Origin of the sequence: Streptomyces sp. NPDC097619 (genome assembly GCF_040302735.1) — a bacterium.
GTDB lineage: Bacteria > Actinomycetota > Actinomycetes > Streptomycetales > Streptomycetaceae > Streptomyces.
This window is the reverse complement of sequence record NZ_JBEOSD010000023.1, coordinates 1-55298: the sequence shown is the minus strand read 5'-3', so window position 1 is coordinate 55298 and position 55298 is coordinate 1. Positions and strand designations below refer to the sequence as shown.

At 73.1% G+C, this 55298-nt stretch carries 51 protein-coding genes, 1 pseudogene and 1 riboswitch; of the genes and pseudogenes, 25 read left to right on the top strand and 27 right to left on the bottom strand.

Annotation, left to right across the window (positions count from 1 at the left end; translation table 11 throughout):
- Positions 1-383 precede the first annotated feature (383 nt).
- The 4 genes from ABTZ17_RS09415 (at position 384) to ABTZ17_RS09400 (ending at position 2771) form a co-directional block, all read left to right on the top strand.
- Positions 384-854: a hypothetical protein gene (locus tag ABTZ17_RS09415; RefSeq protein WP_352194943.1), complete on the top strand. Its 471-nt coding sequence runs from the start codon at positions 384-386 to the stop codon at positions 852-854.
- A gap of 270 nt (positions 855-1124) precedes the next feature.
- Positions 1125-1748: a PH domain-containing protein gene (locus tag ABTZ17_RS09410; RefSeq protein ID WP_352194942.1), complete on the top strand. Its 624-nt coding sequence runs from the start codon at positions 1125-1127 to the stop codon at positions 1746-1748.
- A 210-nt stretch (positions 1749-1958) separates the two neighbouring features.
- On the top strand, positions 1959-2534 hold the full coding sequence (locus tag ABTZ17_RS09405) for a VanZ family protein (RefSeq protein WP_352194941.1): 576 nt from the start codon (positions 1959-1961) through the stop codon (positions 2532-2534).
- A gap of 36 nt (positions 2535-2570) precedes the next feature.
- Positions 2571-2771, top strand: a complete 201-nt coding sequence (locus ABTZ17_RS09400) for a PspC domain-containing protein (RefSeq protein ID WP_352194940.1) — start codon at positions 2571-2573, stop codon at positions 2769-2771.
- Between the two features lie 18 nt (positions 2772-2789).
- Here the strand turns inward: ABTZ17_RS09400 and ABTZ17_RS09395 are convergent, their stop codons facing one another.
- From ABTZ17_RS09395 to ABTZ17_RS09385, 3 genes are all read right to left on the bottom strand, one after another.
- The gene (locus ABTZ17_RS09395) at positions 2790-3572 is read right to left on the bottom strand and encodes a hypothetical protein (RefSeq protein WP_352194939.1); all 783 of its coding nucleotides are present in this window, start codon (positions 3570-3572) and stop codon (positions 2790-2792) included.
- Positions 3573-3711: 139 nt separating this feature from the next.
- Positions 3712-3993: a hypothetical protein gene (locus tag ABTZ17_RS09390; RefSeq protein ID WP_352194938.1), complete on the bottom strand. Its 282-nt coding sequence runs from the start codon at positions 3991-3993 to the stop codon at positions 3712-3714.
- A 139-nt stretch (positions 3994-4132) separates the two neighbouring features.
- A complete protein-coding gene (locus tag ABTZ17_RS09385) occupies positions 4133-5281 on the bottom strand; it encodes an adenosine deaminase (protein WP_352194937.1) in 1149 nt (382 codons plus the stop codon).
- 114 nt (positions 5282-5395) lie between these two features.
- On the opposite strand from ABTZ17_RS09385, the gene ABTZ17_RS09380 reads away from it, so the two are divergent.
- Positions 5396-6094, top strand: a complete 699-nt coding sequence (locus ABTZ17_RS09380; RefSeq protein WP_352194936.1) for a prolyl oligopeptidase family serine peptidase — start codon at positions 5396-5398, stop codon at positions 6092-6094.
- A 474-nt stretch (positions 6095-6568) separates the two neighbouring features.
- Positions 6569-7888, top strand: coding sequence for a helix-turn-helix transcriptional regulator (locus ABTZ17_RS09375; protein ID WP_352194935.1), 1320 nt, complete (start codon positions 6569-6571; stop codon positions 7886-7888).
- An 89-nt stretch (positions 7889-7977) separates the two neighbouring features.
- Here the strand turns inward: ABTZ17_RS09375 and ABTZ17_RS09370 are convergent, their stop codons facing one another.
- Entirely contained in the window at positions 7978-8883 is a 906-nt protein-coding gene (locus ABTZ17_RS09370) for a LysR family transcriptional regulator (protein WP_352194934.1), read from the bottom strand.
- Between the two features lie 119 nt (positions 8884-9002).
- Here ABTZ17_RS09370 and ABTZ17_RS09365 point away from each other — a divergent pair, with 119 nt between their 5' ends.
- The 3 genes from ABTZ17_RS09365 to ABTZ17_RS09355 all read left to right on the top strand — a co-directional run bounded on the left by ABTZ17_RS09365 (position 9003) and on the right by ABTZ17_RS09355 (position 12332).
- Positions 9003-10286 (top strand): MFS transporter, encoded by a 1284-nt coding sequence (locus ABTZ17_RS09365; protein WP_352194933.1) that lies wholly within the window; start codon positions 9003-9005, stop codon positions 10284-10286.
- 239 nt (positions 10287-10525) lie between these two features.
- Positions 10526-11155: a L,D-transpeptidase family protein gene (locus tag ABTZ17_RS09360; RefSeq protein ID WP_352194963.1), complete on the top strand. Its 630-nt coding sequence runs from the start codon at positions 10526-10528 to the stop codon at positions 11153-11155.
- 196 nt (positions 11156-11351) lie between these two features.
- Positions 11352-12332: a sigma-70 family RNA polymerase sigma factor gene (locus ABTZ17_RS09355; RefSeq protein ID WP_352194932.1), complete on the top strand. Its 981-nt coding sequence runs from the start codon at positions 11352-11354 to the stop codon at positions 12330-12332.
- Between the two features lie 753 nt (positions 12333-13085).
- On the opposite strand, the gene ABTZ17_RS09350 is transcribed toward ABTZ17_RS09355, so the two are convergent.
- The 11 genes and pseudogenes from ABTZ17_RS09350 to ABTZ17_RS09300 form a co-directional block, all read right to left on the bottom strand.
- Entirely contained in the window at positions 13086-14363 is a 1278-nt protein-coding gene (locus ABTZ17_RS09350) for a thymidine phosphorylase (protein ID WP_352194931.1), read from the bottom strand.
- 97 nt (positions 14364-14460) lie between these two features.
- Positions 14461-14871 (bottom strand): cytidine deaminase, encoded by a 411-nt coding sequence (locus ABTZ17_RS09345; RefSeq protein ID WP_352194930.1) that lies wholly within the window; start codon positions 14869-14871, stop codon positions 14461-14463.
- Positions 14868-16133 carry an ABC transporter permease gene (locus tag ABTZ17_RS09340; protein WP_352194929.1) on the bottom strand — a complete coding sequence of 422 codons (1266 nt, stop codon included), beginning with the start codon at positions 16131-16133 and terminating at the stop codon, positions 14868-14870. Before ABTZ17_RS09340 ends, ABTZ17_RS09345 begins: the two co-directional genes overlap by 4 nt.
- Positions 16130-17254, bottom strand: a complete 1125-nt coding sequence (locus ABTZ17_RS09335) for an ABC transporter permease (RefSeq protein WP_352194928.1) — start codon at positions 17252-17254, stop codon at positions 16130-16132. The genes ABTZ17_RS09340 and ABTZ17_RS09335 overlap by 4 nt, the downstream gene beginning before the upstream one ends.
- On the bottom strand, positions 17251-18906 hold the full coding sequence (locus ABTZ17_RS09330; RefSeq protein WP_502994629.1) for an ABC transporter ATP-binding protein: 1656 nt from the start codon (positions 18904-18906) through the stop codon (positions 17251-17253). The genes ABTZ17_RS09335 and ABTZ17_RS09330 overlap by 4 nt, the downstream gene beginning before the upstream one ends.
- Positions 18907-19071: 165 nt before the next feature.
- On the bottom strand, positions 19072-20133 hold the full coding sequence (locus ABTZ17_RS09325; protein ID WP_352194927.1) for a BMP family lipoprotein: 1062 nt from the start codon (positions 20131-20133) through the stop codon (positions 19072-19074).
- A gap of 286 nt (positions 20134-20419) precedes the next feature.
- Positions 20420-21676 carry a M20 family metallopeptidase gene (locus tag ABTZ17_RS09320; RefSeq protein ID WP_352194961.1) on the bottom strand — a complete coding sequence of 419 codons (1257 nt, stop codon included), beginning with the start codon at positions 21674-21676 and terminating at the stop codon, positions 20420-20422.
- 137 nt (positions 21677-21813) lie between these two features.
- Entirely contained in the window at positions 21814-22971 is a 1158-nt protein-coding gene (locus tag ABTZ17_RS09315) for a hypothetical protein (protein WP_352194926.1), read from the bottom strand.
- A 95-nt stretch (positions 22972-23066) separates the two neighbouring features.
- Positions 23067-23981 (bottom strand): N-acetylneuraminate synthase family protein, encoded by a 915-nt coding sequence (locus ABTZ17_RS09310; RefSeq protein WP_352194925.1) that lies wholly within the window; start codon positions 23979-23981, stop codon positions 23067-23069.
- A gap of 146 nt (positions 23982-24127) precedes the next feature.
- Positions 24128-24895: pseudogene (locus tag ABTZ17_RS09305) on the bottom strand (acylneuraminate cytidylyltransferase family protein); the annotation flags it as partial.
- Positions 24892-26253, bottom strand: coding sequence for a DUF6716 putative glycosyltransferase (locus tag ABTZ17_RS09300; RefSeq protein ID WP_502994628.1), 1362 nt, complete (start codon positions 26251-26253; stop codon positions 24892-24894). The pseudogene ABTZ17_RS09305 and the gene ABTZ17_RS09300, both read right to left, overlap by 4 nt.
- A 166-nt stretch (positions 26254-26419) precedes the next feature.
- Here ABTZ17_RS09300 and ABTZ17_RS09295 point away from each other — a divergent pair, with 166 nt between their 5' ends.
- From ABTZ17_RS09295 to ABTZ17_RS09285, 3 genes are read left to right on the top strand one after another with little or no spacing between them, the layout of a single operon-like run.
- Positions 26420-27397 carry a glycosyltransferase family 2 protein gene (locus tag ABTZ17_RS09295; RefSeq protein WP_352194923.1) on the top strand — a complete coding sequence of 326 codons (978 nt, stop codon included), beginning with the start codon at positions 26420-26422 and terminating at the stop codon, positions 27395-27397.
- Positions 27394-28782, top strand: a complete 1389-nt coding sequence (locus tag ABTZ17_RS09290) for a polysialyltransferase family glycosyltransferase (protein WP_352194922.1) — start codon at positions 27394-27396, stop codon at positions 28780-28782. Before ABTZ17_RS09295 ends, ABTZ17_RS09290 begins: the two co-directional genes overlap by 4 nt.
- Positions 28779-30053, top strand: a complete 1275-nt coding sequence (locus ABTZ17_RS09285; RefSeq protein WP_352194921.1) for an acyltransferase family protein — start codon at positions 28779-28781, stop codon at positions 30051-30053. The genes ABTZ17_RS09290 and ABTZ17_RS09285 overlap by 4 nt, the downstream gene beginning before the upstream one ends.
- 66 nt (positions 30054-30119) lie before the next feature.
- Here the strand turns inward: ABTZ17_RS09285 and leuE are convergent, their stop codons facing one another.
- Entirely contained in the window at positions 30120-30770 is a 651-nt protein-coding gene (gene leuE, locus ABTZ17_RS09280) for a leucine efflux protein LeuE (RefSeq protein ID WP_352194920.1), read from the bottom strand.
- Positions 30771-30930: 160 nt separating this feature from the next.
- Between leuE and ABTZ17_RS09275 the strand changes: the two genes are divergently transcribed.
- Positions 30931-31791 carry a L,D-transpeptidase family protein gene (locus ABTZ17_RS09275; RefSeq protein ID WP_352194919.1) on the top strand — a complete coding sequence of 287 codons (861 nt, stop codon included), beginning with the start codon at positions 30931-30933 and terminating at the stop codon, positions 31789-31791.
- A 213-nt stretch (positions 31792-32004) separates the two neighbouring features.
- Here ABTZ17_RS09275 and ABTZ17_RS09270 read toward each other — a convergent pair whose 3' ends face one another.
- Positions 32005-33060 (bottom strand): hypothetical protein, encoded by a 1056-nt coding sequence (locus ABTZ17_RS09270; protein WP_352194918.1) that lies wholly within the window; start codon positions 33058-33060, stop codon positions 32005-32007.
- Complete coding sequence (locus ABTZ17_RS09265) at positions 33060-33779, bottom strand: RNA polymerase sigma factor (RefSeq protein WP_352194960.1); 720 nt, start codon at positions 33777-33779, stop codon at positions 33060-33062. The genes ABTZ17_RS09270 and ABTZ17_RS09265 overlap by 1 nt, the downstream gene beginning before the upstream one ends.
- A gap of 646 nt (positions 33780-34425) precedes the next feature.
- Between ABTZ17_RS09265 and sdhC the strand changes: the two genes are divergently transcribed.
- The 5 genes from sdhC (at position 34426) to ABTZ17_RS09240 (ending at position 38746) form a co-directional block, all read left to right on the top strand.
- Positions 34426-34806: a succinate dehydrogenase, cytochrome b556 subunit gene (gene sdhC, locus ABTZ17_RS09260; protein ID WP_352194917.1), complete on the top strand. Its 381-nt coding sequence runs from the start codon at positions 34426-34428 to the stop codon at positions 34804-34806.
- Between the two features lie 5 nt (positions 34807-34811).
- The gene (locus ABTZ17_RS09255) at positions 34812-35288 is read left to right on the top strand and encodes a succinate dehydrogenase hydrophobic membrane anchor subunit (protein WP_352194916.1); all 477 of its coding nucleotides are present in this window, start codon (positions 34812-34814) and stop codon (positions 35286-35288) included.
- Positions 35289-35311: 23 nt separating this feature from the next.
- Positions 35312-37066: a succinate dehydrogenase flavoprotein subunit gene (sdhA, locus tag ABTZ17_RS09250; protein ID WP_352194915.1), complete on the top strand. Its 1755-nt coding sequence runs from the start codon at positions 35312-35314 to the stop codon at positions 37064-37066.
- On the top strand, positions 37066-37824 hold the full coding sequence (locus tag ABTZ17_RS09245; protein ID WP_352194914.1) for a succinate dehydrogenase iron-sulfur subunit: 759 nt from the start codon (positions 37066-37068) through the stop codon (positions 37822-37824). The genes sdhA and ABTZ17_RS09245 overlap by 1 nt, the downstream gene beginning before the upstream one ends.
- Positions 37825-37969: 145 nt before the next feature.
- On the top strand, positions 37970-38746 hold the full coding sequence (locus ABTZ17_RS09240; RefSeq protein ID WP_352194913.1) for an alpha/beta fold hydrolase: 777 nt from the start codon (positions 37970-37972) through the stop codon (positions 38744-38746).
- Between the two features lie 67 nt (positions 38747-38813).
- Here ABTZ17_RS09240 and ABTZ17_RS09235 read toward each other — a convergent pair whose 3' ends face one another.
- Entirely contained in the window at positions 38814-39509 is a 696-nt protein-coding gene (locus ABTZ17_RS09235; RefSeq protein ID WP_352194912.1) for an alpha/beta hydrolase, read from the bottom strand.
- A 170-nt stretch (positions 39510-39679) separates the two neighbouring features.
- On the opposite strand from ABTZ17_RS09235, the gene ABTZ17_RS09230 reads away from it, so the two are divergent.
- From ABTZ17_RS09230 to ABTZ17_RS09220, 3 genes are read left to right on the top strand one after another with little or no spacing between them, the layout of a single operon-like run.
- Positions 39680-40084 (top strand): hypothetical protein, encoded by a 405-nt coding sequence (locus tag ABTZ17_RS09230; protein ID WP_352194911.1) that lies wholly within the window; start codon positions 39680-39682, stop codon positions 40082-40084.
- 3 nt (positions 40085-40087) lie between these two features.
- Entirely contained in the window at positions 40088-40552 is a 465-nt protein-coding gene (locus tag ABTZ17_RS09225; RefSeq protein ID WP_352194910.1) for a thiol-disulfide oxidoreductase DCC family protein, read from the top strand.
- Between the two features lie 11 nt (positions 40553-40563).
- Positions 40564-41355 (top strand): TetR/AcrR family transcriptional regulator, encoded by a 792-nt coding sequence (locus ABTZ17_RS09220; protein WP_352194909.1) that lies wholly within the window; start codon positions 40564-40566, stop codon positions 41353-41355.
- Here ABTZ17_RS09220 and ABTZ17_RS09215 read toward each other — a convergent pair.
- The 3 genes from ABTZ17_RS09215 to ABTZ17_RS09205 form a co-directional block, all read right to left on the bottom strand.
- Positions 41352-42908, bottom strand: coding sequence for an ABC transporter substrate-binding protein (locus ABTZ17_RS09215; protein WP_352194908.1), 1557 nt, complete (start codon positions 42906-42908; stop codon positions 41352-41354). The genes ABTZ17_RS09220 and ABTZ17_RS09215 overlap by 4 nt on opposite strands.
- Before the next feature lie 139 nt (positions 42909-43047).
- On the bottom strand, positions 43048-44439 hold the full coding sequence (locus ABTZ17_RS09210; RefSeq protein WP_352194959.1) for a metallophosphoesterase: 1392 nt from the start codon (positions 44437-44439) through the stop codon (positions 43048-43050).
- Between the two features lie 5 nt (positions 44440-44444).
- Positions 44445-44720, bottom strand: a complete 276-nt coding sequence (locus ABTZ17_RS09205; protein WP_352194907.1) for an SCO4848 family membrane protein — start codon at positions 44718-44720, stop codon at positions 44445-44447.
- 121 nt (positions 44721-44841) lie between these two features.
- Here ABTZ17_RS09205 and ABTZ17_RS09200 point away from each other — a divergent pair, with 121 nt between their 5' ends.
- Positions 44842-46092 (top strand): D-alanyl-D-alanine carboxypeptidase family protein, encoded by a 1251-nt coding sequence (locus tag ABTZ17_RS09200; protein ID WP_352194906.1) that lies wholly within the window; start codon positions 44842-44844, stop codon positions 46090-46092.
- Here the strand turns inward: ABTZ17_RS09200 and ABTZ17_RS09195 are convergent.
- The 4 genes from ABTZ17_RS09195 to glyA all read right to left on the bottom strand — a co-directional run bounded on the left by ABTZ17_RS09195 (position 46043) and on the right by glyA (position 50612).
- Positions 46043-47095 carry a YhjD/YihY/BrkB family envelope integrity protein gene (locus ABTZ17_RS09195; RefSeq protein ID WP_352194905.1) on the bottom strand — a complete coding sequence of 351 codons (1053 nt, stop codon included), beginning with the start codon at positions 47093-47095 and terminating at the stop codon, positions 46043-46045. The genes ABTZ17_RS09200 and ABTZ17_RS09195 overlap by 50 nt on opposite strands.
- A gap of 220 nt (positions 47096-47315) precedes the next feature.
- Entirely contained in the window at positions 47316-47903 is a 588-nt protein-coding gene (locus ABTZ17_RS09190; protein ID WP_352194904.1) for a 2'-5' RNA ligase family protein, read from the bottom strand.
- A gap of 138 nt (positions 47904-48041) precedes the next feature.
- Positions 48042-49055 carry a tryptophan--tRNA ligase gene (gene trpS / locus ABTZ17_RS09185; RefSeq protein WP_352194903.1) on the bottom strand — a complete coding sequence of 338 codons (1014 nt, stop codon included), beginning with the start codon at positions 49053-49055 and terminating at the stop codon, positions 48042-48044.
- 264 nt (positions 49056-49319) lie between these two features.
- A complete protein-coding gene (glyA, locus tag ABTZ17_RS09180; protein ID WP_352194902.1) occupies positions 49320-50612 on the bottom strand; it encodes a serine hydroxymethyltransferase in 1293 nt (430 codons plus the stop codon).
- Positions 50613-50646: 34 nt separating this feature from the next.
- Positions 50647-50738: riboswitch (ZMP/ZTP riboswitch) on the bottom strand.
- Positions 50739-50844: 106 nt separating this feature from the next.
- Between glyA and rocD the strand changes: the two genes are divergently transcribed.
- Positions 50845-52047 (top strand): ornithine--oxo-acid transaminase, encoded by a 1203-nt coding sequence (gene rocD / locus ABTZ17_RS09175; protein WP_352194901.1) that lies wholly within the window; start codon positions 50845-50847, stop codon positions 52045-52047.
- 279 nt (positions 52048-52326) lie between these two features.
- The gene (locus ABTZ17_RS09170; protein WP_352194900.1) at positions 52327-53160 is read left to right on the top strand and encodes a DMT family protein; all 834 of its coding nucleotides are present in this window, start codon (positions 52327-52329) and stop codon (positions 53158-53160) included.
- Positions 53161-53175: 15 nt separating this feature from the next.
- Here ABTZ17_RS09170 and pdxR read toward each other — a convergent pair whose 3' ends face one another.
- Positions 53176-54618, bottom strand: a complete 1443-nt coding sequence (gene pdxR, locus ABTZ17_RS09165) for a MocR-like pyridoxine biosynthesis transcription factor PdxR (protein WP_352194899.1) — start codon at positions 54616-54618, stop codon at positions 53176-53178.
- Between the two features lie 47 nt (positions 54619-54665).
- Between pdxR and ABTZ17_RS09160 the strand changes: the two genes are divergently transcribed.
- Entirely contained in the window at positions 54666-55163 is a 498-nt protein-coding gene (locus tag ABTZ17_RS09160) for a carboxymuconolactone decarboxylase family protein (RefSeq protein WP_352194898.1), read from the top strand.
- The last annotated feature ends 135 nt before the right edge of the window (positions 55164-55298 follow it).

Here is a 55298-nt window from a genome sequence, read left to right as displayed (position 1 = left end):
GCATATCTACGCGCGTAGCGGCCTGTCACCCCCCTAGGCGCCCCTATGAGCGGAGATGCGTTCGGGAGAGCGGAACGGTCCACGGAGGGAAGCGGAATGAATGCATCCGGTGAATGCGTCCGGTACGCGGGGGCAGGCGGAGCGGTGCGACCGCCGACGGGCGGGAGAGCGGGCGACGGGGCCCGTGCGGCGCCGGCGGCGACGGGCGGGGCGACCGAGCGGGTGGGAGGGGCTGTGACATGGCTGTGACGCGGCGCGCATCCGGCGGTCGTACAAGATCACTAGATTGTGATCCGTATCCACCGCCCGGACCGGAGCTTCCGGCCCGGTCCCACCGTCCCGTCCCGCCGCCCCGTACCGGGGCGCTGTCCTCAGGAGCAGTGATGCGTCCCGCCCTCGGTGCCTCCCTCACCGCCGCCGTCCTGGCCGGGGTCCTGCTGGCCCCCGCGGCCGGCACGGTCTTCGCCGCCGGCTCGTCGGCCCGCCCGTCCGGCACCGCCGGGCACGGGGCCGTGACCGGGGTCGTGCACACGGGGACGGTCGCCGGGGCCACGGGGGCCGCCACCTCGGGCGTCGGAGCCGCCGGCACGGGGGCCGCGGCCGCCGGTGCCGCGCGGACCGCGGATTCGGGATGGGACTCGAGTCCCGCCTCGGTGGACCTGCGCCTGGAGCCCGTCGCGTACGCCGGCCCGGCCCGGCTGGGCGGCGACACCGGCGGGACGGAGGGCGAGGAGCGACTGGCCTCCCAGGACACCGACGACTCCACCACCCTGCTCGCCGGGGCCGGGCTCATCGCCGTCTTCGGCGCGCTCGGCGCGAGCGTGGCGCACCGCCGGAGGCGCGGCGAGCTCTGAGCGGAGCGGCCGCGCCGGCAGCGGAGCGACCGCGCCGCGAGCGGCGGAGCGGAGAACGGCGGAGCCCGGATCGGCGGAACCGGACCGCGCGCGGATCGGGGGCGGATCCCCGGCCGGCCGGGGCGGGGCCGAGCGCCGACGGGCCGGGGGCGGGCCGAGCGCCGACCGGGCCTCCCGCCCGGGAAGCACCCGGCGGGCCGCGGGGAACCGCTCGCGGCCCGCGGCGGACCCGCCTCGTCCGGCGGGGGGCCGTGAGGCAGAATCGACCGCATGACGAGCCCTGACCAGCCCAGCGAGCCCACCTACGCGGACCGGGTCTACCGCTCCACCGCGTCCCTGGTGAGCGGCGGGCTGCTGCTCGCCCTGCTGCTGTGGATCTGCGGGGACGCCGTCGTCCGCGGCTCCGGGCGCACCCCCTGGATCGCACTGGCCGCGGCCCTGACCCTGGCCCCGCTGATCGTGGCCTACACCCTGCGCCCCGCCGTGTTCGCGAACGACGACCGGCTGCGGGTGCGCAACCCCTTCCGGACCATCGAACTGCCCTGGGCCGTCGTGGACGTGGTCCGGGCCCGGTTCTCCGTGGAGGCGCTGGCCGGGGACGCCACCTACCAGCTGTGGGCCATCCCGGTCTCGCTGCGGCAGCGCAAGTCCGCGCAGCGCAGGAACGCCAAGCGGAAGGCCGCCGGTGAGGCCCCGGTGGCCGGCGAGACCGAGGAGATCAGCCGTTCGGACGCGGACCGGCAGGTGGCCGAGCTCTCCGAGGTCCACGAGCGGGCCGTGGCCACCCGGCGCCCGGGCGCCCAGGGCGAGGCGGCGGTGCGCTGGGCGTACGAGATCATTGCGCCGGCCGTCGCGGGCGCGGTCCTGCTGGCCGTGCTCTTCGCCACCGGCTGAGGTGCCCGCTCCACCACGGGCGACCGGTCGGCCCACCGCCCGCCGTTCTCCCCACCGCGCTCCCCCGCCGGAGCGCCGATCGACCCGGAACCCCGTCGCGCCTTCCTCGCGGCGGGGTTCCGCGCGTCGGGGCCGGGCTCGGGGCGGGAGGGGACGGTCGTCACATACGGGGGCGGAACCGCGGCCACCGGGCGGGGCGTCCCTGGGGGTGTGCAACAGCGTCATGACGTGGGCGGCACCGCCGCCCTCCGGCTCCGGGCCCTGAGCGGCCTCCTGCTCCTCGCGCACCTCGCACTGGTCGGCTGGTTCACCCTGCGGCCCCTGGACGTGCCCTGGGCCGCCCCCGCCAACCTCACCCCGCTGGAGGGGATCCGGGACGACCTGGCGCAAGGACCGTTGGAGGCGGCCCGCCGTCTCGGTTCCGCCCTGGTCCTGCTGGCCCCGCTGGGCGTGCTGATGCCACTGGCGGGCGGGCGGCTGAACGGTTCTCCACTGGCCTCGCTGGCCCGGACCACCGCCACCGGCGCCCTGGTCTCCCTGGCCATCGAGATGTTGCAGAGCGGGATACCGGGACAGGTGACGGACGTGGACTCGCTGCTGCTCAACACCGCCGGGGTCGCGTTGGCGCACCTCGCGGTGGTGCCGGCGGTGCGGGCGCGGCTGCGCCGAGGAGCTCGGGCGGTGCCGGTACCCGGGGTGGAGTCTCAGGGGCCGACCCCGAGAATTTCCAGGGTCGGTATCGCCCCCTGGAGCGAGGCCCTTTCCGCGGTGCCCCGGGATTATTGAGTCATCGCAGAAAGCGATCCGACGAAGGAGAATCCCATGGCCGCCCTTACTCGCCCCCGTGACGGACGAATGATCGGCGGAGTCTGCGCCGGGCTGGCGCGCCGTTTCGGCATATCCGCCAAGATGATGCGGATCATCTTCCTGGTCTCGTGCCTGCTGCCGGGGCCCCAGTTCCTGATCTACCTCGCGCTGTGGGTGCTGCTCCCCGAGGACCGGACCGCCAAGGCCGCCTGGTAATCGGCGCGCGTTTCCCGCTCAGCCCTCCCGCTGCGCCGCGGCGAGTTTCTCCAGCTGCTTTTCGGGGAGTTCCCGGGGCACTTCGGCCCGGTCCTGGGAGGCCACGTTGAGCGCCATCATCCGGATGACGGTGCTCCCCTCGCGGACGACGAGCAGGTGCACGGGGGCCGACACCCCGGCGGCGGAGGCGGTGACGTTCCAACTGACGGTGTCGTCCCCGGCGGTCCGGTAGGGCACCGCCTTCACGTCCCGATAGGTGCCGGTCTGCTTCTCGACCGTGGCGGAGAAGCCGGAGGCGCAGGAGGCGAGCGCCCGACGGAGTCCGGAGACCAGGTTCTCCGCCCCGGCTTCCGTGTAGGAGCTGAGGGAGGCGGACACGGCCAGGCCCAGCTTGGTGCGGGAGCCGATGCCCCGGTTGACGGTCTCGCGGGCCGCGGGGTCGGGCTTGTCGCCCATGATGTCGGCGAGCGGCTGGCAGGCGGCGCGGTCGGCCTGGGGCTGACCGTCGGGGGCCGAGGGGTCCTTGCCCTGGGCGGAGATCTGGTAGCCGTCCAGGTCGCCCTGGGCCAGCGCCGCGCGCGCGAGCAGGCTGCCGGCCGCGGTGGTGGGCGCGCCGGAGGGGGAACCGCCCGTCGGAGTGCCGGGGGTGCCCGCGGTCGGGGATCCCGTGGCGGAGGGGCGGCCGGAGCTCTTGCCCTCGCCCCGGTGGTCGCCGTCCTCCGGGGTTCCGGAGCAGCCCGCGGCGAGCAGCAGGGCGGGGACGGTCAGGAGCGCGGCGGCCCCTCGTGCCTTCACGTGCATGGTCGTCAGAACCTCATAGCCCGTATTCCTCCCGGCGGTTGACGGCCGGAAGCTCGCGGCGATCCTGGCACAGCGCGCAGGGAGGCGCACACCCCTTCAGAAGGGTGTGCGCCCACCGTGCACGCGTTCGCGTCAGGAATCAGCCGCCGAGCGGCAGGCCACCCTGGAGCGGCAGGCCGCCGAGCAGGCCCGTGGCACCGGCCAGCGGGTCGGCGGACTCGCTCTGGCCCTGGTCGGCCGAGTGGTTGGTGACCTTGCCGAGGGTGTCCGCGACCGGGGCGGCGTTGGCCACGCCCGTGACGGTGCTGAGGGCGTCGGCGACACCCACGGCGGGCATCGCGGAGGCGGAGCCCGCGGCGGCAGCGGCGAAGGCGGCACCGAGGGCGGCGACACCGAGGGTCTTGGCAGCTGACTGCTTCATGAAATCTCGTCCTTGCGACGGGGAATTGAGCGGCTCCGCAAGCTAGCCATGCCAAACCCGTCACCGCAAACATCCTTTGATATGAGAAAGCGCCCGGGAGTTGATCCTCCCGGGCGCTTTCGGACAGCGATGCTCTGGCCTACGCGGAGACAGAACCGCTGGTGGAAGCGGTCTGGCGGAACAGCCACTCCGACTTCAGCTCGGCATAACCGGGCTTGATGACGTCGTTGATCATCGCCAATCGTTCATCGAAAGGAATGAACGCGGACTTCATCGCGTTGACCGTGAACCACTGCATGTCGTCGAGCGAGTAGCCGAAGGTGTCGACCAGGTGCTCGAACTCGCGGGTCATGCTGGTGCCGCTCATCAGGCGGTTGTCCGTGTTCACGGTGAGCCGGAAGTGCAGCTTGCGCAGCAGACCGATGGGGTGCTCGGCGTACGAGGCGGCGGCACCGGTCTGCAGGTTGGAGGTGGGGCACATCTCCAGGGGGACGCGCTTGTCCCGCACGTAGGAGGCCAGCCGGCCCAGGGTGACGGAACCGTCCTCGGCGACCTGGATGTCGTCGATGATCTTCACGCCGTGACCCAGGCGGTCGGCGCCGCACCACTGGAGCGCCTGCCAGATCGACGGCAGACCGAAGGCCTCGCCCGCGTGGATGGTGAAGTGGTTGTTCTCGCGCTTCAGGTACTCGAAGGCGTCCAGGTGGCGGGTGGGGGGGAACCCGGCCTCGGCACCGGCGATGTCGAAGCCGACGACGCCGTTGTCCCGGTAGCGGTTGGCCAGCTCGGCGATCTCCAGAGCGCGGGCGGCGTGGCGCATCGCGGTCAGCAGCGCGCCGATGCGGATCCGGTGGCCGTTGGCCTTGGCGCGGCGCTCACCCTCGCGGAAGCCGTCGTTCACGGCCTCGACGACCTCTTCGAGGGTCAGACCGGCTTCGAGGTGCTGCTCGGGGGCGTAACGGATCTCGGCGTAGACCACGCCGTCCTCGGCCAGGTCCTCGGCGCACTCCGCGGCGACGCGGAACAGCGCCTCCTTGGTCTGCATGACGGCGCAGGTGTGCGCGAACGTCTCCAGGTAGCGCGGCAGGGAGCCGGAGTCGGCCGCGTCGCGGAACCAGACGCCCAGCTTGTCGGCGTCGGTCTCGGGAAGCTTGTCGTAGCCGACCTCGCGGGCCAGCTCGATGATCGTCCCGGGACGCAGGCCACCGTCGAGGTGGTCGTGCAGGAGCACCTTGGGGGCACGGCGGATCTGGTCCGGGTTGGGCAGGTTGGCGGTCTCGCTCGTCATCTCGGCACTCTAGCGCCTACGCGCGTAGAGCGCCCGTGGGGGCGGGGCGGTCGATACGTAACAGTGACCGTGCGGACGGGTGGCGTACACCTGACGGTCTGAGACTGTTTCGCCATGGCACAGCATGCGCCCCCGGAGCGCGGGGCCCGCCTGGGGCGGGCGGCCCGCGCGAACGGTTCCCAGGTGGTCAGCGGAGTGGTCCTGTTACTGCCCGGAAGGTCCCGGTTCCCACCGGGTGCGGTCCGGTCCCTGAGCCGGGCACTGGCCCGGGCGGGCGCGGAGGAGGGGTTGGTCGCGCACACGGTGCTCGAAGGCTCCGCGCACGAGGCGGCGGACGAGGCGGTGCGCCGCTACGGGGACGTACCGGTCTGCCTCGCCGGATTCGGGGCGGGGGGACTGGAGGCGCTGCGCGGGGCGGGGCACTCCGCGGTCAACTCCGTTCTGTGCGTGGCCCCGTGCCTCCCCGAAGCCTCTCCGACCGACTCCCCCGAACCGGTGAAGCAGCTCTCCGGACGCCAGGTGTTGATCGTCCACGGCACCAACGACGCGCGCTGCGACCCCGAGTTGTCCTTCCGGCTCGCCGCGCGCGCGAAGAAGGCGAACCGCGCCACCTGCCGCTTCGAGGTTCATTCGGACGGCCACTCCCTGCGGGAGCACCGCACCGAAGTCGTCGCGCTGGCCATGGACTTCGTCCTCGGCTCCCTCTTCTCCGGACGGTACTCGCGGCCGGTGACGGACGCCCTGGCCGCTCCGCCCCCGCTCGGCCTGCGAATGCCGCTGGCCTCCGGCTTCGGGCGGTCGCTCCGGGGCTGAGCGAGCCGAGGGAGGGGACGGGGTGGGATGGTGGGCGAGAGGGATCGGGAAGGGGGCGGCGCGGCCGGAGTGGTGGGGCCGGGTTCGCGGGGCCTGCCCGGTGGAGCGCGGGGCGGGATCGGGACGGCGGGCGCGGATCCGGGGTCGTGGATCGGTGGTGGTCGCGCCGGTCCGCGCGGGGCCGCCGTACCGCCCCCTCACGGACGGAGGCACCGCCGGTCCGGCGCGACCACCAGGGCGTGCGCACCCGTGGCGCGGGTCGCCGCCCTACGGCCGGACGCGGACTCGACAGGACCGCCACGGGCCTCCCCCGACCCGCGCCGTCCCCCTCTGCCTCGCCGCGTTCCCCCCTCACGCCGTACCGCCACTCTGCCGCCGGGAGCATTGGTCCGTACCGGGCGGAACCTGGCCGGATCGTGTTCGGCGGGAACCCGAGGGGTTTACGAACAGGGTGAGACCGGGACGAATATCCCCATGCCAGACGATCTCGTGAGCCCGGCGGCCCGTCGTCTGTACGCGTTCGCGGCCGACCGGTACGCGTTCACGGCCGCGGAGGCGGTGACGGCCCTGGGCCCGGCGGCCGACCCCGGGGCCGATGCCTGCGCCGGCGCCGGCACCGACACCTCGCCCGGCGAGGGTGGCGGTGAGGGGACCGCCGTGGATTCCGGCGGTGTCGGGGTCGTGGAGATCGGGGAGGCCCTCGCGGAGCTGGTCGGGGCGGGACTGCTGCGGCGGGTCCCGGACGGGGCCGACGGCGCCGGTGCCCGCACCGGCGGAGTGGGCGCGGACGGTGGGGGCGGCGGGGACGCGGCCGTGGCGCGGTGGGCCGCGGTGGAGCCTCGGGCGGCGGCCGCCGGGGCGCTGGCGCCGCTCGCCGAGCGGGTGCGGCGGGCCCAGGAGGAGATGGACCGGACCCGGCTGCTGTTGGAGTCCTTCGCCCCGGCCTACGAGGCGGGGGCGGCGCAGCGGGCCCGGGACCGTTCCGCGGACCTGGAGCTGATCACCGACCTCGGGGCGGTGCGCGCCCTGATCGCCGAGCTGTCCGCGTCCTGCCAGGAGGAACTGCTGACCTCGCAGCCCGGTGGCGGCCGGGCCGTGGAGACCCTGGAGGAGGCCATCGGCCGGGACGAGTGCATGCTCGCCCGCGGGGTCCGGATGCGGACCGTCTACCAGCACACCGCCCGCTACAACCGGCCCACCGCCGCCTACGTGGAACGGGTCACGGCCCTCGGGGCGCAGGTGCGGACCCTCGGCGACGGACTGATGCGGATGCTCGTCTTCGACCGGCGGACCGGACTGATCGCGGCCCGCGGCCCCGACGGGGCCCCGCTGAGCGGGGCGGCCCTGGTGGTGCGGGAGCCGAGCGTGGTGGAGTTCATGACCGCCGCCTTCGAACGCTCCTGGGCCGGGGCCGAGCCCTTCCCCGTGACGGTCGGCCCCGACCTGGCCCGCACCATCTCCGACGAGCTGCGCCAGACGATCGTGCGGCTGCTCGCGGACGGGGTCGAGGACAAGGTGATCGCGCGGCGGCTCGGCATGTCGGAGCGGACCTGTCAGCGGCACATCGCGGAGATCATGCGGGCGGTGGGGGCGCGGAGCCGGTTCCAGGCGGGGTGGCTGGCCGGCGCGGCCTCGGGGGGAGTCACGACGGACTCGGCCCCGGCCGCCGACTCGGCCCCGGCACCGGCTCCGGCCGCCGCGGAACGGGCGGGAGCGGGGCGGGGGAAGGGCGGCAAGGTGGCGGGGGGCCGGCCGGAGGGGGGACGGCCGCCGGGGCGGCGCGGAAGCGGTTGAGGTACCCCCTGGCGAGGCGTGCCCTTGTTCCCGTCCCGGGCGCGTGCGGCTCCACGACCGCCTCGCTCGCGGGCGGGGCCGGATCCCGGTCACGGTTCCGGGAGGAGGTTGCCCCGGCGGGAGAGGAGGAACTTCTTGAAGGCGGCCACGGGAGGCGTGTCGGGGTGGCCGTCGAGCCAGGCGACGCCGATCTCGCGGACGGCCCTCGGGGCGGTCACGGTCAGTTCGACCACGCCGGGGCGGGCCACCGCCGGTGGGGGCAGCAGGGCCACGCCGAGCCCGGCCGCGACCAGTCCGCGCAGGGTCTCGGCCTCCTCGCCCTCGAAGGCCACCTTCGGGGTGAAGCCGGCCTCGGCGCACAGGTCGTCGGTGATGCGGCGCAGCCCGTAGCCGGGCTCCAGGGTCACGAAGGTCTCCTCGGCGGCCTCGGCCAGCCGGATCCGCTTGCGGCCGGCGAGCCGGTGGTCCTCGGGGACCACGAGCCGCAGCCGCTGCTCGTCCAGCCGTCGGGCGACCAGTCCGGGGACCTCGGGGACCGGGGAGGTCAGGCAGAGGTCGAGCTCGCCGGCGCGGAGCCGCTCCAGCATGGCCTCGCCGTAGTTCTGCACCAGGGAGAAGCGGACCCCGGGATGGTCCACCCGGAAGGCCCGGATCAGGCCGGGCACCGTCTCCGAGCCGAGGGTGTGCAGGAAGCCGAAGGCCACCTTGCCCGCGGCGGGGTCGGCGTCGGCCCGGACGGACTCGGCGGCCCGGCCCACTTCGACGAGGGCCCGTTCCACCGGGGCCAGGAAGGTGCGGCCGGCCGGCGTCAGGGTGAGGGCGCGACCGTGCCGGGCGAACAGGGAGACGCCCAACTCCGCTTCGAGCCGGGCGATCGCCCGGGACAGCGTGGGCTGCGGGACGCCCAGCTCCTGGGCGGCCCGCGTGACGTGCTCGTGCCGGGCCACGGCGGCGAACCAGGCCAGCCGCGGGGCCAGGGCCGTTGTCACGGCCATGTCTTCTTCGTTACCAGTCAATGACAGGCACCCCTCTGGCCATTGCTCATACGTCAGTGCATCGATTATCGCGATTCAACGCATTGGACGCATGAAGAAGAGGAGCCTAGTTTCGAGGCATGACTCCCGCTCATACCGGGGCACCCGTCACCGCGGGTGCCTCCGTGCCGCCGTCCCCGGAAGACCCCGAACCCCTCGCACCCGGCCGCCCCGGCTACCGCCGGATGAGCCTCGCGCTCTTCGCCGCCGGACTCGCCACCTTCGCGCTGCTGTACTCCACCCAGGCCCTGCTCCCGGCGATCTCGGCCGGTTTCGGGGTGACGGCCGGTCAGGCCAGCTGGACCGTCTCGGCGGCGACCGGGGCCCTCGCCCTCTTCGTCCTGCCGCTCAGCGCCCTGTCGGAGCGCGTGGGCCGGACCCGGATGATGACCTGGTCCCTCGCGGTGGCGGTGGCCGTCGGCCTGCTGGTGCCGTTCGCCCCGAACGTGGAGAGCCTGGTCGCGCTGCGCGCGGTGCAGGGCGCGGCGATCGCGGGCATCCCGGCCTCGGCGATGGCCCACCTCGCGGAGGAGGTCCGGCCGAAGGCCCTGGTCGGGGCGATCGGGCTGTTCGTGGCGGGCAACTCCATCGGCGGGATGAGCGGCCGGCTGGTCACCGGCTGGGCCGCCGAACTGGGCGGTTGGCGGGCCGGGCTGGCGGCCGTGGGCGTGCTGGCGCTGCTGTGCGCGGTGGCCTTCCGGGTGCTGCTGCCCCGCGCCCGGTTCTTCCGTCCGGCCTCGCTCCGGCCCCGTGCGGTGGGCCGGACCGTGGCCGGTCACCTCCGGAACCCGCTGCTGCTGCGCCTGTACGGGATCGGGGCGCTGTTCATGACGGTGTTCGGGGCCGTGTACACGGTGATCGGGTACCGGCTGGCGGAGGCCCCGTTCGGGCTGGGGCAGGGCGTGATCGGCTCGGTGTTCCTGGTGTACCTGGTCGGGACCGCCTCCTCGGCCGCGGCCGGGCAGTTGGTGGCCCGGGCGGGCCGTCGGGGGGCCCTGTACCTGGCCGTGACGACCACGGCGGCGGGTCTGCTGCTGTCGCTGTCGGACCGGCTGGGGCTGGTCCTGGCGGGCCTGGTCCTGATCACGGCGGGCTTCTTCGCCGGGCACGCGGTGGCGTCCGCGGCGGTGAGCCGGACCGCGAAGACGGGCCGGGCGCAGGCTTCGGCGCTCTACCAGTCGGCCTACTACCTGGGCAGCAGCGCGGGCGGCACGTTGGGCGCGGTGGCGTACCACGCCGGTGGTTGGGACGCGGCCGTGGCGCTGGGTCTGACCGCGGTGCTGGGCGTCGTCTCGATCACCCTGTACGGGACCCGGGTGGCGCGCGCCGAGCGGCTCCTCGCGGGCGCGGCGGCGGCCCGCTGACGGGCGGGCGGCGGGGCCGGCCGGATCGTGGCCGGTCCGTTATCGGCGGGGCGGCCCGGGGCGCAACTGTCCCGGGCCGTCGCGCGTCTCCCCTGCGAGGGCCCGGTGCGGGCCCGGGAGGGGAGGACGAGATGGGCGCGATGAGCGCGATACGCGGCAAGGTAGAGGGGACGGGGCGCCGGAACCGGCTGCGGGCGGTGGCCGTGGGCTCCGCGACGGCGCTGGCGCTGCCGCTGACCATGGCGGTGACCGCGGCTCCGGCACAGGCCGCGTCCTGCAACCTGACGACGGGCCCGTACCAGCGGCAGGTGGAGAAGTTCCTGGGCCGCCCGGTGGACGGCGTGCAGTCCGCGGCGGACTGTCAGGCGACCAAGGCGTTCCAGGCCAAGCACGGGATCACGCCGACCGTCGGGTACGCGGGGATCGTGACCTGGCGGACGATGAACACGATGCTGGAGCAGAAGGCCGCGGGGAAGACCCCGAACAAGGCCGGCAAGTGCCCGGTGAACAAGGGCCGCATCGCGTGCGTGGACCTCACCCGGCAGCTCAGCTGGATCCAGGACGGCGCGACCCTGAAGTACGGGCCGGTGCCGGTCCGCACCGGCAAGGACGGCACGGAGACCCGGACCGGCGCCAGGAAGATCTACCACCGGAACATCAACCACTGGTCGTCGATCTACCGGGTGTGGATGCCGTACTCGCAGTTCTTCGACGGCGGGCAGGCCTTCCACTCCGTCACCAAGAGCATGTGGAACCCGCCGGGCTCCGGCGGCTGCGTGAACATGACGCCCGCGGACGCGAAGGCGTACTGGAACCTCCTGAAGAACGGCGACGACGTCTTCGTCTACGGCCGCAAGCCGGGGACCTGACGGGAGGCGCCGGCGCGGCGCCCTCGCGGTGCGGGCCGGTCCGGCCGGGGTCACGGGGCCCGGCGGGGCCGGCCCGTACCGTTTCCCGGACCGCTCCGTGCTGCTCCCGGGCCGCTCCCGGTCCGCTCCGCGCTGCCGTTGTCGGACCCCTGGGGTAGTTTCCGAAGGGAGTCGGGACACGCAGGGGGCGAGGGCGATGAGCAAGGCAGCGGTGGCCGGTCCGGAGCTGGACGAGGCGCTGGAGCGGTACCGGGTGGAGCTGACCGGGTACTGCTACCGGATGCTGGGATCCTCCTTCGACGCGGAGGACGCGGTGCAGGAGACCTGCATCCGGGCCTGGCGCGGTCACGCCACCTTCGAAGGGCGGTCGAGCCTGCGCTCCTGGCTGTACCGGATCGCCACGAACGTCTGCCTCGACCTGCTGAACGCCGGGAACAAGCGGGCCCGCCCCATGGACCTGACCGCGCCGCAGGCGCAGTCCTCCGCGATCCTGAACACCCGGCCCGAGGTGACCTGGCTGGAGCCGGTCCCCGACGCACGGGTCCTGCCGCAGACCGCCGACCCGGCCGAGCTGGCCCTCGCCAAGGAATCGGTGCGGCTGGCCTTCGTGGCGGCCCTCCAGCACCTGCCGTCCCGGCAGCGGGCGGTACTGATCCTGCGCGAGGTGCTCGCCTGGAAGGCCGACGAGGTCGCCGAGCTGCTGGGCACCACCACGGCCTCGGTGAACAGCGCCCTCCAGCGGGCCCGCGCCACCCTGGCCGCCCGCGACCTGCGCGCGAGCGAGGCCGCGGACCCGCTGGACGAGGAGCAGCGCAAGCTGCTGGAGCGCTACCTGACCGCCTTCGAGGGCTACGACATCGAGCAGCTGACCAGCCTGCTCCACGAGGACGCCGTGCTGTCCATGCCGCCCTTCGACCTGTGGCTCCGGGGCCCCGCCGACATCGCCGCCTGGCACCTCGTGCAGGGCATCGGCTGCAAGGGCTCCCGGCTGGTGCCGACGGTCGCGAACGGGCTGCCCGCCTTCGGGCAGTACCGGCCCGCGGCGGACGGCGAGGGGCACGAGCCGTGGGCCCTCCAGGTGCTGGAGATCTCAGGCGGGAAGATCACCGGGCTCAACGCCTTCCTCGACACCGAGCGGTGGTTCCCGCTCTTCGGTCTGCCCGAGCGGCTCGGCTAGACCGGTCAGGTCCAGGAGGGCGCGGAGGGCCGGGCCGGCGTTCGACAGGCGGAGCCGGGTGCCCTCGCGGGCGGCCTCCAGGGCCAGGCGGGCCAGGGCGTCCAGGTCCGAGAGGGTGGGGGTCGTGAGGGAGGCGACGTCGTGGGGCCGGGGTTCCCCGGGTTCCGGGGGTTCCTGCGGTTTCCAGGGCTTCCGCGGTTCGGGGGGTGTGGGCTCGGGGGCCGGGTGAGGGTCCATGTGTGGGGGACCGTGGAGAGGGGCGGAACTCATCGGTTCCCGTGGGGCAGGGTTCGGGGCCTCTCCCCCACCCCGCCCCTTCCCTGAACCGGGCGCCTGCGGCCCCGGGCCCGGGCCACCGCCCCTTGGTGCCCCCGGCCGGCCGTCAGGCGCGGCTCCGAGACCGCCTCGAACGCCGGCGGGGCCGGGTGGGTGCCCCCTTGAGGGGACCCGCTGCGGAACCGCCCCTCGCCAGAGCCGGTCCCACGAGCCGAAGCCCACCCATCAACCCCGCGCGGCGTTTGACCGCAGCAGTGACGGGGGGCCGGACGACCACACCAGCCCCCATCAAGCCCGCGCGGCGATCGAGCGCATCGTTGACCCGAAGCCGAACGACCGGCCCGGCCCACCCATCAAGCCCGCGCGGCGATCGAGCGCAACCCTGACCGGGGGCCGGACGACCACACCAGCCCCGATCAAGCCCGCGCGGCGATTGAGCGCAGCCCTGACCGGGGGGTGCCTGGTCCGTCGGGGCGGTTACGCGATGCGGTCCAGGACGATCGGGGACGGGGTGAAGTCCGTGCCCGCGGGGGCCACGTCGTAGGAGCCCTCCAGGGAGGCCAGGGCGTAGTCGAACTTCTCGGGGGTGTCGGTGTGCAGGGTCATCAGGGGCTGGCCCGCGGTGACCGTGTCGCCGGGCTTGGCGTGGAGTTCGATGCCGGCGCCCGCCTGCACCGGGTCCTCCTTGCGGGCGCGGCCCGCGCCGAGGCGCCAGGCGCCGACGCCGACGGCGTAGGCGTCGAGGCGGGTCAGGACGCCGGAGGCGGAGGCGGTGACGACGTGCTGCTCGCGGGCGACCGGCAGCGCGGCGTCCGGGTCGCCGCCCTGCGCGGAGATCATCCGGCGCCACACGTCCATCGCTGAGCCGTCCGCGAGGGCCTTGGCCGGGTCGGCGTCCTTGATGCCGGCGGCGTCCAGCATCTCCTGGGCGAGGGCGATGGTCAGCTCGACCACGTCGGCCGGGCCGCCGCCCGCGAGGACCTCGACGGACTCGCGGATCTCCAGGGCGTTGCCCGCGGTCAGGCCGAGCGGGGTGGACATGTCGGTGAGCAGGGCCACCGTCTTGACGCCGGAGTCGGTGCCGAGGCCGACCATGGTGCGGGCCAGCTCGCGGGCGTCGTCGATGTTCTTCATGAAGGCGCCGGTGCCGACCTTCACGTCGAGGACCAGCGAGCCGGTGCCCTCGGCGATCTTCTTGGACATGATCGAGGAGGCGATCAGCGGGATGGCCTCGACGGTGCCGGTGACGTCGCGGAGGGCGTACAGCTTCTTGTCGGCGGGGGCCAGGCCGTCGCCCGCGGCGCAGATGACGGCGCCGGTGGTGTCGAGGACGTGCAGCATCTCCTCGTTGGAGAGGAGGGCGCGCCAGCCGGGGATGGACTCCAGCTTGTCGAGGGTGCCGCCGGTGTGGCCGAGACCGCGGCCGGAGAGCTGCGGTACGGCGGCGCCGCAGGCGGCGACGAGCGGGGCCAGGGGCAGGGTGATCTTGTCGCCGACGCCGCCGGTGGAGTGCTTGTCGGCGGTGGGGCGAGAGAGGGAGTCGAAGTTCATCCGCTCGCCGCTGGCGATCATCGCGGCGGTCCAGCGGGCGATCTCGGCCCGGTTCATGCCGTTGAGCAGGATGGCCATGGCCAGGGCGGACATCTGCTCGTCGGCGACCACGCCACGGGTGTAGGCGTCGATGACCCAGTCGATCTGCTCGGGGCTCAGCTCGCCGCGGTCGCGCTTGGTACGGATGACGGAGATGACGTCCATGGAGGTACTTCCTTCTACGCGCATAGAGAGGGGTGTCAACGGTACTGCGGGGAAGTGCGACGGCCCCCCGCCCGGCAGGGGGCGGAGGGCCGTCCTCTTACGGCTTTCTCAGATGGTCCGGCCCGAAGGCCTGGGGCAGCATCGCCGAGAGCGGCAGCACCCCGTCGGGGGTCTCCACCAGCAGGGCGGGCCCGCCGAACTCGTAGAGCAACTGGCGGCAGCGGCCGCACGGGACCAGGATCTGACCCTTGCCGTCCACACAGGTGAAGTGCGTCAGACGGCCGCCACCGGTGGCCTGGAGCTGCGAGACCAGTCCGCACTCGGCGCACAGGCCCAGTCCGTAGCTCGCGTTTTCCACGTTGCAGCCGGTGACCGTGCGGCCGTCGTCCACGAGGGCGGCCACGCCGACCGGGAAGCCCGAGTACGGGGCGTAGGCGCGGGACATCGCGTCCCGGGCCAGGTCCCGGAGGGCCTCCCAGCCGATGGCCGGCTCGGCGGACGCCGTCACTTGCCCTGGCCCTTCCGGTACGGCAGGCCGTCCGCCTTGGGCATCCGGAGCCGCTGCGCCGAGAGCGCCAGGACCAGCAGGGTCGTGACGTACGGGGCGGCGTCCACGAACTGGCTCGGGACCTCGTCGGTGAGGGCGTACCAGACGAAGAGGCCGGCGGCGCAGGCACCGGAGATGACCGCCGCCGTGTACTTCTTCTTGTACAGCTGCCAGGCCAGGGCGATGACCAGGAGCAGGGCGATCAGCAGCAGCATGGCGTGGACGTTCTCGGCACCGCCGCGCAGCTTGAGGCTGTCGGTGAAGCCGAAGAGGCCGGCGCCGAGGGCCATGCCGCCCGGCATCCAGTTTCCGAAGATCATCGCGGCGAGACCGATGTAACCGCGGCCGCCGGTCTGGCCCTCCTGGTAGATGCCGGTGGAGACGATCGCCAGGAAGGCGCCGCCGAGGCCGGCCAGGGCGCCGGAGATGACCACGGCGATGTACTTGTACTTGTACACGTTCACGCCGAGGGACTCGGCGGCCACCGGGTTCTCACCGCAGGAGCGCAGGCGCAGGCCGAAGGCCGTGTGCCAGAGCACGTAGATCGAGCCGGGGATCAGCAGCAGGGCCACGACCGTCAGCAGCGACAGGTTGGTGATCAGGCCGCCGAGGACGCCCGCGAGGTCGGAGACGAAGAACCAGTGCTTGGCCTGGAGGTCCGCCAACCCGTCCGACAACCCCGGGATCGTGATGTCCGTGATCGGGTCGATGCGCGGGGACTGCTTCGAGGAGCCGCCGGGGGCCTCGTTGAAGGTGTAGTTCGACAGGTACTGCGTCATGCCGATGGCGAGGATGTTGACCGCGACACCGGACACGATGTGGTTCACGTTGAAGGTGACCGTGATGATCGCGTGCAGCAGGCCGCCGAGGGCGCCGCCGACGATGCCGAGGACGACACCGGTCCACGGACCCCACTGGTAGCCGGCCCAGGCACCGAACCAGGTGCCGAGGACCATCATGCCTTCGAGGCCGATGTTGACCACGCCCGCGCGCTCGGCCCAGAGGCCACCGAGACCGGCCAGGCCGATCGGCACGGCGAGCTGGAGGGCACCGGAGACCTGACCGACGGAGGTCAGGTCGTCGGCGCCGCTGATCAGCCGGACCACCGAGACCAGGGCGAGGGCGCCCGCGATGATCAGGAGGATCCAGGGCAGGGTGAGCTTCTTGCGGCCGGCGTCCTTCTTGGGCGCGCCGCTGGTCGCCGAAACGGTGCTGGTGCTCACGCCGCGGCCTCCTTCTCGGTCTTCATCGCGTGGCCGGCGGCCAGCTCCTCGCCGACCTTCTGCTGCTGTCGGCGGATGCCGTACCGGCGGACGAGTTCGTAGGACACGACGACCGCGATCACGATCAGGCCCTTCATGATCGTGGCGATCTCCTTGGCGTACCCGTACTGGTCCAGGGAGGCCGACGCCTTGTCGAGGAAGGCGATCAGCAGGGCCGCGAAGAAGATGCCGACCGGGTGGTTCCGGCCGAGCAGGGCGATCGTGATGCCGGTGAAGCCCACGCCCGCCGGGAAGGACAGGCTGTACGTGTGGGTGTCGCCGAGCAGGGTGGGCATACCGGCCAGACCGGCCACCGCACCCGAGATCAGCATCGAGGTGAGGATCATCTTCTTGGCATCCACACCGGAGGCCTGCGCGGCGGACTCGCTGGCGCCGGTGGCGCGCAGGTCGAAGCCGAAGCGGGTGCGGTTGAGGACGAACCAGTAGACGACGCCGAGGGCGAAGGCCACGAAGGTGAAGCCGTAGATCTCGCCGGAGTCGCCCATGCTCACGCCGGGGAACCAGCCGGACTCGGCGATCTCACCGGTGGTGAGGTCGTTGGAGCCCTCGATCTGCACGCCGAAGTTGTCGGGCAGCAGCAGCCAGGCGATCAGGCTGGTCGCGATGGCGTTCAGCATGATCGTCGAGACGACCTCGCTGACCCCGCGCTTGGCCTTCAGGATGCCCGCGATACCGGCCCAGAAGGCGCCGACGCACATGGCGACGATCACGATGAGCAGGATGTGCAGCGGACCCGGCAGGGTGACGGCGGCGCCGACCACGGCCGAGAGCATCGCGGCGAGGCGGTACTGGCCGTCCACACCGATGTTGAACAGGTTCATCCGGAAGCCGATGGCCACGGCCAGGGCCGCCAGGTAGTACGTACCCGTCTGGTTCAGGATGAGGACCTGCACATCCTCGTAACCGGCGTTCTCCACCATCAGGCGGATCGGCTCGATCGGGTTGACGCCGGTGGCGAGCAGCACCACGGCGGTCAGGAGGAACGCGCTGACCAGGGCGAGGACCGGACCGGCCGCCCCCAGGATCAGCTTGTCCTTGTCGAAAGTCTTCGGGCTTGTCATCGGGCCTCGTCCTCCGGCGCGGCGCCATCGGCGGCGGAAGTGGTGTCGGTGGCTTCCAGGTGGCCGCGGGCCGCGCCGGTCATGGCGGTGCCCAGCTCCTCCGGGGTGACGGTCGCGGGGTCGGCGTCCGCGACCAGACGGCCGCGGTAGATCACCCGCAGGGTGTCCGAGAGGCCGATCAGCTCGTCGAGGTCGGCGGAGATCAGCAGGACGGCCAGGCCCTCGCGGCGAGCCTCGCGGATCGCGTCCCAGATCTGCGCCTGCGCGCCGACGTCCACACCGCGGGTGGGGTGGGCGGCGATCAGGAACTTGGGGTTGTGGCTCATCTCGCGGCCGACGATCAGCTTCTGCTGGTTGCCGCCGGAGAGCGAGGCCGCCGTGACCTCGATGCCGGGGGTGCGGACGTCGTACTCGCGCACGATCCGCTCGGTGTCCTTGCGGGCCGCCTTCGGGTCGAGGACGCCGCGCTTGGAGTTGGGCTCCTCGGTGACGTGACCCAGGATGCGGTTCTCCCACAGCGGGGACTCCAGCAGCAGGCCGTGCCGGTGCCGGTCCTCGGGGATGTACCCGATGCCGCCCTCGCGGCGCTTGCGGGTCGGTGTGGTCGAGATGTCCTTGCCGTCGAGGGTGATCGCACCACCGTCGGGCAGGGACATGCCCATCAGGGCCTCGATCAGCTCCGTCTGGCCGTTGCCCTCGACACCGGCGATGCCCAGGACCTCGCCCTTGTGGATGGTGAAGTCGATGCCGGCGAGCACCTCGCGGACCACGCCGTCGGGGTCCGTGGCCGCGAGCCGCAGGTCGGAGACCTTCAGCATCGGCACGTCGGTGACGGTGGACTCGCGGGTCTCCGGCGAGGGCAGCTCGCTGCCGACCATCAGCTCGGCGAGCTGCTTGGTGGTGGCGGTCTTCGGGTCGGCGGTGCCGACCGTGGTGCCGCGCCGGATGACGGTGATGTCGTCGGCGACCTTCAGGACCTCTCCCAGCTTGTGGGAGATGAAGATGACGGTCAGGCCCTCGGACTTCAGCTCGCGCAGGTTGTCGAAGAGGGCGTCCACCTCCTGCGGCACGAGCACGGCGGTCGGCTCGTCGAGGATGAGGATCTTGGCGCCGCGGTAGAGGACCTTGAGGATCTCCACGCGCTGACGGTCGGCGACACCGAGGTCCTCGACCAGGGCGTCGGGGCGGATGCCCAGGCCGTACGCGTCGGAGATCTCCAGGATCTTCTTGCGGGCCTTGGCGCCGATGCCGTGGAGCTTCTCGCCGCCGAGGACGACGTTCTCCAGGACGGTGAGGTTGTCGGCGAGCATGAAGTGCTGGTGCACCATGCCGATGCCGCGGGCGATGGCGTCGCCGGGGGTGTTGAAGGTGACCTGCTCCCCGTCGATGGCGATGGTGCCCTCGTCCGGCTTCTGCATGCCGTAGAGGATCTTCATCAGGGTCGACTTGCCGGCACCGTTCTCACCGATGAGGGCGTGCACCGTGCCCTTGCGGACGGTGATCGCGATGTCCTTGTTGGCGACGACGCCGGGGAAGCGCTTGGTAATGCCGTGCAGTTCTACGGCGGGGGGCGGGCTGGACGCGTTGATGACGCACTCTCCTCGGCACGAAGGAGCTGGAGGCAGGGGGGACAGGGCGGGGGGCGACGGTATCGCGTCCACGAGACCTCTACGCGCGTAGCACTGTCGTAAGTGAAAAGTTCGGGCCACAAGGGGCCGTGGAGCCCGGGAGGCCCGGGCCGGAATGCGGCCCGGGGTCCGGGGAACGGCGCGAGACCGTTCCCCGGACCCCGGAGAGCATTGGTCGGACGGACCGCCTTACGGGGCGGTCTTGACCTTGATCTTGCCGGCGATGATCTCGGCCTTCGCCTTGTCGACCGCGGCGATGAGCTCGGTCATCTTCTTGTACTCCGGGTTGGAGTCGGCCAGGCCGACGCCGTCCTTGTCCAGGCCGTAGCGGATCTCGCCGGACTGCGGCTTGCCGTCCTTGACCGACTTGATCAGGTTGTAGACGGAGTCCGAGACGTCCTTGGTGACCGAGGTCAGGATCTGGTTCTTGTACTTCGCCAGACCGGCCTGGTTGTACTGGTCGGAGTCGACGCCGATGGCCCACTTGCCCGCGGTGGACGCGGCCTCGATGGCACCGGAACCGGCGAGACCGGCGGCGGCGTAGACGACGTCGGCACCCTTGTCCAGCTGGCCCTGCGCGGCGGCCTTGCCCAGGTCGGGCTTGGCGAAGCCGTCGAAGTTCGGCGGCTGGGTCAGGTACTGGGTCAGCACCTCGGCCTTGGGGTTGGTGTCCTTGACGCCCTGGACGTAACCGGCCTCGAACTTCTTGATCAGCGGGACCTCGACACCGCCGATGAAGCCGACCTTGCCGGTCTTGGACGCCTTGGCGGCGGCGACGCCGGCCAGGTAGGAGCCCTGCTCCTCGTTGAAGACCATGTTGGCGACGTTGGCGCCGGTCACCGAGGTGTCGTCGATGATGCCGAAGGTGGTCTTCGGGAACTTCGGGGCGACCTTCTTGATGGCCGGGGCGTAGGCGAAGCCGACGCCGATGACCGGGTTGGCGCCGGAGCGGGCCAGCTCGGTGAGGCGCTGCACCTTGTCGGCGTCGCCCTCGCCCTCGGTGGGCTCGGCTTCCTTGCCCTTGACGCCGAGGTCCTTCTCGGCCTTCTCGAGGCCGGCGAAGGCGGCGTCGTTGAAGGACTGGTCGCCGCGGCCGCCGATGTCGTAGGCGATGGCGGCGGTGACGGCGCCCTTCGTGGAGTCCGAGGAGGACCCGGAGTCCGTGGACTTCTTTCCGCCGCACGCGGTGGCGGAAAGGGCGAGGGCCGCGGACGCGACGCCCACGGTGGCGATCCTGGTGATCCGGCGCAAGGGGAGGCTCCTTCAAAACCTGACCGAAGCGCCACTGACCGGCGCTGGTTTCGCGGCGATCGTAACGCGCGTAGATGTCAGTTAAAGGCCCGTTCAGGAGTCGTTATCGGATCGTCGCGAACCGGACAGTGACCGATTGGTAACCCGATTGGCCCGAAACCCCGTTGTACCTGGGGTGAACGGCCGGGGTCCCGGACCCGCGACGGGGTCCGGGAGCCGGCGGAAAATTTTTGGTCTTCCGTGACGGAAGTCCCGCCGCGGGACCCGTCGCACGCCCGCCGAGGAGCTACGGCCGACGCTCCGGAGCGGCCCCCGGACGGCGGCCGTCGAGCAGGGCCGCGGCGGTGAACAGCTCCACCCCGACCGTGATGGCGGACTCGTCCACGTCGAAGTCCCCGCGGTGCAGGTCGCGCTTGACGGGATCACCCGGGGTGCGGACGCCCAGACGGGCCATCGCGCCGGGCACGTGCTCCAGGTACCAGGAGAAGTCCTCGCCGCCGAGGCTCTGCTCGGTGTCCTCCACCGAGCGGGCCCCGCGCCGGGCGGCCATGGCGTCCCGGAGCAGCTCGGTGATCGCCGGGTCGTTCACCACCGGCGGCACCCCGCGGATGTAGCTGATCTCCGTCTTGGCCCCGTGCAGGGCGGCGACCTCGTCGATGGCCCCGTGCACCAGGTCGGGGGCGTCGTGCCAGGCGTTGATGTCCAGGCACCGGATGGTGCCGGAGAGCTCGGCGGTCATGGGGATGACGTTGCAGGCGTGGCCGGAGGAGATCCGGCCCCAGGTCACCGAGAGCCCGGAGCGGGTGTCCACCCGGCGGTTGAGCAGGGCGGGCACGTCCACGGCCACCCGGGCCGCGGCGGTGACCAGGTCGGTGGTCAGGTGCGGGCGGGCGGTGTGTCCGCCGGGCCCGGTGAGGGTGACCTCCAGGCGGTCGCAGGCGGAGGTGATCGGGCCCGGCCGGAGGCCGATCTTCCCGGCGTCCACGCGCGGGTCGCAGTGCACGGCGATCATCCGGCCGACGCCGTCCAGCACCCCGGACTCGATGGCCTCGGCGGCCCCGCCGGGCAGCACCTCCTCGGCCGGCTGGAAGAGCAGCCGGACCGGGCGGGGCAGCAGCCCCTGCCGGTGCAGGTCGGCCAGGACCAGGCCGGTGCCGAGCACGGTGGTGGTGTGGACGTCGTGCCCGCAGGCGTGCGCCCGGTCGGGCACGGTGGACCGGTAGGGCACCCCGACCTTGGCGTCCGGGATGGGCAGGGCGTCGATGTCCGCCCGGAGGGCCAGCATGGGGCGTTTGCCGTCCCAGGTGCCGATGTCACAGATGAGCCCGGTGCCGCCGGCCAGGACGCGTGGTCGCAGGCCCGCCTTCTCCAGCCTGGCCTTGATCGCGGCCGTGGTGCGGAACTCCTGGTGGCCCAGTTCGGGATGCATGTGCAAGTCCCGACGGAACGCGATGAGTTCGGCACGCAGGTGCTCGGGGAGCCTGCCGGGCAACGAGGGCTCGGCCGGCTCTCCGGGAGGGAGGGTCTGGGGCTCGCGGGACATCAACTGGTTCACCTTTTGAAGGGTAGGCGCACCACAGGGCCAACTGGCTGGAGATCAGAAAAAGTTCAGCCCGTTAGGGGAAGAAAAACCGACTTCCAGACGCATGGGCCCCCTCCCCCGGGGGTAAACTCCGCCGCTCATCCCGCCGGGGCGGCCGCCGGGGGCGGGGGTCCGATGGTGGCGAACCTGCGCACGTCACGCGCGGTGCCGGTGACGTCGGCGAGGAAGTGCCGGGCCCGCGGGGAGGCGGTCCCGGTGAGCCACTGCGGATCCACGTCGACCACGGCCACGGTGACCCCGGTCCCCCGCAGTGCGTAGGGCAGGGTGTGGACGACCGTGGACGGGAAGCTCACGATCGTACGTCCGACCGGGCCGCGCCGGGCGACCAGCTCCAGCGGCAGGTCGGGGCGGACGATCTCCAGCCCGGTGGCCTCCGCGAGGGCGTGCAGCTTGGTCTGGGACTCCCGCCGGTGGGCGAAGTAGCGGCCCGCCCCGTGCTCGGCGGTGAGGGCGCGGACGGCGGCCCGGTACCGGTCGGCGTCCACCACCCCGGTCTCGACCAGGGAGGTGCCGACCAGGTCGGTGCCGCGGCCGATGCGGGGCGGCCCGAAGGCGGCACGGGTCCAGGCGAAGTCGTTGACGGTGAGGCGGACCCCGTCGGGCACGGTCACCGGCATGGAGCTGAACACCTCCACCCGGTGGCCGGGGCGGGGCGTGAAGCGGCGACGGGCGGCGGCGGAGACGGGGGCGTAGGCCAGCTCACGGCCGCGGCGGGAGAGCCCGCGGGTGCCCGCGCGGTGCCAGCGGACCAGGCGCTCTCCGCGGGCCAGCTGGGAGACGAACTCCATGGTGGCCGTGCCGTCGTCCACGACCACCAGCCGCTCGGCGCGGACCAGGGTCAGGAGCAGCTGGACGTAGCGGGAGAACGGGTCCCCCACCACGACCCGCTCGGCGTCGCGGACCTCGCGAGCGAGGGCGGCGAGGGCCTTGAGGGGGGCGGTGCCGCTGCCGCGCGCCTCCTGCCAGCGGACCTCGTGGCCCTCGTCGCGGGCCAGGGCGGCCATCCGGCGGAGCTGGCCGCGGGACATGGGGTCCAGGGGCGGCAGGACGACGATCAGCAGGCCCGGCAGGGCGGGCGGGCGGGCCCCGCGCTGGGCAGGGACCCCGGTGAGCAGCGGGGCCGCGGCGGGCCGGTCGGCGGGCCCGCGGAGGGCCTCGGCGTGGGCCCACTCCAGGACGTTGAGCAGCTGGACCGGGCTCTCGACGAAGGCCAGGGTGGTCGCCTGGGAGGTCACGGTGATCTCCTCGTGTTCCTGGGTGGGTGCCGTACGGGCGGCGGGCCCGCGGCCGTCCCGGACCGTGGGGTCGGGACGGCCGCGGGCCCGGTGGCTCAGGCTCCGGCGGCGGCGAGGTCGCCCTGGACTCGGCGGAGCTTCTTCATCGGGCCGAGCTCGGACTCGTAGACCTTCTTGACCCCGTCGCCGAGGGCGGTCTCGATGGTGCGGATGTCGCGGACCAGGCGGGTCAGGCCGCCGGGCTCCACGGAGGCGGCCTGGTCGGAGCCCCACATGGCGCGGTCGAGGGTGATGTGGCGCTCCACGAAGGTGGCGCCCAGCGCGACGGCGGCGAGGGTGGTCTGGAGGCCGGTCTCGTGGCCGCTGTAGCCGATCGGGACGTTCGGGTACTCCTCGCGCAGGGTGTCGATCACGCGGAGGTTGAGCTCCTCGGCCTTGGCCGGGTAGGTGGAGGTGGCGTGGCAGAGCAGGATGTTCGCGCTGCCGAGGACCTCGACGGCGTGCCGGATCTGGGCCGGGGTGGACATGCCGGTGGACAGGATCACCGCGCGGCCGGTGGCGCGCAGGGCGCGCAGCAGCTCGTCGTCGGTGAGGGAGGCGGAGGCCACCTTGTGGGCGGGCAGGTCGAACTTCTCCAGGAAGGCGACGGCCTCGGTGTCCCAGGGGGAGGCGAACCAGTCGATGCCCCGCTTCTCGCAGTGCTCGTCGATGGTGCGGTACTCGTCCTCGCCGAACTCGACGCGGTGGCGGTAGTCGATGTAGGTCATGCGGCCCCAGGGGGTGTCCCGCTCGATGTCCCACTGGTCGCGCGGGGTGCAGATCTCGGGGGTGCGCTTCTGGAACTTCACGGCGTCGCAGCCGGCCTCGGCGGCGGCGTCGATGAGCGCGAGGGCGTTGCCGACGTCGCCGTTGTGGTTGATGCCGATCTCGCCGACGACGTAGACGGGCCGGCCGGGGCCGACGGTGCGGGTGCCGAACTGGCGCAGGCGGGCCGAGGAGGTGGCGGTCATGACAGGGACGTCCTTACGGTTTCGGGGGTACGGGGTGCCGCGGGCGCCGGGACCGGGGATCGAGGGGTGTGGTCCGGTGCCGTGGCGGCGGGGTCGGGCTTCGGGTCTCGGGTGGGGCGGGTGGCGGCCGGGAGGGGCGCCGCGGGGACGCCTTCCGGGTCGCCGGCGGGGGCTCCGGGGGCCGGGTCGGCCGGGTCCAGGAGCGGGGCCAGGGCGCGGGCGCGGGCCAGGTCGTGGGGGTCGTCGATCTCCAGCACGCGGGCCGGGTCGGTGTGGACGGGCAGGATGTGGCCGAAGAAGCGGTGGCCGGCGGCCCGGAAGCCGGCGGCGTCCATGGCGTAGGCGGCGCCGGTCTCCAGCAGGTCGAGGGGGCGGTCCTGGCGGCGGGGCCGGTGGGACTCGTCGTGGTTGACCCCGTAGCCGCTGCGGCCGGCGGGGACGGGGCTCTCCCGCCACAGGAAGCCGTGGAAGGGGGCCACCGTCATCGCGGAGTCGGCGCCGCGGCGGACCACGGCCTCGGCGACGGCCGCCACGTCGGTGCCGGTCAGGAAGGGGCTGGTGGCCTGGACGAGCAGGACCACGTCCACCGGGGTGCCGCGCAGGGCCTCGAAGGCGTCCATGGCGTGCAGGAGGGCGGATTCGCTGCTCGCGGTGTCCCCGGAGAGCTCCGCGGGCCGGGGCACGACCTCGGCGCCGGCGGCACGGGCGGCGGCGGCCACGGCCGCGTCGTCGGTGGAGACCACTACGTCGGTGACGGGGCCGGCGCCCAGGCAGGCGCGGACCGCGCGGGCCACCAGCGGCAGGCCGCCGACCTCGGCGAGGTTCTTGCCGGGGACGCCCTTGGAGCCGCCCCGGGCGGGGATGACGGCGAGGACCACCGGCGGGCGATCGGGCGTGCGGGGCTCGGGGTTCACAGTTCTCCCATCCGGCGGATGGCCGGGGCCACCCGCTGTACGCCGTGCCGGTAGGCGCCGCGCGCCGCGTCCCGCAGCGCCGCGCGGACGTACCGGCGGACCGGGGAGTCCCCCGCCTCGGGCCGGCGGGTCCCGGGGAGCGGGATGCCGTCGGGGCCGAGGTGGTGGCGGGCGAGGATGCCGGGCAGGTAGCCGGGGGCGGTGGCGAGGGTGTAGTAGGGGGCGATGGCGGGCAGTTCGGGGCGGGCGGCGAGGGCGGCCACCCGGGCGCGGGCGGTCTCGAAGGCGCGCTCGTACGGGCCCCCGGCGGCGACGCCCTGGCGGGCCAGCCAGTCGGGGTCGGGCTCGGGGCGGAAGCCCTCGTCCAGGCGGTCCCAGGAGGTGAGGCAGCCGGAGCCGAGGAAGTGGTGGTTGCCGAGGGTCTCGCGGACGCCGAGGTCGGTGAGGACGGCGGTGGGGATCCCGCGGTGCAGGGACTCCAGTGCGGCCGTGGAGCTGACGGTGACCAGCAGGTCGGTGCCGTCCAGGACCTCGCCCATGTTCCCGTAGACCAGCCGGCAGTTGGCGGGCAGGCCGCCGGGGAGCCGCTCGGCGAGCCGCTGGTAGGGCAGCTCTTCGAGGTGGGTGGTGTGCTCGCCGGGCTTGCTGCGGAGCTTGACCAGGACCTCGCGGTCGGGGTGGAGGCGGGCGTGCCGGGCGGCGCGGCCGAGCAGGTAGGCGCGGTCGGCGCGGCTCTCGGGCACGGAGGGCTGGACGGCGAAGACCACGGTGTGGGCGCGGCTGCCGGCGGCTTCGCGGTAGGGCGCGCCGCCGAGGAAGGGCAGGGCGGTCTCGGTGACCGCTCCGGCGTCGGCGCCGACCCCTTCGTACACGGCGCGGAACCGGTCGGCGTCGTGCCGGGAGTTGGCGAGGACCAGGTCCGCGCCGTGCCGCAGCAGGAGGCCGTCGGCGAGCTTCTCGTAGACCACTCCCACGTACCCGGCGACGAGCACGGGACGGCGGGCCGGGGCCGGCCACAGGGCGCGGGCCCCGTGCAGGACGGCCTGCACGGCCCCGCCGACCAGGGCGAGGACGACCAGGTCGTAGCCGTCCTCGCGGAGTCGGTCGAGGAATCCGGCGCAGGTCACCTCGGTGAGGTGGTCGGCGCGGACGCCGACCTCGCCGATCTGGCGGGCGGTCGGAGTGGCCCGGCCCCGGAGCAGGAAGCCGGTCAGGTGCGGTTCGGGGGCGAGGCGCCGGGCGGTGAGGGCGCCCCATTTCCACCGCGTATCGGAATCGGCGAGAACGGCAACCCGCATCTGTCCGGGAGCACTTACGCCACTGGTACTTGCTGGCACGCCAGGAAACGTAGGCGGCATTCCGGGAGTTGGGCCCAACGAATACACAACGGAGGGTTAACAGCCGGCCGCGTCCGCGCGAATTGGCCCGGGACCGCACCGGGTTAACGGCCCCGTCGCCCTGCGTTCACCGACTGTCCCTTTCCGGGCCACGGGGCATCGCGGGGCGCGCCCTAATGTCTCGTGCGTGGTCAAGCTTTCTGTGGTCGTGCCGTTCTTCAACGTGCAGACATACGCCCCCGATGCCCTGCGGAGCCTGCGCGCGAACGCACGTGAGGACTTCGAGTTCGTCCTGGTGGACGACTGTTCCACGGACGGCACCCCGCGGTTGCTGGAGGAGGCGGAGCGGACGTTGCCGGGCGCGGTGTTCGTGCGGCACGAGCGCAACGGCGGCCTCGCCACCGCCCGGAACACCGGTCTGGACGCGGCCCGCGGCGAGTACCTGACCTTCATGGACGGGGACGACTGGCTGGCCCCGGGCCACCTGGCGCGGGTGCTGTCCGCCGCGGAGGAGCTGGGGTGCGATTTCGTGCGCACCGACCACGTGGAGACCACGGGCAGCAAGCGGGTGGTGCGGCGGGTGCCGCACGGCCCGCAGGGGGTGGTGCTGGAGCCGCGCCGGGCCATCCTGCCCGCGGACCGGTCCACCTCGGTGGACTACCCCTTCGCCTGGGCCGGGATGTACCACCGGCGGCTGTTGGACCGGGGGCTGCTGCACTTCACCGACGGGCTGCGGACCGCCGAGGACCGGCCGTGGATCTGGAAGCTGCACCGGGAGGCGGAGAGCTTCGCCTGCGTGGGCGAGGCGGGCCTGTTCTACCGGCGGGGCGTGGCGACTTCCCTGACGCAGATCGGGGACGTGCGCCAGCTCGACTTCATCCGGGCCTTCGATCAGGTGCTCCGGGAAACCGCCGCGGACCGCGACGCGGAAATCCTGATGCCGAAAGCGGTCCGTACTTATTGCGCGATCATCGCGCACCATATCGGCTCCATCGAAAGGTTCGAACCGGCCGTGGCGAGAAAACTACGGGCGCTGAGTTCGGCCGCGTTGCACGCGATGCCGCAGGACGTGCTGGAAAAGGCGCTGGATTCCATGGACGTGGAGCGCGCGGCGCGGCTGCGGCGGCTGCGGCGGCGCACCGCGGATGCGGCGGTGGCCCGATGAGCGGGACCCGTCGCACCACGCAGCTGTTCCTGGCCTCCACGCTGTACGGCACGGCCACGCTGGCGGCGGCCCTGGACGCGGGGCTCTTCGGACCCGCGGACCGACGCATCCTGCTGGTGAGCAACAACGCCTCGGTGCCGGAGACCACTCCGGGCCCCGCCGAGCAGCCCGGTTTCGGGCGGTTGGCCGCCCGCTTCGACGAGGTGCGGGACTGGAACGCCTTCATCGCCCCCTTCCACCCCTCGGGGTGGCGGCCGCGCGCCGAGGACGCCCCGCTGTGGGAGCGGCAGGTGCGGGAGCTGTGGGGGCTGGGCTCCGACCGGGTCGAGTTGGTCGTGGAGTCGGTGCAGGTGGCGCCCGCGCAGGCGGTGGTGCAGTTGTTCCCGGGTGCCCCGGTGGAGGTGTACGCGGACGGGCTGATGAGCTACGGGCCCACGCGCGACAAGTTGGACCCGCAGCTCGGGGTGCGGATCAGGCGCCTGCTCCACCTGGACCTGGTGCCGGGCCTGGAGCCGCTGCTGCTGAGCGAGTTCGGGGTGCCGGCGGAGCTGGTGCCGGACGCCGCCTTCCTGGCGGTGTTGGACGAGCTGGCCGCGGAGGCCGGGGAGTCCCCGGGGTTCGCGGCGGAGACCGAGGCGGTGCGGGCGGCGCCGGAGCGGCCCGCGGTGCTGCTCGGCCAGTACCTGTCCGCGCTGGGCCTGATCACCCCGCAGGAAGAGGAGGAGCTGCACGTCCGGATGGTCCGCGGGGCGCACGCCCTCGGGCACGAGAACCTCGTCTTCAAACCGCATCCGAGTGCCCCGGCGCGCTGGTCGCGGCTGGTGGAGGAGGAGGCGGAGCGGCTGGGGGCCCGGCTGACCGTGATCGGGACCCCGGTGTTGGCGGAGGTGTTGTACCGGCGGCTGGATCCGGCGCTGGTGGCGGGCTGCTTCTCCACGGGCCTGCTCACGGCCTCGGCGTTGTTCCGGCTGCCGGTGGCGCGCACCGGCACCGGTCCGCTGCTGGACCGGATCAGCCCGTACCAGAACAGCAACCGGATCCCGCTGACGCTGGTGGACGCGCTGCTGCCGGAGCTGACGGACCCGCGGGCGGTCCGGGACTGGCGTCCGCCGGGTCCGGCCGTGCTCGAAGAGCTCACCGGTCTGGTCACGGCGGTGGGGTACGCCATGCAGTCGCAGATCCTGGCGGGGCGCCGGCAGGAGGCCGAGCGCTATCTGGCCCGGCACCTGGACCAGCACACCTGGCGGTACTTCAAGAAGCGGCGGCTGACCGCGCTCGGGCTGCCCGGGGCCGTGCCTCAGCAGTTGGCCTTCATTCCGCGGAGCCCGGCGGTGCGCCGGGTGGTCCGCCGGGTGCGGCACCTGCGCCGGACCGCGCTCGGATGACCGCGGGGACGGACACGGGGCCGGCGGGCGCGGGTACGACCGGCACGGGACCGACGGGCACGGAACGGACGGGCACGGCACGGACCGGCGCGCCGACCGGCCCGGGCGACCCGGCCGCGGCGGCCGCGTTCCCGCCGGCGGGACCGGCCGCGCCCGGCGCGCCGCGGAGCAGCGGGTGGTCGGGGCGGCTGCCCGGCCTCCGGCAGCAGGCCCGGCGCGGCGGGGCGGCGCCCCGGTTGCGGGCCCTGGACGGGCTGCGGCTGCTGGCGGCGCTGATGGTGGCCGGGTACCACTACGCGGGCCGCGGCGGGGAGGTGGAGCGGTCCTGGGGGGCGTCCCCTCGGGAGCTGTTCCCGGAGGCCTCGCCGTGGCTGGCGTACGGGTGCCTCGGCGTGCAGGTGTTCTTCGTGATCAGCGGGTTCGTCATCTGCATGAGCGCCTGGCAGCGGCCGCTGCGGTCCTTCCTGGCCTCCCGGGTGGCGCGGTTGTACCCGGCCTACTGGGCGGCGGTGCTGCTGGTGACGGCCGTGTTCACGCTGCCCTGGGTGGGCCGGCACACCGTCGGCTCCTCGGACTTCCTGGTGAACCTGAGCATGCTCCAGCAGCCGGTGGGGGCCGAGCGGGTGCTGGGGGTGTGCTGGACGCTGTGGGCGGAGCTGAAGTTCTACGCGCTGTTCGCGGTGTGCGTGGTGCTGCCCGGCGGCGGGCGGCGCCGGACCCTGCTCTTCTGCGGGGTGTGGACCCTGGCGGCGGTGCTCGCCGACCGGGCGGACCACGCCTTCCTGACGGAGCTGCTGATGCCGCAGTACGCGCCCTTCTTCATCGGCGGCATCGGGCTCTACCTGGTGCACCGGGACCGGCGGGACGCCCTGGCCTGGGGGGTGGCGCTGACGGGCTGGCTGCTCGGGCAGCACTACGCGGTGGCCGGGTTGTGGCACGCGCCGGACCCGCGCTTCTTCTCGTACCGCAGCACCGGGGTGATCGTGGCCGTGGTGACGGCGGGGTTCGTGGCCGTGGCCGTGATCGCGCTGGGGTGGCTGAACCGGGCGGACTGGCGGTGGCTGACCGTCGCCGGCGCCCTCACCTACCCCTTCTACCTGGTGCACGAGCACCTGGGCTGGGTGGCCATCGAGGTGCTGCACCGGCGGCTGGGGTGGTCGGCGCCCGTCACCCTGGTGGGTACGGTCGCCCTGATGTTGGGGCTGGCATGGCTGATCTGCCGGCTGGTGGAGCGCCCGTTGACCCCGAGGCTGCGCAAGGCCCTGACCTGAGCCCCGGCTCGTCCTGAGCCTGAGTCGAGCTCGCCTCGGCTCAGGCTCGGCTCAGCTCAGCTCAGCTCAGCTCAGGGCGAGCTTCGCGGCGAAGCCCAGGAAGAGCACGCCGGCGGCCGAGGTGACCCCGGCGGAGAGCCGCTTGCGGCGCCGGAAGGCCTCCGAAAGCCGGGCCCCGCTGAAGATGAGGGTGCTCAGGTAGAGGAAGCTCGCCAGCTGCGCGAGCCCGCCGAGCAGCAGGAAGGACAGCGCCGGGTACGCGTACTCCGGGTCCACGAACTGCACGAAGAAGGAGAGCAGGAACAGGATCGCCTTGGGGTTGAGCAGGCTGACCACCAGCGCCCGCCGGTACGGCCGCTCGGTGCCGGCCCCGCCGCCGGCCTCCGCCTCCTGGTCCTCGCGGGTGGCGCGGCGCGACCGCCACAGCCCCCACGCGGCGCGCATCATGCCCACGGCGATCCAGGCCAGGTAGCCGGCGCCCAGCACCTTGACGATGCCGAAGAGCAGCGGGCTGGCCTGGACGAGCGCGCCGGCACCGACGGCGGCGAGCACCATGAGGACGGTGTCCCCGGTGAACACCCCGCAGGCGGCGCGGTAGCCCTCGCGGACCCCGCGGCGGGAGGCCACGGACAGCACGTAGAGGGAGTTCGGGCCCGGCAGCAGAATGATCAGCACCAGCGCCGCGAGGTAGGTCGGCAGATCGGTCACACCCAGCATGTCGAGGAGTCTCGCACAGGGGTACGACACCCTTCGCCCGTTTTTCCGTGCGCTCCGGGAAACGGGCTCATCACGGCTCGGCAACATCACGGTCCGCTCGCAACCGTGCGCGGCGGGGCAGCATCCCTTGGGTACACACGCACAATCCGGGGGACGAGCCATGCGTCGCATTCCAGTCATGATCCACACCTGCGCGGCGGTCGCCGCGATCGCCCTGGCGGCGGGTTGCACCGCCACCGGCGCCGCCGATCCGGGCGCTGCTCTGTCCAAGGGCACGGCCTCTCCGGCCGACGCCAAGCCGGGCGGCGGGGACCCTTCCAAGGCTCCGTCCGCCGCCCCCTCCGCCAGTGGTCCGACGGACTCCGCGGGAGGCGGTGCGGGTCCGGAGGGCGGGGCGCCGCTCACGGACGGTACGGAGAACGAGCTGGTCCGCGAGCTGCAGGCCCGCCTCAAGGAGGCCGGGCACTTCAAGCGGAGCCCCACCGCCTTCTACGGTTCCCTCACGGCCGCCGCGGTGAAGGGCTTCCAGGGTGCGCAGGGCCTGCCCGCCACGGGCGTCGTGGACGCGGCCACCTGGCAGAAGCTGCTGGCCGCCACCCGGGAGCCGACGGAGAACGAGCTGCGGCCGCCCACCACGAACGAACTCGCCGCCCCGGACCCGCGCTGCCTGACGGGCCGGGTGCTGTGCATCAGCAAGGAGAGCCGCACCCTGGCCTGGATGATCGACGGCAAGGTCGTCTCCGCGATGGACGTGCGCTTCGGCTCGGAGAACACCCCGACCCGTGAGGGCGAGTTCGCGGTGGAGTGGAAGGCCCGGAAGTGGACCTCGACGCTCTACCACACGTCGATGCCGTACTCGATGTTCTTCAGCCGCGGCCAGGCCGTGCACTACTCCTCGGACTTCGCGGCCCGCGGGTACTCCGGCGGCTCGCACGGCTGCGTGAACGTCCGGGACAAGGCCAAGCTGGCGACGCTCTTCGACCAGGTGAAGGTGGGCGACAAGGTGGTCGTCTACTGGTGATCCCCGGTCCGCGGGCCGCCGCGGGGCGGCGGGGACTCCGGGAGGAAAAGGGGCGCGGGCAGGGCCGGGGGAACGTGCCCCGCCCGCGCCGGGTGCGCAGAGCCCAGAGGTACGGGGGGAACCCCGGCTCGTGCGCGGCCGATGACCAGTCGGCTCATTGAGTACTGCGCCGCAGCCTCGAAAAGTGTTACAGGAGGATGTGCGGACCGGTCCTCAGGACCGCGGGTGGCCGAATCCGAGGGTGGGCAGGGGGCCCTTGCCGCCGCCGGCGCCGGGGGTGGCCGGTGCCGACGGGCGGCTGCCGCCGCGGTCGCCGCCGGAGTCACCGCCGGAGCCCTTGCCGCCGTCGTCCTTGTCGTCGTCCTTGTCGTCACCGTCGCCCGCGCCGGCGGTACCCGCGGTGGCGGGGCCGGTGCCCAGGAGCCGTTCGCAGTAGCGGTGCAGGCGGTCGCCGCGGGCGGCCCGCTCCAGCAGGCGCCTGCGGTCGCCTTCGAGCTTTCCGGCGAGCAGGTCGCGGCAGAGGCCGGTGAGGGCGGAGCGGTCGGTGCCGCCGCCCTCGGCGGAGTCCTCGCCGGGGTCGGGTGCGCCGCCGTCCTTGTGCCGGGCGGTGCCCTCGGGGTCGGGGCTCCCGGTGCCGCCGTCGCCGGGGGTGGTGCCCTCGGGGCCGGGCGAGACGCCGGGCACGGGGCCGTCGGTGACGCGGAGGCGGTCGGCGGGCACGCCGGGCTCCGGAGTGCCGGTGCCCGTGCCGGCCGCGCCGGCGGTCTCGGGTCCGGAGGTGACGGTGAGCACGGGGGCGGGGCCGGCGACGCTGGGGGCGCGCATCAGTCCGCTGCCGGTGGCGGCGGCGACGCCACCCACGGCGATGAGGGCCACGGAGGCGGCGAGGCCGAGCCGGAGCGGACCGCGCCGGGGGCGGGTCCGGACGGCCGTGGGGACGGGCGCGCCGAGCCGCACCGTGAGCGGGGCCTCGTCGGTGACGCCGGGGCCGGCCGGTCCGGCGGTCAGTTCCTCGGGGCCGGCGGCCGCGGGGCGGGCGGCCCGGAAGGCGGCCAGGGCGGCGGCCTCGCCGGGGAGTTCGGCGGAGCCGGGGGCGAGGGGCGGGGGGACCAGGGAGTCGAGGGTGCGGGCGAGCCGGTCGGCCTCGGCCCGGATCCGGGCGGCTTCGGCGGGGTCCGCCCGACGGTCGCCCACGGGTCCGGCGGGTTCGCCGCGCAGCAGCCTGTCCGCCGTGGCCCCGTCGAGCCACGCGTAGCGATCGTCGGCCATCACATGTCCTTCTGCGTCCGCCAACGCGATTGCGTCACACCGGTCCGTGCCACGGAGCCGTCGAGGTGCGCGCGGGGCGCCGGTACGGCGTCCAGGTCGCGGGCCTCGCCCTGGGCTCCCGTACCGCCGGGTCCACCGGGTGCGACGGGATCCTGGGCATTATCCCCGAACTCGGTGCCGAGCAGTTCGGCCAGGCGCTTGAGGCCGCGGTGGGCGGCGGTGCGGACGGCGCCGGGGCGCTTGCCGAGGGTCTCGGCGGCGCTCTTGGCGTCGAGGCCGACGACCACCCGCAGGACGACGGCCTCGGCCTGGTCCTGGGGAAGCTGGGCGATGAGGGCCATGGTGCGGCCGGTGGCGAGGGACTCCATGGCCTCGCCCGCGGTGTCGCAGTCGGCGGGGCGGCCGGTCAGCTCGGTCTCGTCGCCGCCGACGGCGGGGCGGCGACCGCGCATGCGGACGTGGTCGAGGGCGCGGTTGCGGCCGACGCGGGCGGCCCAGCCGCGGAAGCGGTCGGCGTCGCCGGTGAAGGAGGAGAGGTCGCGGGCGATCTGGAGCCAGGCCTCGGAAGTGACGTCCTCCGCGTCGGCCTCGCCGACGAGGGTGCGGACGTATCCGAGCAGCCGAGGGTGCACCGCGCGGTACACCGTACGGAAGGCGTCCTCGTCGCCGCGCTGTGCCGCGAGCACCGCGGCGGTCAGCTCCGCGTCGTCCCCCAGCAAAGTCCCCAACCCGTTCACTGTCCTGTACGTCCTGCGCAAATCAGCACGTTACGGCCTTCCCGCGCCCTCGTCCACGAGTTGTACAACCAGCAACCATCCATGCGCGAAGCGAGGTGTGACAGAAAACGCACCCGTGACGCTGAGAGGGATGCGGGCTTGTCGCACGAGCCCGTAACGGACGGCGGCCGGGGCCTCTCCTGTGGGGGGTGGCGGTCTCGGCTGTCGGTCCGGATCCGGCCGGGCCCCGCGCGGTCCTCCGCATCTTGCCCTCCCCCTCCCTCTCTTACGGGTGAAACGGGTTTATCGGCCCGACGGCCGAGAACGGCCCCCGCGCCGCCACGGTCCCCCCGACGGCCCGCCGCCGCCCCGTTCCGGTCATCCTCCGGTCACCGCGTCCGCGCCCTTCCCGGGCCCGCATGGTGGCCCGTGCGGCCCAATCCGGGCAAGACCCGGGGAGTATGCCCGGATTGAGGCTGTTCGGCCTTGTGGGATAGCCCGTCCGTGCCTGTTTGATCACACCGGAGCCCCCCGCGCGAAGGAACCGACAACTCGTCGCTACGATGTCCGGGGCCGGTGGACCGTACCCGGCCGGGCCCGACCGACAACGAAGCCGGCGGACCCTCGCCTCGCTTCCGGAGGGTTTTCCGTGCCGGCTGGAACGTTGTACCGCGGCCGGGAAGGAATGTGGTCCTGGGTGGCTCATCGAGTCACCGGCGTGGTCATCTTCTTCTTCCTGTTCGTACACGTCCTCGACACCGCTCTCGTCCGCGTCTCACCAGAGGCGTACGACGAGGTCGTCGCTACCTACAAGAACCCGATCGTCGCGCTGATGGAGTACGGCCTCGTCGCCTCCGTGCTCTTCCACGCGCTGAACGGTCTCCGAGTCATCGCCGTGGACTTCTGGTCCAAGGGCCCGCGCTACCAGAAGCAGATGCTCTGGACCGTCGTGGGCATCTGGGTCGTGCTGATGGCCGGGGCCATGTACCCCGTCCTCGGTCACGCTGTTGAACAGCTGTTCGGGAAGTGACGCGCATGTCTTCTGACACCTCTTCCGCGATCGGCGACGTCCAGGGCGTGAGCCTCTACGACGTCGACAACCCCGCCCCGTACATCGAGGCGCCGCGCAAGCGCACCGGCAAGACCCCGCGCGCCACGCGCGGCAACTTCGAGATGGTCGCGTGGCTGTTCATGCGCCTCTCGGGCATCGTGCTCACCGTCCTCGTGATCGGCCACCTGGTCATCCAGCTGGTCCTCGACGGCGGCGTCTCCAAGGTCGGCTTCGCCTTCGTGGCGGGCCGCTGGGCCTCCCCGTTCTGGATGGCCTGGGACCTGATCATGCTGTGGCTCGCGATGCTGCACGGCTGCAACGGCCTGCGCACGGTCATCAACGACTACGCGGAGCGTGCCAACACGCGGCTGTGGCTGAAGGGCCTGCTCTACACCGCCACGGTGTTCACCATCCTTCTGGGCACGCTGGTGATCTTCACCTTCGACCCGAACATCCGCTAGGCACGGGGCTGAGGCAAACCACGATGAAGATCCACAAGTACGACACCGTCATCGTCGGCGCCGGTGGCGCGGGCATGCGCGCCGCCATCGAGTCGACGAAGCGCAGCCGCACCGCCGTGCTGACGAAGCTGTACCCCACCCGCTCCCACACGGGCGCCGCGCAGGGCGGCATGGCCGCCGCGCTGGCGAACGTGGAGGAGGACAACTGGGAGTGGCACACCTTCGACACCGTCAAGGGCGGTGACTACCTGGTCGACCAGGACGCCGCGGAGATCCTGGCGAAGGAGGCCATCGACGCCGTCCTCGACCTGGAGAAGATGGGCCTGCCGTTCAACCGCACCCCGGACGGCACCATCGACCAGCGCCGCTTCGGCGGCCACTCGCGCGCCCACGGCGAGGCCCCGGTCCGCCGGTCCTGCTACGCCGCGGACCGCACCGGCCACATGATCCTCCAGACGCTGTACCAGAACTGCGTCAAGGAGGGCGTGGAGTTCTTCAACGAGTTCTACGTGCTCGACCAGCTCATCACCGAGGTCGACGGGGTCAAGCACTCCGCGGGCGTCGTGGCCTACGAGCTGGCCACCGGCGAGATCCACGTCTTCCAGGCGAAGTCGGTCATCTACGCCTCCGGCGGCACCGGCAAGTTCTTCAAGGTGACCTCCAACGCGCACACCCTGACCGGTGACGGCCAGGCGGCCTGCTACCGCCGCGGCCTGCCCCTGGAGGACATGGAGTTCTTCCAGTTCCACCCGACGGGCATCTGGCGGATGGGCATCCTGCTGACGGAGGGCGCCCGCGGTGAGGGCGGCATCCTCCGCAACAAGGACGGCGAGCGCTTCATGGAGAAGTACGCGCCGGTCATGAAGGACCTCGCGTCCCGTGACGTCGTCTCCCGCTCCATCTACACGGAGATCCGGGAGGGCCGCGGCTGCGGTCCCGCCGGTGACCACGTGTACCTGGACCTGACGCACCTCCCGCCGGAGCAGCTGGACGCCAAGCTCCCGGACATCACGGAGTTCGCGCGCACCTACCTCGGCATCGAGCCCTACACGGACCCGATTCCGATCCAGCCCACCGCGCACTACGCCATGGGCGGCATCCCCACCAACGTCGAGGGTGAGGTCCTGGCGGACAACACCACCGTCGTCCCCGGTCTGTACGCGGCCGGCGAGGTGGCCTGCGTGTCCGTGCACGGCGCCAACCGCCTGGGCACCAACTCGCTGCTGGACATCAACGTCTTCGGCAAGCGCTCCGGCATCGCCGCCGCCAAGTACGCGGCCGAGAACGACTTCGTCGAGCTGCCGGAGGACCCGGCCTCCCTCGTCGTCGAGCAGGTCGAGCGGCTGCGCAACTCCACGGGCCACGAGCGGGTCGCCGACCTGCGTCTGGAGCTCCAGGAGACGATGGACGCCAACGTGATGGTGTTCCGCACCGAGCAGACGATCAAGACCGCGGTCGAGAAGATCGCCGAGCTGCGCGCGCGGTACAAGAACGTCTCCGTCCAGGACAAGGGCAAGCGGTTCAACACCGACCTGCTGGAGGCCATCGAGCTGGGCAACCTGCTCGACCTGGCCGAGGTCATGGCCGTCTCCGCGCTGGCCCGCAAGGAGTCCCGCGGCGGCCACTACCGCGAGGACTACCCCAACCGCGACGACGTCAACTTCATGCGCCACACCATGGCGTACCGCGAGGTCGGCGAGGACGGCTCGGACTCGGTCCGCCTGGACTACAAGCCCGTCGTCACCACCCGCTACCAGCCGATGGAGCGTAAGTACTGATGGCCACCCCGACCCTCGACAAGGTGGAGGCCGAGGCCGCCGCCTCGGCGAACATCACCGTCACCTTCCGGATCCGCCGCTTCAACCCCGAGGTCTCCGACCAGTCGGAGTGGCAGGACTTCCAGATCGAGATCGACCCGAAGGAGCGCGTGCTCGACGGTCTCCACAAGATCAAGTGGGACCTGGACGGCACGCTCACCTTCCGCCGCTCCTGCGCGCACGGCATCTGCGGCTCCGACGCGATGCGGATCAACGGCAAGAACAGGCTCGCCTGCAAGACGCTGATCAAGGACATCAACCCGGAGAAGCCCATCACCGTCGAGGCCATCAAGGGCCTCACCGTGATGAAGGACCTCGTGGTCGACATGGAGCCCTTCTTCCAGGCGTACCGGGACGTCATGCCGTTCCTGGTCACCAAGGGCAACGAGCCGACCCGCGAGCGCCTGCAGTCCGCCGAGGACCGCGAGCGCTTCGACGACACCACCAAGTGCATCCTGTGCGCCGCCTGCACCTCCTCGTGCCCGGTGTTCTGGAACGACGGCCAGTACTTCGGCCCGGCGGCGATCGTCAACGCGCACCGCTTCATCTTCGACTCGCGCGACGAGGCAGGTGAGCAGCGGCTGGAGATCCTGAACGACAAGGACGGCGTGTGGCGCTGCCGCACCACGTTCAACTGCACCGACGCGTGCCCCCGTGGCATCGAGGTCACCAAGGCGATCCAGGAAGTCAAGCGTGCCCTGATCACGCGCCGCTTCTGACGGTCCGAACGGTCGTACGCGGGCCCCGCCCCTCCCGGTCCTCCGGGCGGTGCGGGGCCCGCGGCGTTCCCGGGGCCGGGGCGGGGGCCGTCGCACGGGACGGAAATGCCTGGTCGGCGCGGGGCGGCCCTGCCACGATGAGCCGATGATCCTTTCTCATGACGTGACCGGTCCCGCCGACGGCGCCCCGCTGGTCCTGCTGCACTCCTCCGTCTGCGACCGGCGGATGTGGGACCCGCAGTGGGGGCCGCTGGCCGAGGCCGGGTACCGGGTGGTGCGCGCCGACTTCCGCACCTGCGGGCAGAGCCCGGCGGCCACGGCGCCCTACTCGGACGCGGACGACGTCCTGGCCCTGCTGGACTCCCTCGGCATCGCCCGCGCGGCCCTCGTGGGGGCCTCGTACGGGGGCCGGGTGGCCCTCGGGCTGGCCGCCGCGCACCCGGAGCGGGTCTCCGCCCTCGCGCTGCTCTGCGCGGGCCGTCCGGGGCACGAGCCGGGCCCTGAGGTACGGGCCTTCGGCGCGGCCGAGGACGCGTTCCTGGAGGCGGGCGACCTGGACGGGGCGGCGGAGCTGAACGCCCGGACCTGGCTGGGGCCGGAGGCCGACCCGGAGACGCACCGGCTGGTCGCCGCGATGCAGCGGGGCAACTTCGAGGGCTGGCGGGCCGCCGAGGAGTCCGGGAACGACGGGCACGAGCGGCCCGAGCCCGCGATCGACCTCGGGGCCGTGACCGCCCCGGTGCTGGCCGTGGGCGGGGCCCACGACCTGCCGGACTTCCGGGAGATCGCGGCCGGGCTGCCCGCCCTGCTGCCCGCGGCCCGGCACGTGGAGCTGCCCTGGGCCGGGCACCTGCCCTCCTTGGAGCGCCCCGCCGAGACCACCGCGCTGCTGCTGGACTTCCTGCGGGAGCGGCAGGACTGAGCGCGGGTCCGGGCCGCGGGGAGGCTCCCCGCGGCCCGGACCCACTGGTTCACCGGATCACCGGGATTCAGCCGGAGACCTCCGTCGCGGCCGTCTCGATCAGGTCGCAGACCGCACCGGGCTGCGAGGCCAGGGAGGCGTGCCCGGAGTCCAGTTCGACCAGCTCGCGCGGGGAGAGGCGCTCGGCCATCCGCCGCTGGTTCTCCGGGTGGATCATGTGGTCCTGGCGGGAGAGCTGGTACCAGGAGGGCTTGGTCCGCCAGGCGGGCGCCGTGATCGCGTCCCCGAAGGTGGAGGCGAGCGGGGCCTTCTGGGTGACCGCCATGACCAGCGCCTCGTCGGCGGTCAGGTCCTGGCAGAAGCTCTCGTGGAACTTGTCCTGGCGCAGCCAGAGGTAGCCGTCGGAGTCCGGGGCGAGGTTCTCGGCGGCGGCGGGCGGGTGCTCCTGGGTGAGCCCGCCGGGGCTCTCGCCGGCGTCCGGGGCGAAGGCGGCCACGTAGACGAGTCCGACGACGTTGGGCAGGTCCCCCGCCTCCGTGATGACCGCGCCGCCGTAGGAGTGGCCGACCAGCAGGACGGGGCCGGGCACCTGGCGCACCATCTTGCGGGTCCGTTCGGCGTCGTCGGCCAGTGAGGTCAGCGGGTTCTCCACCGCGAGCAGCGAGTCGAAGCCGCGCCCCCGCAGTTCCACGATCACCTTGGCCCAGTGGGCCGCGCCTCCCCAGAAGCCGTGCACCAGCACCACCGTGGGCTTGTCCGCCATGCCTGCCACTCTCCTCCGGTCACCGACCGTGCGCGTACGGCCGCTCTGCGCACGGAGCGTAGCGACGGAGCGCTCCCCCGGGCCCTCGCGCCACACCGCTTGAACGTGTTCAAAAGAAGCCCTACAGTGGGTGCGTCAGCCTTTTGAACACGTTCAAGGAGGCGGGGGGCATGGACCTCACCGTGGTCGCGTACGTCATCTACCTGCTCATCAGCGTGGGACTCACCGTCTGGGTGGCCCGCACGCTCAGCCGCAACGGTCGGATCTTCATCGCCGACGTGCTCCAGGGGAACGAGAAGCTCGCCGACGCCGTGAACCACCTGCTGGTGGTCGGCTTCTACCTGGTCAACCTCGGTTTCGTGACCCTGTACCTGCGGGCCGCCCAGGCCGTGGAGGACGCCCGGGGCCTCTTCGAGGCCCTGTCGGTGAAGATCGGCGTGGTGCTGCTGGTCCTCGGCTTCATGCACCTGGCCAACGTCTACGTCCTCAACAAGATCCGGCGCCGCGGGATCATGGAGCGGGAGCACACCCCGCCGGTGGCGCCCCAGGGCTGGACCACCCCGGCCGGGGCCTGACCGGTGGCCGCCCCGGTCCGACGGCTCACCGTCCTGTACGACGCCGGGTGCCCGCTCTGCGTGCACCTCCGGCACTGGCTGCTCGGCCAGAAGTGGCTCGTGCCGCTCTCCCTGGTGCCGGCCGGCTCCGAGGAGGCCCGACGCCGGTTCCCGGCCCTCGATCACGCCGACACCCTGCGGGAGATCACCGTCATCGGGGACGGCGGGCAGGTCTACCGCGGTACCGACGCCTTCATCGTGGCCCTGTGGGCCCTGGCCGAGCACCGGCCGAAGGCCCACTGGCTGGCCACGCCGGCCGGGGCGCCCTTCGCCCGCGCCACGATGCTGGCGGCCGCCAAGTGGCGGGAGCTGAGCCGGTCGGACGAGCCCGCCCCGGCGGCCGGGGTAGCGGCCGGTACGGTCCCCGCCCCGGCGGCCGGGACCGGCTGCGCGGACGGGGCGTGCGCCGCGCCCGTTCCGCCCGGATAGGGTCGGACACCGTGACAGAGACCAAGCCCGCCAAGAGCGAACAGACCCGCACGCTCATCCTCGAAACCGCGCTCCGGCTGTTCCAGGAGCGCGGCTACGACAAGACGACCATGCGGGCCATCGCCAAGGAGGCCGGAGTCTCCGTCGGCAACGCCTACTACTACTTCTCCTCCAAGGAGCACCTGGTCCAGGGGTTCTACGACCGGATCGGCGCCGAGCACCTGACGGCGGTCCGGCCGATCCTGGACCGGGAGACCGACCTGCAGACCCGCCTCTCCGGGGTGCTGACCTCCTGGCTGGACATCGCGGCCCCGTACCACGAGTTCGCGGCCCAGTTCTTCAAGAACGCCGCCGACCCGGAGAGCCCGCTCAGCCCCTTCTCCCCGGAGTCCGAGCCGGCCCGCAACCAGGCCATCGCCCTGCACCGGGAGGTGCTGGCCGGGTCGAAGACCAAGGTCCCGGCCGAGCTGGCCGACGTCCTGCCCGAGCTGATGTGGCTCTCCCAGATGGGCCTGGTCCTCTACTGGGTGTTCGACCGCTCCGAGGACAGCGCGCGGACCCGGCGGATGGCGGAGCGCGGCGCGGCCCTCACCACGCGCGGGATCGTGCTCTCGCGGTTCCGGGTGCTGCGCCCGCTGGTCCGCGAACTGCACGAGCTGTTCGACGACTTCCTGCCGGGGATGGCCCGTACGGCCGCCGCCACGGCCTCGGCCCGCTCCCGGAAGACCGCCGGCCGCCCCGCGAACGGGACGGCCGGTGAGGACGAGGGCGCCGGGGAGGACCTTCCCGGCGGCGGCTCCTAGAGCCAGTTCAGCTCCCACAGGCGCCAGACTCCGGTGCCGTCGGAGAGGTACTGGGCGCCGGTGACGGCCTCGCGGCTGACCACGAAGTCCTTCTTCTGCCAGATCGGCAGCATCGGGACCTGCTCGGCCACCTCCTTCTGGAGGTCGCGGAAGTCGCTCGCGGCCATCGCGCGGTCGCTGTAGGACTGGGTGCGGGTGATCAGGGTGTCGATGCGGCGGTCGCGGAAGCCGTTGTTCATCGAGGAGTCCGAGCCGACCAGCGGGGCGGTGAAGTTGTCCGGGTCGGGGAAGTCGGCGATCCAACCGATGGTGTAGGCGTCGAACTTCCCGGCCGCGTAGGCCTTCTGGAACTCGGGCCACTCGGCCACGCCCTCGGTCTTCACCTTGAACAGCCCGCTCGACTCCAGCTGCTTCTTGATCTCGGCGGCCTCGGCGGCGGTGGTGCCGCGGGAGTTGAAGCCGAGGGTGAAGGAGACCGGGGTGCTGATGTCGGCCGCGCGCAGGATCTCCTTCGCCCGGTCCGCGCTGGGCTCGGGGTAGCTGTCGAAGAAGGGCGTGCCGTGGCCGCCGACGCCCTGCGGGATCAGGGAGTACAGCGGGGTGACGGTGCCCTGGTAGACCTCGCTCGCGATCTTGGCGCGGTCCAGGACGGCGGCGACGGCGCGGCGGACGGGCTGCTCCTCCACCGGCGAACCCTTGCGGACGTTGAAGACCAGGTTGCGGGTCTCGGAGCCGCCGGACTGCTGGTAGCGGGTGTCCTCCAGGCCGGGCCGGAGGCCGGCGAGCACCTGCGGGGGCAGGTCGCGGTGGGCCACGTCCACGTCGCGGGACTGCCAGGCGGCGTCCAGGCCCTCGGCGTCGGTGAAGTAGCGGACGTTCACGGGCACGTGGGCGGGCTTGACCGGGCCCTTGTAGGACTCGTTGGGGGCCAGCTCGGCCTCCTTGCCCTTGTCGAAGGACTTGAGCACGTACGGGCCGGAGCCGTCCGCCCCGTCCCCGGTGCGCAGCGCGTCCGCCGGGTACTTCGAGCTGTCCACGATGGAGCCGGCGCCGGTGGCGATCTTGAAGGGGAAGGTGGCGTCCCGGGCGCTGAGGTTGAAGGTGACCGTCCGGTCCTTCGCCGTCACCGACTTCAGGGTGTTCAGCAGCGGGGCCGGACCCTGGTCGGAGTTGATCTTCTTGATCCGGTCGAAGGAGTACTTGACGTCCTCGGCCGTGATCTCGCGCCCGTTGGAGAACTTCAGGCCCTCGCGGACCTCACACTGGTAGGTCGTCAGCTTCTGCCCGATGAACCGGCAGGAGCTGGCGGCGTCCGGCTCGGGGTCGGCGGCACCCGGCTTGATGGTCAGCAGCGACTGGTAGATGTTGCTGTACAGGGCCCAGGAGCCGGCGTCATAGGCGCCGGCCGGGTCCAGGGACGAGGCCACGTCGGTGGTCCCGACCGTGACGGCGTCCCGCCCCCCGGCCCCTGAGGGGAGCAACTGCCAGGCTCCGACGCCCGCCACGACCAATACCAGCCCGGCCGTGATGGCCCGGGAACGAACAGACCGCATACCGCTTTGACTCCTCTTGCACCAAGGGCCCCACCCGCGCCGCGGCGTGGGTCTCACGCGGTACGGCGCCTTGCAACGCGGCACACTCAATCACGGAAGTTTCACAAGTGGAAGGGTGTTTTGTCGTTGGCTGCGGGATTCAGCTCTGGTATGAGGCCAGTTCGACCACGGTGATGTCGGAGGGGGCGCCGACCCGGACCGGCGGGCCCCAGGCGCCCGCGCCCCGGGAGACATACAGCTGGGTGTCCCCGTACCGCTCCAGACCCGCCACCGTGGGGTTGGCCGGCTCGGCCAGGTACTCCCCGGGCCACAGCTGCCCGCCGTGGGTGTGCCCGGAGAGCTGGAGGTCCACCCCGTGGCGGACCGCGTCGTGGATCACCACGGGCTGGTGGGCCAGGAGGACGGCCGCGCGGGCCCGGTCCCGGTCCCCCAGGGCCCGGCCGAAGTCCGGCCCCTGACCCTCGGCTTCACCCGCGATGTCGTTGACTCCGGCGAGGTCGAAGTACGGCATCTCGGTGCGGGCGTTCTCCAACGGGCGCAGGCCCAGCTCGCGGACGTGGTCCACCCACTGCTGGGCGCCGGAGAAGTACTCGTGGTTGCCGGTGACGAAGTAGGTGCCGTGGCGGGCGCGGAGCCGGGTCAGCGGTTCGGCGGCGGGCCCGAGGTCGGACACGTCCCCGTCGACGAGGTCGCCGACGATGGCGATCAGATCGGACTGGGTGGCGTTGACGGCGCGGACGATGCGCTCGGTGTGGGCCCGGCCGAGCACGGGGCCCAGGTGGACGTCGCTGACCACGGCGATCCGGAAGCCGTGGGCGGCCCGGGGCAGCTTGGCCAGGGGCACGGTGACCCGCTTGACCTTCGGGCCGCGCAGCACGCCGTAGGTGCCGTTGGCCACGGTGCCCGTGGCGGCGGCCACGGCGGTGACGGCCAGGGTCCGGGCCACGAAGGTGCGTCGGTCCAGGGGCGGGACCGGGGCGGGGGCGGCCGGGGCCCCGGGGGCCGCGGGCGGCTCCTCACCGGGGACGGCGGGGGCGCCGGCGGCCGGCGCGGGAGCGGCGGCGGGCGCTGGAGAGGCGGCGGTCGTGGCGGGAGCCGTGGGCGTCCCGGCGGCGGTCGTGGCCGTCCGCTCCCGGTCCGGGACCGGGGCGGGCTCGGGGGCCGGCTCGGGAGCGCCTTCGGACGCACGGTCCGCGCCGGGGCCGTCCACGGGCCCCCGGCGGGCGAGGCGCCGCAGCCACAGGGCGCGGACCGGCTCCGCGACGAGCATCGCCAGGGAGAGGTAGAGCAGCACCGCCAGCCACATGTAGCCGGGCCAGGAGACGAGCTGCTGGACGAGGAAGGGGGCGCCCGCCCGGCCCGCCGTGAGCGCGGCCAGGGCCAGCAGCGGCAGCACGATCAGGGCCGCCGTACCGATCCGTCGGGCGGGGCCGCCGGGGCGGGTCGTGTCCCGCACCAGCCGGACCCACAGCCAGCGGTGCACCAGCCCCAGCAGCGCCAGGACCGCCAGGAGCACCACCACGAAGATCAGGACGCTCACGCCGTGCCCCCCGAGGTCTCCGCGGCCGCGCGTGACTCGCGTCGCAGGGCGCGCACCGCACGCAACCCGATCAGGCCGACGGCCGTCCCCAGGAGAAAGGACGTGACGGCCAGGATCAGGTGCACCCAGAAGTAGGCAGTGGGGTCGCCCGCCTCGTCGAAGGCCAGCCCGCTGCCGTCCTTCCACAGGTTCCGGACGAAGGACACCCAGATGAACCAGCTCCACACTCCGAAGACGAGCAGGAACCAGGAGGCGGCGCGGCTCAGTTTCATGCCCTCAGTATCGGATCCGTCCCCAGGACGGCGGCGCCGGGGTGGGCTGTCCCGGGGAGCCGTACAGCCGTTTGACCCGTCCGGCTCCGGTTCCGCCCGGACTGCATGTACGTTCACCTGCGTGTCAGTCAAGAAGACCGCGCTGACGGTCCTGTCCGCCGCGCTGCTGCCCGTCCTCCTCGCGGGACCGGTGCACGCCGCCCCGAGTCCGCCCCCGGCCGACGGCAAGGGCGGGGTGCGGGCGCCCGCGCAGCCCGCACCGCCCGCCTCCATGTCCATCGTGGGCGGGGCCGCCCTCGGCCGTCCCGGCACCCAGGTGAACCTGCTGCCCGGGGCCCCCGCCCTGCCCACGGAGCTGACCGGCCGGTCCTGGATCGTGGCGGACGCCGAGTCGGGGGAGGTGCTCGCCGCGCACAACGCGCACTGGCGACTGCCCCCGGCCTCCACCATGAAGATGCTCTTCGCGGACACGGTGCTCCCGGCCCTGCCCAAGGAGCAGCTGCACAAGGTCACCGACGCCGAGCTCCAGGGCGTCGGCTCGGGCAGCAGCCTGGTCGGCGTGAAGGAGGACCAGGAGTACTCCGTCCACGACCTGTGGCTCGGGGTCTTCCTGATGTCCGGGAACGACGCCGTGCACGTGCTGGCCGCGATGAACGGCGGTGTGGCCAAGACCGTGTCCGACATGCAGGCCCACGCGGAGGAGCTCCAGGCCCTGGACACCCACGTGGTCTCCCCCGACGGCTACGACGCGCCCGGCCAGGTCAGCAGCGCCTACGACCTGACCCTGATCGCCCGCTCCGGGATGCAGAAGAAGGACTTCCGGGAGTACGCGGCCACCGCCACGGCCCAGTTCCCCGGCGCGGCGGGGGCGGCCGGCGCCCAGCGACCCACCTTCGGCATCCAGAACACCAACCGGCTGCTGACCGGCGCCCACGGCATGACCCCGTACAAGGGCGTGGCGGGCGTGAAGAACGGCAACACCACCATGGCCGGGTCCACCTTCACGGGCGTGGCCCAGCGCGGGGACCGCAAGCTGCTGGTCACGGTGATGAACCCGTCCGCGGGCGGGGCCAACAGCGTCTACGAGGAGACCGCCGCCCTCTTCGACTGGGGCTTCGCGGCGGCCGGGAAGGTCCGGCCGGTGGGCGAGCTGGTCCCGCCGAAGAGCGCCGACACCACCCCGCACGGCTCCCCCGCCCAGTCCCACGACGAGGGCCGGCCCACGGCCGCCGCGGCCGCCCCGGAGTCCGCGGGCGGATTCGGCATGGCCCTCGGGGTGACCGGCGGGGTGCTGGCGGCCCTGGCGGGCGGGGCCTTCCTCGTCAACCGCCGCTGGCCGAAGCGGGCCCGCCGGACCGCCGGGCAGGACTGACCCCGGAGGCCCCGGACTCCCGTCCGGGGCCCGATCCGGGCTCCGGACGGGGTCCCCCCTCAGGGCCCTCCTCCGGTGCCGGGCCGCCCTTCGCCTCAGGGTCGTCCTCCGGTGCCGGGCCCGGCTTCGCCTCAGGGCCGTCCTCCTCCTCGGAGACCGGGCCCGTGGCCGTCCAGGCCGAGCAGTAGAGCAGCAGTTTCGCCGTCAGGTTGATCCACAGCAGCAGGGCCACCGGCACCCCGAACGCCCCGTACATGCTCTTCGCGGCCACGTCCCGGATGTAGCTGCTCAGCAGGATCTTCAGGAGCTCGAAGCCGGCCGCACCGATCAGGGCCGCCGTGAAGAGCCGGCCGCGCGGCACCTCCACCCCCGGCAGGAGGGTGAGCACGTACAGCAGGAGCAGGAAGGCCGCCAGGACGCTGATGCCGAAGGCGGCCGAGCGCAGCAGGACCCCGCCCGCCCCGTCCCGCGGGATGCCCACCCAGTCCGCCGTCTTGCCCACGGCGCTGGAGCCCACCACGGAGGCGGCGGCCGAGCAGAGCCCGGCCCCGCCGAGGCCGAGCAGGACCGCCCCGTCCTTGAGCTTGCGCAGGATCGGGTTGCCCTCGTCCTCGTCGTCCCGCTCCCAGACCGCGCGCAGGCAGTCCCGCATGGAGCCCACCCAGCCGATGCCGGTGAACAGCAGCAGCAGGCCGGCGACGAGTCCGACGGTGCCCGCGTTGTCCACCAGGGCGCCGACGTCGAGCTGTTCGGAGATCCCCGGCACCTGCTCGGTGAGGTTCTCCTCCAGCTTGTCCAACTGCTCGCCGCTCAGCAGCGCCGCGCCCACCGCCGCGGCGACGGTCAACAGGGGGAACAGGGCGAGGAAGCTGATGAAGGTGATGGCGGCGGCCAGCCTGCTCCAGTGCACGCGGTCCAGCCGCAGATAGGCACGGAAGGCGTGGGTGCGCATCAGGCGCGCCAGCCACGGCCCCACCACGGGGAGGTTCCTCAGCCAGTCCATGGAAGCACCGTAAGCCCGAACGGACTACGCGTCGGGGAACGCGGACCGCGCGCCGGGAGACGGGCCGGAGGCGGTTCCGGACCCCGTGCCGAGAAGGTGCGAAATCACAGGATTCGTCCGGTTCGGGCGCTACCGTCGGCCCCATGACGAAGACCGCAGCCGCCCCGCCGTTCCACGCCCTGCTGCTGCGGTCCCTGTGGTTCCGGGCTCGGCGGCTGCGTCAGGTCTGCAACGGGCTCGGCTCGTCCCGGTGGGCCGGCACCTGTGCCGGGACCCCGGCCGGGCCGGTGCCGAAGGCGTAGTCCCGCAGCTTCCGCCAGATCCCGTCCGCGCCCTGCTCGTAGAGGGCGAAGCTCTCCGAGATCCACTCCGCCTCGAAGTCCGCCAACTCCCGGTAGGCCCGGTCCATGGCCTCCTCGGAGATGCCGTGGGCCACGGTGACGTGCGGGTGGTACGGGAACTGGAGTTCCCGCTGGAGCGGGCCCTGCGGGTCCCGGACCAGCCCCTGGAGCCGGTTGCAGGCCGCACTGCCCGCGACGAGCTTCACGAAGACCACCGGGGACAGCGGGCGGAAGGTGCCGGTGCCCGCGAGCCGCATCGGGAAGGGGCGCCCGGCGGCGGCCACCTCGGCGAGGTGGGTGCCGATCGCGGGCAGCCGCGCGGCCTCCACCTCGGTGGGCGGCACGAGGGTGACGTGCGTGGGGATGCCGTGCGCCGCGGCGTCCCCGAAGCCGGCCCGCCGCTCCTGGAGCAGGCTGCCGTACGGCTCCGGGACCGCGATCGAAACGCCGAGCGTTACGGTCCCCACGTGTTCCTCCGTCATTGGTCCGGCGGTCCGCCGACCGCCCGTTTCCGTCCTGGCGCACGGGTGTGCTGCCGCCCAGTGTGGGGGCAGCACCCCCTTCCCTGCCAGGGTCCCAGATCGCCGGGTGTTTCCCGGCCGGCCTCAGGCCCGGGGAGCCAGGAAACCGAGCCGGTCGTAGGCGAGCGCGAGGGTCTCCGAGGCCACCGCGCGGGCCTTCGCCGCGCCCCTGGCCAGCACCGCGTCCAGCTCCGCGGGGTCGTCCAGGTACTCCTGGGTGCGCTGCTTGAACGGGGTGACGAATTCCACCATGACCTCGGCGAGGTCGGTCTTGAGCGCGCCGTAGCCCTTGCCCGCGTACTTCTCCTCCAGGACCGGCACGGCCGTGCCGGTCAGGGTGGAGTAGATGGTGAGCAGGTTGCTGACGCCGGGCTTGTTCACGGCGTCGAAGCGGATCTCGGCCTCGGTGTCGGTGACCGCGCTCTTGATCTTCTTCTCGGTGGCCTTGGGCTCGTCGAGGAGGTTGATCAGACCCTTGGGGGTGGAGGCGGACTTCGACATCTTCGCCGCGGGGTCCTGGAGGTCGTAGATCTTCGCGACCTCCTTGACGATGTGCGGGGCCGGCACCGTGAAGGTCTTCCCGAAGCGCTGGTTGAAGCGCTCGGCGAGGTCGCGGGTCAGCTCGATGTGCTGGCGCTGGTCCTCGCCGACCGGCACGGCGTCGGCCTGGTAGAGGAGGATGTCCGCGACCTGGAGGATCGGGTAGGTGAACAGGCCCACGGTGGCGTTGTTCGCGCCCTGCTTCGCCGACTTGTCCTTGAACTGGGTCATCCGGCTCGCCTCGCCGAAGCCGGTGATGCAGTTCATCACCCAGCCGAGCTGGGCGTGCTCGGGGACGTGGCTCTGCACGAAGAGGGTGCAGCGCTCCGGGTCCAGACCGGCGGCCAGCAGCTGGGCCGCGGAGAGCCGGGTGTTCGCCCGGAGGTCCGCCGGATCCTGCGGCACGGTGATCGCGTGCAGGTCCACGACCATGTAGAACGCGTCGTGCGATTCCTGCAGGGCGACGTACTGGCGGATGGCGCCCAGGTAGTTCCCGAGGTGGAACGAGCCGGAGGTGGGCTGGATACCGGAGAGCGCGCGGGGTCGGTCGAAGGCCATGCCGCCATTCTCTCAGGTACGGGGCGGCTCCCGGCCGCACGGTGACCGGAACCGGCCGGAACCGTCGGGCCCCTGAGGCGGAGATCACAACGAAGATCACGGCGTGGTGGCGGCGGGGGTGGCGGCCGGGGTCGCGGCGGACCTCGCGGGAGGAGGCCCGCCGGACGGGCACCGGACGGGCGCGGGCGCGGCGACCGCGGGAACGGCCGCGGCGCTCCGGCCCCGACCCGCGCCTGCCACGGGCCGGGGCCGGATGCCCGGGGCTCAGTACTGCGGCAGACCGGGGGCCGGGTGCGCGGCCATCAGCCCGGCCACCTCGGCGCGGACCGCCGCCAGGGCGGCCTCGTCCCCGGTGCGCGCGGCCGCGATGCCGCGGTCGATCCACTCCGCCACCAGCGGCATGTCCCCGGTGTCCAGACCCCGCGAGGTCAGCGACGGGGTGCCGATGCGGATGCCGGAGGGGTCGAAGGGCTTCCGCGGGTCGTACGGCACGGTGTTGTAGTTGACGACGATGCCCGCCCGGTCCAGGGCCTTCGCGGCCGCCTTCCCCGGCACGTCCTTCGGGGTGAGGTCCATCAGGATCAGGTGGTTGTCGGTACCGCCCGAGACCAGGTCGAAGCCGCGCTCCAGCAGGGCCTCCGCCAGCGCCTTGGCGTTGGCCACCACCGCGTGCGCGTACTCCCGGAAGGAGGGCTGCGCCGCCTCGTGCAGGGCCACCGCGATACCGGCCGTGGTCTGGTTGTGCGGGCCGCCCTGGAGCCCCGGGAAGACCGCCTTGTCGATGGCCTTCGCGTGCTCCTCGCGGCACATCAGCATGGCGCCGCGCGGACCGCGCAGCGTCTTGTGGGTGGTGGTGGACACCACATCCGCGTGCGGCACGGGAGAGGGGTGCGCCCCGCCCGCGATCAGACCCGCGATGTGCGCCACGTCCGCGACGAGCACCGCCCCCGCCTCGGCGGCGATCTCCGCGAAGGCCGCGAAGTCGATGGTGCGGGGCAGGGCCGTGCCACCGCAGAAGAGCACCTTCGGGCGCTCCTTGAGGGCCAGTTCGCGGACCTCGTCGTAGTCGATCAGACCGGTGTCGGCCCGCACCCCGTACTGCACGCCCCGGAACCAGGAGCCGGTGGCCGAGACGCCCCAGCCGTGCGTGAGGTGGCCGCCCATCGGCAGGGCCATGCCCATCACGGTGTCGCCGGGCTGCGCGAAGGCGAGGTAGACGGCCAGGTTGGCCGGGGAGCCGGAGTACGGCTGCACGTTGGCGTGGTCCACGCCGAAGACGGCCTTGGCCCGCTCCACCGCGAGGGCCTCGACCCGGTCGATGTTCTGCTGGCCCTCGTAGTAGCGGCGGCCCGGGTAGCCCTCGCTGTACTTGTTCTGGAGGACGGTGCCGGACGCCTCCAGTACGGCCGCGGACACGTAGTTCTCGCTGGGGATCAGCCGCAGGGTGTCGGCCTGCAACCGCTCCTCGGCGGCCACCAGACCGGCGATCGCGGGGTCGGCGGCCAGCAGGGCGGGATGGCGGTCGGGCAGGAGCTGGTGATCGGGGTGCGCGGTCATCGCGGCGTCCTCCGGGGTCGATGTGGGTTCGTCCCCGCGAGGCCCAGGCGAGCGGCCCTCTGCTGCGGTCGTGCGCGCACGGCTCCCCCGGAGTCGCTTCTCCGTGCGCCAGTCGCCGTGCGTGCCCCCACAGTAGCGGGCGCGCCGCGCGCGAAGGTTTCCGCGTCCGGGATGCGAGCGACGATAGAAGGGACGCCACCCGTGTCACCGGTCAGGAACGAACGGAGATCCCGTGTCGAGCACAGAAGAGGCCATCCGCTCCGCCGAGGCGCACAGCGCGCACAACTACCATCCGCTCCCGGTCGTCGTCGCCTCCGCGGAGGGGGCCTGGATGACCGACGTGGAGGGCCGCAGGTACCTGGACATGCTGGCCGGCTACTCGGCCCTCAACTTCGGCCACGGCAACAGACGTCTGGTCGACGCGGCCAAGGCCCAGCTGGACCGGGTCACGCTGACCTCCCGGGCCTTCCACCACGACCGGTTCGCCGAGTTCTGCGCCGGGCTCGCGGAGTTGTGCGGCAAGGAGATGGTCCTGCCGATGAACACCGGGGCGGAGGCGGTGGAGACCGCCGTGAAGACCGCCCGCAAGTGGGGGTACGAGGTCAAGGGCGTCCCGGACGGCCACGCCAAGATCGTCGTCGCCGCCGACAACTTCCACGGCCGCACCACCACCATCGTGTCCTTCTCCACGGACCACGACGCCCGGGACCACTTCGGCCCCTACACCCCCGGCTTCGAGATCGTCCCCTACGGCGACCTGACGGCCCTGCGCGCCGCCGTCACCGCGCACACCGTGGCGGTGCTCATCGAACCGATCCAGGGCGAGGCGGGGGTGCTCGTACCGCCCGCGGGCTACCTCCAGGGGGTCCGCGAACTGACCCGCGAGCGGGACGTCCTCTTCATCGCGGACGAGATCCAGTCCGGCCTCGGCCGCACCGGACGCACCTTCGCCTGCGACCACGAACAGGTGGTCCCGGACGTCTACCTCCTCGGCAAGGCCCTCGGCGGCGGCATCGTCCCCGTCTCCGCGGTGGTCGCGGACCGCGACGTCCTCGGCGTCTTCAAGCCCGGCGAACACGGCTCCACCTTCGGCGGCAACCCGCTCGCCTGCGCGGTGGCCCTGGAGGTCGTGGCCATGCTCCGCACCGGCGAGCACCAGCAGCGGGCCACGGAGCTCGGCGACCACCTGCACCGCGAACTGGGCCTGCTGGTCGGCGACTCCGTGACCGCGGTGCGGGGGCGCGGGCTCTGGGCGGGCGTGGACGTCGCCCCCGGTCGCGGCACCGGGCGGGAGGTCTCGGAGCGGCTGATGGAGCTCGGCGTGCTCGTGAAGGACACCCACGGACAGACCATTCGGCTGGCGCCGCCGCTGGTGATCTCCAAGGAGGACCTGGACTGGGGGCTGGACCGGTTGCGCGAGGTGCTGGCGGGCTGACCGGGAGGTGAGGGCCGGGGCGGGCCGCTGCGCGGGGCCTCCTCCCCGCCCCGCCCCTTCCCGAACCCGGGTCTCCGCCCCGGGCCCCGACCCGCCCGCTCCGCGGGCGGCGCGCCTCAAGCGCCGGCGGGGCTGGAAGTGGTTCCTGCCGACGTTCGACTACGGCGGGGCGGGAAGCTGCAGCGCGCCAGGGCGGGAGACACCACGGGGTGGGGCCGGAGGTGGCCGGAGCCCGTAAGCGGGGTCGGGGCGGCTATCGTCCTGTTTGTGCTTCTCGGGATGATCTGCGCACTCGGAGCGGCCCTCTGCTTCGGTACCGCCTCGGTGCTCCAGGCCGTGGCCGCCCGGGCCGCCGAGCCCGGCAGCGGTTCGGGCGTGGACGCGCGGCTCCTGCTGCGGGCCCTGCGGCAGTGGCGCTACCTCGCCGGGCTCGGCCTCGACGGGCTCGGTTTCCTGCTTCAGATCGTCGCCCTGCGGTCCCTGCCCATCTACGCCGTGGGGGCCGCGCTGGCGGCCAGCCTCGCCGTGACGGCGGTGGTGGCCGCCCGGCTGCTGCGGGTCCGGCTGACCCGGCCGGAGTGGGGCGCGGTGGCCCTGGTCTGCCTCGGTCTGGCCCTGCTCGGGCTGGCCTCCGGCGAGGAGGGTTCCGATCCCGGCCCGGGGTGGCTGGGCTGGGCGCTGCTGGGGTGCGCGGCGGCCGTGCTGGTCGTCGGGGCCGCGGCGGGGCGGCTGCCCGGCCGGGCCCGGGCCCTCGCGCTGGGCCTGGGCTCGGGGACCGGGTTCGGCGTGGTCGAGGTGGCCGTCCGGCTCGTGGACGACCTCTCCCCCGGCGCCCTGCTGACCGATCCGGCCGTGTACGCCCTGCTCCTGGGCGGCGGCGCCGCCTTCCTGCTGCTGACCTCGGCCCTCCAGCAGGGGTCGGTGACGACGGCCACGGCGGGCATGGTCCTGGGCGAGACCATCGGCCCGGCCCTCGCCGGGGTGATCTGGCTCGGCGACCGCACCCGCGAGGGCCTCACCTGGCTGGCGGTCCTCGGCTTCGCCCTCGCCGTCACCGGCGCCCTCGCCCTCTCCCGCTTCGGCGAACCCCCTCCCCCCGACGAGAGCCCCTGACCCCCGCCGGAACGGTCAGGTGGCCGCCTCGCGCAGGGCCTCGCGCAGCGCGGCCAGGGTCGGCCCCCACGCGGAATCCGAGGGCGTGGCGTACCCGATGACCACCCCGTCCCGCTCCGGCAGCCCCGCCTCCGGGTGCCGGTACCGCGCCAGCCCCTCCAGACGGAGCCCCCGCTCGGCCGCCGCCCGCAGCACCTTCGGTTCGGTCCCGGCCGGCAGGTCGAGGACGGCGTGGAGTCCGGCCGCCACGCCGGAGACGGCGAGTCCGGGGCAGCCTTCGGCGAGGGCGGCGACGAGCTGGTCCCGGCGGCGCCGGTACCGCAGCCGCATGGCGCGCACGTGCCGGTCGTAGGCGCCGGAGGCGATGAACTGGGCGAGGGTGAGCTGTTCCAGGGAGCTGGAGGCCCACTCCGCGTGGCCCTTGGCGGCCACCACCTCGGGCAGCAGGTCGGGCGGGAGCACCATCCAGCCGATGCGCAGTCCGGGGGCGAGGCTCTTGCTGGCCGTGCCCAGGTAGACCACGCGGTCGGGATCGAGGCCCTGGAGGGCTCCGACGAGCTGCCGGTCGTAGCGGAACTCCCCGTCGTAGTCGTCCTCCAGGACGGTCCCGCCGGTCGTCCGCGCCCAGTCCAGGAGGGCGGCGCGCCGCTCGGGGGGCATGGCGGACCCGGTGGGGAACTGGTGGGCGGGGGTCAGCAGGACGGCGCCCGCGTCCGGTCCGGGCAGTTCCTCGGCGGTGCGCGGCACGGTGCGCAGTCCGCCGCGCTCGACCAGTCCGCGGTGGATGTCGAGGCTGTAGGAGTCCACGGCCACGGCGCGGGCCCCGCGCCGCCCCAGCACCTCGGTGAGGAGCATCAGTCCGTGCGCGAACCCGGCGCACAGGACGAGCCGTTCGGGGTCGGCGTAGACCCCCCGGGCCCGGGCCAGGTAGGCGGCGAGGACCACGCGCAGCTCGGTGCGGCCGCGCGGGTCCCCGTATCCGAAGGCCTCGTGCGGGGCTTCGGTGAGGGCGCGCCGGGCGGCCGCCAGCCAGGCCGCCCGGGGGAAGCCCGAGAGGTCCGGGGAGCCGGGGACGAGGCTGTAGGAGGGGCCGGGGCGGGCGGGGGCCCGGGGCGGGGTGGCGGGCCGGGCGGCGACCCGGGTGCCGGAGCCCTGGCGGGCCGTCAGCCAGCCCTCGGCGACGAGTTGGGCGTAGCCGTCGGCGACGGTGTTGCGGGCCAGTCCGAGGTCGGCGGCGAGCTGCCGGGAGGAGGGCAGTCGGGTCCCGGCGGCCAGCCGGCCGCCGCGGACGGCCTCCCGCAGGGCGTGTACCAGCCCGGCCTTCACCCCGGTGGGACCGCCGGTGCCGCCGGACCCTCCGGAACCGGCCTCTCCGGCCGGGCGTTCCCGGCCACGTTGCCCCCTTCCGGCCAGCTCCAGGTGCAGGTCAGCGCCGAAAGTGGCCCAGGGATCCGTCATGTGAGTGGACCATAGCCTTCCGCTGTCGTGCTCGTACGGTGGGAACCATGAGCGCATCCGATGACACCGTGTACGCCCCCGAGACCCCGGCCCGCCTGGACTGGTACCGGCACGCTCCCGAGGTCTACAAGGCCATGCTGGCCCTGGAGAAGGCCTCGAAGAAGGACCTCGACCCCTCGCTGGTCGAGCTGATCAAGATCCGCGCCTCGCAGCTCAACAAGTGCGCCTACTGCCTGGACATGCACACCGTGGACGCCCTCGCCGACGGTGAGACCCCGGCCCGGATCGTGCAGCTGTCCGCGTGGGAGGAGTCCCGGCACTTCTACACCGCACGGGAGCTCGTCGCCCTCGAACTCACCGACGCCGTGACCGTCCTCACCGACGGGTTCGTGCCGGACGAGGTGTTCGCCCGGGCCGCCAAGGAGTTCGGCGAGGCCGAGCTCTCCCAGCTGCTCGCGGTGATCGCGACCATCAACGCCTGGAACCGCTTCGGCGTGGCCTGCCGCCTGGTGCCCGGCCACTACACGGCGGGCATGTACAAGTAGCCGTCGCGGGCCCGCCTTCCGGGTCCGGGCCCGTCGTCCCGCACCGGCCGGGGGGCGCCGGGGGGGCGCCCCGGGCGCGGGGGGGTGAGCCGGGGGGGTCCCAGGAGTGGGGCCCGGGCGGCGTGAGGGGGTCGT

Excerpts from the sequence above, each read along its gene's own strand:
- glyA (WP_352194902.1), bottom strand. The coding sequence starts at position 50,612 with ATGACCGCGCACCCCGATCACCAGCTCCTGCCCGACCGCCATCCCGCC.
- ABTZ17_RS09320 (WP_352194961.1), bottom strand. The coding sequence starts at position 21,676 with ATGTCCCGCGAGCCCCAGACCCTCCCTCCCGGAGAGCCGGCCGAGCCC.
- ABTZ17_RS09355 (WP_352194932.1), top strand. The coding sequence starts at position 11,352 with ATGAGCAAGGCAGCGGTGGCCGGTCCGGAGCTGGACGAGGCGCTGGAG.
- ABTZ17_RS09195 (WP_352194905.1), bottom strand. The coding sequence starts at position 47,095 with ATGGACTGGCTGAGGAACCTCCCCGTGGTGGGGCCGTGGCTGGCGCGC.
- ABTZ17_RS09375 (WP_352194935.1), top strand. The coding sequence starts at position 6,569 with ATGCCAGACGATCTCGTGAGCCCGGCGGCCCGTCGTCTGTACGCGTTC.
- ABTZ17_RS09385 (WP_352194937.1), bottom strand. The coding sequence starts at position 5,281 with ATGACGAGCGAGACCGCCAACCTGCCCAACCCGGACCAGATCCGCCGT.
- ABTZ17_RS09360 (WP_352194963.1), top strand. The coding sequence starts at position 10,526 with ATGGCGGTGACCGCGGCTCCGGCACAGGCCGCGTCCTGCAACCTGACG.
- ABTZ17_RS09275 (WP_352194919.1), top strand. The coding sequence starts at position 30,931 with ATGCGTCGCATTCCAGTCATGATCCACACCTGCGCGGCGGTCGCCGCG.
- ABTZ17_RS09380 (WP_352194936.1), top strand. The coding sequence starts at position 5,396 with ATGGCACAGCATGCGCCCCCGGAGCGCGGGGCCCGCCTGGGGCGGGCG.
- ABTZ17_RS09400 (WP_352194940.1), top strand. The coding sequence starts at position 2,571 with ATGGCCGCCCTTACTCGCCCCCGTGACGGACGAATGATCGGCGGAGTC.
- ABTZ17_RS09300 (WP_502994628.1), bottom strand. The coding sequence starts at position 26,253 with ATGCCGCCTACGTTTCCTGGCGTGCCAGCAAGTACCAGTGGCGTAAGT.
- ABTZ17_RS09230 (WP_352194911.1), top strand. The coding sequence starts at position 39,680 with ATGGACCTCACCGTGGTCGCGTACGTCATCTACCTGCTCATCAGCGTG.
- ABTZ17_RS09415 (WP_352194943.1), top strand. The coding sequence starts at position 384 with ATGCGTCCCGCCCTCGGTGCCTCCCTCACCGCCGCCGTCCTGGCCGGG.
- sdhA (WP_352194915.1), top strand. The coding sequence starts at position 35,312 with ATGAAGATCCACAAGTACGACACCGTCATCGTCGGCGCCGGTGGCGCG.
- ABTZ17_RS09350 (WP_352194931.1), bottom strand. The coding sequence starts at position 14,363 with ATGGACGTCATCTCCGTCATCCGTACCAAGCGCGACCGCGGCGAGCTG.
- pdxR (WP_352194899.1), bottom strand. The coding sequence starts at position 54,618 with ATGACGGATCCCTGGGCCACTTTCGGCGCTGACCTGCACCTGGAGCTG.
- ABTZ17_RS09235 (WP_352194912.1), bottom strand. The coding sequence starts at position 39,509 with ATGGCGGACAAGCCCACGGTGGTGCTGGTGCACGGCTTCTGGGGAGGC.
- ABTZ17_RS09240 (WP_352194913.1), top strand. The coding sequence starts at position 37,970 with ATGATCCTTTCTCATGACGTGACCGGTCCCGCCGACGGCGCCCCGCTG.
- ABTZ17_RS09390 (WP_352194938.1), bottom strand. The coding sequence starts at position 3,993 with ATGAAGCAGTCAGCTGCCAAGACCCTCGGTGTCGCCGCCCTCGGTGCC.
- ABTZ17_RS09290 (WP_352194922.1), top strand. The coding sequence starts at position 27,394 with ATGAGCGGGACCCGTCGCACCACGCAGCTGTTCCTGGCCTCCACGCTG.
- ABTZ17_RS09310 (WP_352194925.1), bottom strand. The coding sequence starts at position 23,981 with ATGACCGCCACCTCCTCGGCCCGCCTGCGCCAGTTCGGCACCCGCACC.
- ABTZ17_RS09205 (WP_352194907.1), bottom strand. The coding sequence starts at position 44,720 with ATGAAACTGAGCCGCGCCGCCTCCTGGTTCCTGCTCGTCTTCGGAGTG.
- ABTZ17_RS09395 (WP_352194939.1), bottom strand. The coding sequence starts at position 3,572 with ATGCACGTGAAGGCACGAGGGGCCGCCGCGCTCCTGACCGTCCCCGCC.
- ABTZ17_RS09160 (WP_352194898.1), top strand. The coding sequence starts at position 54,666 with ATGAGCGCATCCGATGACACCGTGTACGCCCCCGAGACCCCGGCCCGC.
- ABTZ17_RS09215 (WP_352194908.1), bottom strand. The coding sequence starts at position 42,908 with ATGCGGTCTGTTCGTTCCCGGGCCATCACGGCCGGGCTGGTATTGGTC.
- trpS (WP_352194903.1), bottom strand. The coding sequence starts at position 49,055 with ATGGCCTTCGACCGACCCCGCGCGCTCTCCGGTATCCAGCCCACCTCC.
- leuE (WP_352194920.1), bottom strand. The coding sequence starts at position 30,770 with ATGCTGGGTGTGACCGATCTGCCGACCTACCTCGCGGCGCTGGTGCTG.
- ABTZ17_RS09285 (WP_352194921.1), top strand. The coding sequence starts at position 28,779 with ATGACCGCGGGGACGGACACGGGGCCGGCGGGCGCGGGTACGACCGGC.
- ABTZ17_RS09245 (WP_352194914.1), top strand. The coding sequence starts at position 37,066 with ATGGCCACCCCGACCCTCGACAAGGTGGAGGCCGAGGCCGCCGCCTCG.
- ABTZ17_RS09255 (WP_352194916.1), top strand. The coding sequence starts at position 34,812 with ATGTCTTCTGACACCTCTTCCGCGATCGGCGACGTCCAGGGCGTGAGC.
- ABTZ17_RS09270 (WP_352194918.1), bottom strand. The coding sequence starts at position 33,060 with ATGGCCGACGATCGCTACGCGTGGCTCGACGGGGCCACGGCGGACAGG.
- ABTZ17_RS09170 (WP_352194900.1), top strand. The coding sequence starts at position 52,327 with ATGATCTGCGCACTCGGAGCGGCCCTCTGCTTCGGTACCGCCTCGGTG.
- ABTZ17_RS09365 (WP_352194933.1), top strand. The coding sequence starts at position 9,003 with ATGACTCCCGCTCATACCGGGGCACCCGTCACCGCGGGTGCCTCCGTG.
- ABTZ17_RS09410 (WP_352194942.1), top strand. The coding sequence starts at position 1,125 with ATGACGAGCCCTGACCAGCCCAGCGAGCCCACCTACGCGGACCGGGTC.
- ABTZ17_RS09370 (WP_352194934.1), bottom strand. The coding sequence starts at position 8,883 with ATGGCCGTGACAACGGCCCTGGCCCCGCGGCTGGCCTGGTTCGCCGCC.
- ABTZ17_RS09335 (WP_352194928.1), bottom strand. The coding sequence starts at position 17,254 with ATGACAAGCCCGAAGACTTTCGACAAGGACAAGCTGATCCTGGGGGCG.